This is a genomic window from Fibrobacter sp. UWB2, from assembly GCF_002210425.1.
In the GTDB taxonomy this organism is placed as follows: domain Bacteria; phylum Fibrobacterota; class Fibrobacteria; order Fibrobacterales; family Fibrobacteraceae; genus Fibrobacter; species Fibrobacter elongatus.
Genome location: NZ_MWQK01000002.1, coordinates 403,701 through 461,371, shown reverse-complemented (window position 1 = coordinate 461,371; position 57,671 = coordinate 403,701). Strand labels below are relative to the sequence as shown.

The 57,671-nt window shown below is 49.3% G+C and carries 49 protein-coding genes and 1 pseudogene (2 of these 50 cut by a window edge); 22 read left to right on the top strand and 28 right to left on the bottom strand.

Annotation, left to right across the window (positions count from 1 at the left end; all coding sequences use genetic code 11):
• From B7982_RS05315 to B7982_RS05285, 8 genes are all read left to right on the top strand, one after another.
• Positions 1-268, top strand: partial view of a portal protein gene (locus tag B7982_RS05315; protein WP_158212966.1) — the 3' portion only. Its footprint begins 1,085 nt before the window's first position; the window shows 268 of its 1,353 coding nt (coding positions 1,086-1,353); its start codon lies off the left edge, out of view; the stop codon is at positions 266-268.
• A complete protein-coding gene (locus B7982_RS05310) occupies positions 269-2,737 on the top strand; it encodes a hypothetical protein (protein ID WP_088659846.1) in 2,469 nt (822 codons plus the stop codon). It abuts the gene before it with no gap.
• Between the two features lie 238 nt (positions 2,738-2,975).
• Positions 2,976-4,616, top strand: a complete 1,641-nt coding sequence (locus B7982_RS05305; RefSeq protein WP_158212965.1) for a hypothetical protein — start codon at positions 2,976-2,978, stop codon at positions 4,614-4,616.
• Between the two features lie 97 nt (positions 4,617-4,713).
• On the top strand, positions 4,714-5,244 hold the full coding sequence (locus B7982_RS14765; RefSeq protein WP_144065917.1) for a hypothetical protein: 531 nt from the start codon (positions 4,714-4,716) through the stop codon (positions 5,242-5,244).
• A gap of 778 nt (positions 5,245-6,022) precedes the next feature.
• Entirely contained in the window at positions 6,023-7,411 is a 1,389-nt protein-coding gene (locus B7982_RS05300; protein ID WP_088659844.1) for a GGDEF domain-containing protein, read from the top strand.
• Between the two features lie 86 nt (positions 7,412-7,497).
• Positions 7,498-9,183, top strand: a complete 1,686-nt coding sequence (locus B7982_RS05295; RefSeq protein WP_088659843.1) for a sodium-dependent transporter — start codon at positions 7,498-7,500, stop codon at positions 9,181-9,183.
• Positions 9,184-9,479: 296 nt separating this feature from the next.
• Positions 9,480-12,815 (top strand): MFS transporter, encoded by a 3,336-nt coding sequence (locus tag B7982_RS05290; protein ID WP_233138383.1) that lies wholly within the window; start codon positions 9,480-9,482, stop codon positions 12,813-12,815.
• Positions 12,816-12,941: 126 nt separating this feature from the next.
• Entirely contained in the window at positions 12,942-13,409 is a 468-nt protein-coding gene (locus B7982_RS05285; protein WP_073424463.1) for a RidA family protein, read from the top strand.
• On the opposite strand, the gene B7982_RS05280 is transcribed toward B7982_RS05285, so the two are convergent.
• From B7982_RS05280 to rapA, 5 genes are read right to left on the bottom strand one after another with little or no spacing between them, the layout of a single operon-like run.
• A complete protein-coding gene (locus tag B7982_RS05280; protein WP_233138382.1) occupies positions 13,410-13,892 on the bottom strand; it encodes a hypothetical protein in 483 nt (160 codons plus the stop codon).
• Positions 13,893-13,912: 20 nt separating this feature from the next.
• Positions 13,913-16,552: a DNA mismatch repair protein MutS gene (gene mutS, locus B7982_RS05275; protein ID WP_088659840.1), complete on the bottom strand. Its 2,640-nt coding sequence runs from the start codon at positions 16,550-16,552 to the stop codon at positions 13,913-13,915.
• Positions 16,552-17,256 (bottom strand): SMC-Scp complex subunit ScpB, encoded by a 705-nt coding sequence (gene scpB / locus B7982_RS05270; RefSeq protein ID WP_012820032.1) that lies wholly within the window; start codon positions 17,254-17,256, stop codon positions 16,552-16,554. Before scpB ends, mutS begins: the two co-directional genes overlap by 1 nt.
• A 41-nt stretch (positions 17,257-17,297) precedes the next feature.
• Positions 17,298-18,437, bottom strand: a complete 1,140-nt coding sequence (proB, locus tag B7982_RS05265) for a glutamate 5-kinase (RefSeq protein WP_088629508.1) — start codon at positions 18,435-18,437, stop codon at positions 17,298-17,300.
• Positions 18,438-18,466: 29 nt separating this feature from the next.
• Positions 18,467-21,457: an RNA polymerase-associated protein RapA gene (gene rapA, locus B7982_RS05260; protein ID WP_088659839.1), complete on the bottom strand. Its 2,991-nt coding sequence runs from the start codon at positions 21,455-21,457 to the stop codon at positions 18,467-18,469.
• 66 nt (positions 21,458-21,523) lie between these two features.
• On the opposite strand from rapA, the gene B7982_RS05255 reads away from it, so the two are divergent.
• Both B7982_RS05255 and murA read left to right on the top strand, forming a co-directional pair.
• Positions 21,524-22,288 carry an RDD family protein gene (locus tag B7982_RS05255; RefSeq protein WP_088659838.1) on the top strand — a complete coding sequence of 255 codons (765 nt, stop codon included), beginning with the start codon at positions 21,524-21,526 and terminating at the stop codon, positions 22,286-22,288.
• Positions 22,289-22,293: 5 nt separating this feature from the next.
• Positions 22,294-23,571 (top strand): UDP-N-acetylglucosamine 1-carboxyvinyltransferase, encoded by a 1,278-nt coding sequence (murA, locus tag B7982_RS05250; protein ID WP_088659837.1) that lies wholly within the window; start codon positions 22,294-22,296, stop codon positions 23,569-23,571.
• 66 nt (positions 23,572-23,637) lie between these two features.
• Here murA and B7982_RS05245 read toward each other — a convergent pair whose 3' ends face one another.
• Genes B7982_RS05245 through B7982_RS05220 form a run of 6 tightly spaced genes read right to left on the bottom strand, consistent with a single transcriptional unit; the run spans position 23,638 to position 28,370 of the window.
• Positions 23,638-24,498 (bottom strand): tol-pal system YbgF family protein, encoded by an 861-nt coding sequence (locus B7982_RS05245; protein WP_233138381.1) that lies wholly within the window; start codon positions 24,496-24,498, stop codon positions 23,638-23,640.
• An 18-nt stretch (positions 24,499-24,516) separates the two neighbouring features.
• Positions 24,517-25,095 (bottom strand): OmpA family protein, encoded by a 579-nt coding sequence (locus B7982_RS05240; protein WP_012820040.1) that lies wholly within the window; start codon positions 25,093-25,095, stop codon positions 24,517-24,519.
• A gap of 11 nt (positions 25,096-25,106) precedes the next feature.
• Positions 25,107-26,381 carry a PD40 domain-containing protein gene (locus tag B7982_RS05235; RefSeq protein WP_088659835.1) on the bottom strand — a complete coding sequence of 425 codons (1,275 nt, stop codon included), beginning with the start codon at positions 26,379-26,381 and terminating at the stop codon, positions 25,107-25,109.
• Between the two features lie 9 nt (positions 26,382-26,390).
• Complete coding sequence (locus B7982_RS05230; RefSeq protein ID WP_088659834.1) at positions 26,391-27,269, bottom strand: energy transducer TonB; 879 nt, start codon at positions 27,267-27,269, stop codon at positions 26,391-26,393.
• Complete coding sequence (locus B7982_RS05225) at positions 27,256-27,672, bottom strand: biopolymer transporter ExbD (RefSeq protein WP_072828243.1); 417 nt, start codon at positions 27,670-27,672, stop codon at positions 27,256-27,258. The genes B7982_RS05230 and B7982_RS05225 overlap by 14 nt, the downstream gene beginning before the upstream one ends.
• A complete protein-coding gene (locus B7982_RS05220) occupies positions 27,669-28,370 on the bottom strand; it encodes a MotA/TolQ/ExbB proton channel family protein (RefSeq protein ID WP_144065916.1) in 702 nt (233 codons plus the stop codon). The genes B7982_RS05225 and B7982_RS05220 overlap by 4 nt, the downstream gene beginning before the upstream one ends.
• Before the next feature lie 195 nt (positions 28,371-28,565).
• Here B7982_RS05220 and B7982_RS05215 point away from each other — a divergent pair, with 195 nt between their 5' ends.
• Positions 28,566-29,105, top strand: a complete 540-nt coding sequence (locus B7982_RS05215; protein ID WP_012820045.1) for an LPP20 family lipoprotein — start codon at positions 28,566-28,568, stop codon at positions 29,103-29,105.
• An 88-nt stretch (positions 29,106-29,193) separates the two neighbouring features.
• Here the strand turns inward: B7982_RS05215 and B7982_RS05210 are convergent, their stop codons facing one another.
• Positions 29,194-30,483, bottom strand: coding sequence for a folylpolyglutamate synthase/dihydrofolate synthase family protein (locus B7982_RS05210; RefSeq protein WP_088659833.1), 1,290 nt, complete (start codon positions 30,481-30,483; stop codon positions 29,194-29,196).
• Between the two features lie 178 nt (positions 30,484-30,661).
• On the opposite strand from B7982_RS05210, the gene B7982_RS05205 reads away from it, so the two are divergent.
• Complete coding sequence (locus B7982_RS05205; RefSeq protein WP_088659832.1) at positions 30,662-31,405, top strand: endonuclease; 744 nt, start codon at positions 30,662-30,664, stop codon at positions 31,403-31,405.
• 97 nt (positions 31,406-31,502) lie between these two features.
• On the top strand, positions 31,503-32,108 hold the full coding sequence (gene rpsD / locus B7982_RS05200) for a 30S ribosomal protein S4 (RefSeq protein ID WP_012820048.1): 606 nt from the start codon (positions 31,503-31,505) through the stop codon (positions 32,106-32,108).
• Between the two features lie 62 nt (positions 32,109-32,170).
• Here the strand turns inward: rpsD and B7982_RS05195 are convergent, their stop codons facing one another.
• Entirely contained in the window at positions 32,171-32,560 is a 390-nt protein-coding gene (locus tag B7982_RS05195; RefSeq protein WP_088659831.1) for a DNA-binding protein, read from the bottom strand.
• 66 nt (positions 32,561-32,626) lie between these two features.
• Between B7982_RS05195 and B7982_RS05190 the strand changes: the two genes are divergently transcribed.
• Positions 32,627-33,745, top strand: coding sequence for a glycosyl hydrolase family 8 (locus B7982_RS05190; RefSeq protein WP_233138380.1), 1,119 nt, complete (start codon positions 32,627-32,629; stop codon positions 33,743-33,745).
• A 63-nt stretch (positions 33,746-33,808) separates the two neighbouring features.
• Here B7982_RS05190 and B7982_RS05185 read toward each other — a convergent pair whose 3' ends face one another.
• Positions 33,809-35,140: a GntR family transcriptional regulator gene (locus B7982_RS05185; protein WP_233138379.1), complete on the bottom strand. Its 1,332-nt coding sequence runs from the start codon at positions 35,138-35,140 to the stop codon at positions 33,809-33,811.
• Between the two features lie 61 nt (positions 35,141-35,201).
• Between B7982_RS05185 and B7982_RS05180 the strand changes: the two genes are divergently transcribed.
• The gene (locus B7982_RS05180; RefSeq protein WP_012820051.1) at positions 35,202-35,813 is read left to right on the top strand and encodes an FISUMP domain-containing protein; all 612 of its coding nucleotides are present in this window, start codon (positions 35,202-35,204) and stop codon (positions 35,811-35,813) included.
• A 62-nt stretch (positions 35,814-35,875) separates the two neighbouring features.
• On the opposite strand, the gene B7982_RS05175 is transcribed toward B7982_RS05180, so the two are convergent.
• Positions 35,876-36,895 carry a hypothetical protein gene (locus B7982_RS05175; RefSeq protein WP_088659829.1) on the bottom strand — a complete coding sequence of 340 codons (1,020 nt, stop codon included), beginning with the start codon at positions 36,893-36,895 and terminating at the stop codon, positions 35,876-35,878.
• A gap of 227 nt (positions 36,896-37,122) precedes the next feature.
• Here B7982_RS05175 and B7982_RS05170 point away from each other — a divergent pair, with 227 nt between their 5' ends.
• Positions 37,123-38,007 carry a phosphoribosylaminoimidazolesuccinocarboxamide synthase gene (locus B7982_RS05170; RefSeq protein ID WP_012820053.1) on the top strand — a complete coding sequence of 295 codons (885 nt, stop codon included), beginning with the start codon at positions 37,123-37,125 and terminating at the stop codon, positions 38,005-38,007.
• Positions 38,008-38,256: 249 nt separating this feature from the next.
• Here the strand turns inward: B7982_RS05170 and B7982_RS05165 are convergent, their stop codons facing one another.
• Genes B7982_RS05165 through B7982_RS05150 form a run of 4 tightly spaced genes read right to left on the bottom strand, consistent with a single transcriptional unit; the run spans position 38,257 to position 43,566 of the window.
• Positions 38,257-39,066, bottom strand: a complete 810-nt coding sequence (locus tag B7982_RS05165; protein WP_088659828.1) for a tyrosine-protein phosphatase — start codon at positions 39,064-39,066, stop codon at positions 38,257-38,259.
• Between the two features lie 38 nt (positions 39,067-39,104).
• Entirely contained in the window at positions 39,105-39,791 is a 687-nt protein-coding gene (locus B7982_RS05160) for a hypothetical protein (RefSeq protein ID WP_088659827.1), read from the bottom strand.
• Positions 39,788-41,029, bottom strand: coding sequence for a glycosyltransferase (locus tag B7982_RS05155; RefSeq protein ID WP_088659826.1), 1,242 nt, complete (start codon positions 41,027-41,029; stop codon positions 39,788-39,790). The genes B7982_RS05160 and B7982_RS05155 overlap by 4 nt, the downstream gene beginning before the upstream one ends.
• The gene (locus B7982_RS05150) at positions 41,026-43,566 is read right to left on the bottom strand and encodes an NPCBM/NEW2 domain-containing protein (RefSeq protein WP_088659825.1); all 2,541 of its coding nucleotides are present in this window, start codon (positions 43,564-43,566) and stop codon (positions 41,026-41,028) included. Before B7982_RS05150 ends, B7982_RS05155 begins: the two co-directional genes overlap by 4 nt.
• A gap of 205 nt (positions 43,567-43,771) precedes the next feature.
• Here B7982_RS05150 and B7982_RS05145 point away from each other — a divergent pair, with 205 nt between their 5' ends.
• From B7982_RS05145 to B7982_RS05130, 4 genes are read left to right on the top strand one after another with little or no spacing between them, the layout of a single operon-like run.
• The gene (locus B7982_RS05145) at positions 43,772-44,422 is read left to right on the top strand and encodes a hypothetical protein (protein WP_088659824.1); all 651 of its coding nucleotides are present in this window, start codon (positions 43,772-43,774) and stop codon (positions 44,420-44,422) included.
• Positions 44,419-45,273, top strand: coding sequence for a hypothetical protein (locus B7982_RS05140; RefSeq protein ID WP_088659823.1), 855 nt, complete (start codon positions 44,419-44,421; stop codon positions 45,271-45,273). The genes B7982_RS05145 and B7982_RS05140 overlap by 4 nt, the downstream gene beginning before the upstream one ends.
• Before the next feature lie 15 nt (positions 45,274-45,288).
• Positions 45,289-45,693 (top strand): hypothetical protein, encoded by a 405-nt coding sequence (locus B7982_RS05135; RefSeq protein WP_088659822.1) that lies wholly within the window; start codon positions 45,289-45,291, stop codon positions 45,691-45,693.
• Between the two features lie 21 nt (positions 45,694-45,714).
• On the top strand, positions 45,715-46,791 hold the full coding sequence (locus tag B7982_RS05130; RefSeq protein WP_088659821.1) for a TIGR04133 family radical SAM/SPASM protein: 1,077 nt from the start codon (positions 45,715-45,717) through the stop codon (positions 46,789-46,791).
• A gap of 93 nt (positions 46,792-46,884) precedes the next feature.
• On the opposite strand, the gene B7982_RS05125 is transcribed toward B7982_RS05130, so the two are convergent.
• On the bottom strand, positions 46,885-47,790 hold the full coding sequence (locus tag B7982_RS05125) for a hypothetical protein (protein ID WP_088659820.1): 906 nt from the start codon (positions 47,788-47,790) through the stop codon (positions 46,885-46,887).
• Between the two features lie 67 nt (positions 47,791-47,857).
• Positions 47,858-48,166, bottom strand: coding sequence for a type B 50S ribosomal protein L31 (locus tag B7982_RS05120; RefSeq protein WP_012820063.1), 309 nt, complete (start codon positions 48,164-48,166; stop codon positions 47,858-47,860).
• A gap of 97 nt (positions 48,167-48,263) precedes the next feature.
• Between B7982_RS05120 and B7982_RS05115 the strand changes: the two genes are divergently transcribed.
• Positions 48,264-48,848: a hypothetical protein gene (locus B7982_RS05115; protein WP_088659819.1), complete on the top strand. Its 585-nt coding sequence runs from the start codon at positions 48,264-48,266 to the stop codon at positions 48,846-48,848.
• A gap of 239 nt (positions 48,849-49,087) precedes the next feature.
• On the opposite strand, the gene B7982_RS05110 is transcribed toward B7982_RS05115, so the two are convergent.
• The 6 genes and pseudogenes from B7982_RS05110 to rpsT all read right to left on the bottom strand — a co-directional run bounded on the left by B7982_RS05110 (position 49,088) and on the right by rpsT (position 55,751).
• Entirely contained in the window at positions 49,088-50,470 is a 1,383-nt protein-coding gene (locus B7982_RS05110) for a BamA/TamA family outer membrane protein (RefSeq protein ID WP_088659818.1), read from the bottom strand.
• A 1-nt stretch (position 50,471) separates the two neighbouring features.
• Complete coding sequence (locus B7982_RS05105; protein ID WP_088659817.1) at positions 50,472-53,381, bottom strand: hypothetical protein; 2,910 nt, start codon at positions 53,379-53,381, stop codon at positions 50,472-50,474.
• Between the two features lie 6 nt (positions 53,382-53,387).
• Positions 53,388-53,855 carry a hypothetical protein gene (locus tag B7982_RS05100; RefSeq protein WP_088659816.1) on the bottom strand — a complete coding sequence of 156 codons (468 nt, stop codon included), beginning with the start codon at positions 53,853-53,855 and terminating at the stop codon, positions 53,388-53,390.
• Positions 53,856-53,864: 9 nt separating this feature from the next.
• The gene (locus B7982_RS05095; protein WP_088659815.1) at positions 53,865-54,290 is read right to left on the bottom strand and encodes a roadblock/LC7 domain-containing protein; all 426 of its coding nucleotides are present in this window, start codon (positions 54,288-54,290) and stop codon (positions 53,865-53,867) included.
• Positions 54,291-54,689: 399 nt separating this feature from the next.
• Positions 54,690-55,256 (bottom strand): annotated as a pseudogene (locus tag B7982_RS15215) (ATP/GTP-binding protein); the annotation flags it as partial.
• Between the two features lie 234 nt (positions 55,257-55,490).
• Positions 55,491-55,751 (bottom strand): 30S ribosomal protein S20, encoded by a 261-nt coding sequence (rpsT, locus tag B7982_RS05085; protein ID WP_012820070.1) that lies wholly within the window; start codon positions 55,749-55,751, stop codon positions 55,491-55,493.
• Between the two features lie 100 nt (positions 55,752-55,851).
• On the opposite strand from rpsT, the gene B7982_RS05080 reads away from it, so the two are divergent.
• Complete coding sequence (locus B7982_RS05080; protein WP_088659813.1) at positions 55,852-56,961, top strand: DegT/DnrJ/EryC1/StrS aminotransferase family protein; 1,110 nt, start codon at positions 55,852-55,854, stop codon at positions 56,959-56,961.
• Here B7982_RS05080 and B7982_RS05075 read toward each other — a convergent pair.
• Positions 56,927-57,671, bottom strand: partial view of a Cof-type HAD-IIB family hydrolase gene (locus B7982_RS05075; RefSeq protein WP_088659812.1) — the 3' portion only. It continues 113 nt past the right edge of the window; 745 of the gene's 858 nt are visible here — the last part of the coding sequence; its start codon lies off the right edge, out of view; the stop codon is at positions 56,927-56,929. The genes B7982_RS05080 and B7982_RS05075 overlap by 35 nt on opposite strands.

Sequence of the window (57,671 nt, the reverse complement as noted above, 5' to 3'; positions counted from 1 at the left end):
ACTTAAAAACCAAAATCAGCAACTTAATGTTCAGTTGCTTGCTATGGAACAAAATAACAGAAATGCTTTATTGGTCGCCCAAATGGATAACCAAACGGAATTGCAGAAAGAAGCAATGAAACTTGAAGCCCAAGCAGAAAACCAAAACGCAAACAGGGTTATGGAACTTGAAAAAGAAGCATTTAAGCAAAACAACGAGAACGCCCGAATGGTCGCAAAGATACAACAGAAAAACAATGAACAAATTTTAAATCAGTTGGGGGTCTAAATGATAGCTTTCGACAAAGACAGAAGATTAGATTTAATTGGTAAACCTTTATACGGTCGAGTTTCATTCTATCAGAAAGACACAAACCAACTTGATAAAATTTATGTCTATGATGAAAACGACCAACTTGTACTTTGTGAAAATCCTGTATATACCGACATAAACGGCTTTCTTGAATACGATGTAATTCTCGAAAACAAAATCTATACGGTACACCAAGAAAAATATATTGGCGATTATGACGACCCTAAAACAGACAATCGCCCTAATATGTGGGCAGATGATAGGACATATTACACGGGGCTTGATATTTCAAGCGGGAATCAGGATTCAATCCTATTTGGCTATGAATCAATAGCGGATGCAGATCCATCCTTGGGAATGATTACTGTCGTGGGCTATCATACAAACGATGACTGTGGAGCTAGAACATACATTTGGGATGAAAATTCAAATGACCAAGTAGATAACGGTCAGGTGTTTGGTTCACAACTTCAATCGGGTGGTCGTTGGTTGCTTGTTCATTCACTTCCATATATTCCATCTGAATATTACGGTGTATATGAAGGACACTTGGAAAATATGTCTGCTTTATTTGGTGCTTCAAACCAATATGGAACGGACAATAGAATTTTGTCGCCCAAAGTTATCAAGATGAAAAGGGGTGATTATAACATACAAACAAATTACTCAACAAGCCGAACTTTGCTTTTAGAAGACCAAGTAGATTTTGGTTCTGCCCATACTGTAACCTGTAAGAATATTCAATTTGCAGGTGCAAGAAATTCAAAGCCCATTGGAAACTTTCATTTTAACGGTAGCTATGTTGAAGTCGATTCTCTTATTTTCTATGACCTTTTCCAAATGCTTATATCGGGAGCAAAGACAATTCACATTTATAACAAGTTGTCTTCTCAAACAAGCGTAAAAAATGCGAACATTACCTGTTCAAATATTACTTTCATTGGGCACGGTTCAATAGATTACACAAACGATAGCTACAGCATAACTTTTAACGGTTGCCACTTCATAGGCGAAAACATGCTTAATGTTGGAACCAATTTCTATTTAAGAAATATGGTGGTTTCAGATAGACCGTTTAAAGATTATTTCAATAATACAGGCGTTGAAGCTTCTACATGCACGGTGAACATTGAAAACTTTGAACACCCTTTAAACTTTGTCTTGACTGCCCGTCATTGTGGGTTCACCGTGATAGATTTGCAGGGGCGAACTTTGCCGATGAATCCAAATATAGCTTTGGCTCTTTTAGGCGAAGGAATCACTTATAGAAACGGTTCTTTGGGCTATGTAAGTGTGAATAACACGACAGCTTTTGAACATTGCGTAATAGATAAGATGTGGATAAATGGGGCGGTTTCTGTATCATTGACCAATTGTAAAGTTGGAATTTTGAAATATGAAAATGGAAACGCCGTGATAACGCTTGCCGATTCGTGGGTCGCCTCAATGGAACATGACAAGAATGTTTCTTGTGTAATGGGTGCCGTCAGTACGGTATTTAATTCTTCAATAGGTGAAGGGCTTACACAGGGGGCTGTTGGCGATAACACAAACCCATTCAAGGGCGATATTACTTTAATAAACTGCAAAGTCAATGGTGACATTGTTATAAGGGGTGCTTTGGATATTCAAGGCACGACCGTTTCGGGGTCTGTTTGGACTCAGGATTTTCTATTGAATGGAACTCAAGATTTCATCTATAGCGTTATGAAAAATTGCGTAATAGGTGGCAGACATTTATTACAACATTATACACCATATAGAACAGGCGTGAAAACAACTTGCTTCTGGATTGGAAATCTTTTCTTGAATACAGAAAAAATTCCAATATATCCTGAATCTTGGTCAGATCCTCTTGGTGAAGGTAAGTTCACACGAAACGACTGCACAACGCTATATCTTGACCCATACCCTGCACATCATATTTGGTTATATAAGAGCAATACTGGACCAAAAGTAATTTCAGAATATCCGATGGGTAGCTTTACAAGTATTATAAATGTAGGCGACCCTCACGGTGTTGAAGGCTATGCGACAATTCAAGAAGTTCCCTATGTAGCCCCTGGTCATTCAATAAAGTCTGTTAATGGTAATGAATACGAAACAATGGATTATGAAGACTTGTTTATGGACGATTTGAAAGTAAATCTTCGATTCTATAGGGAGATGTATTGGACAGGACATCACGAAACAATGCACCGCCCAGATTTCATTGGAAATCCCACCGTTGTTCACGCATTTGCAACAAACAAAGATTACGCTTTTGACGGGGGCTATCATTGGATGTGCAGACCACGAAAAGTAACGGCTTTTTGGGAAAATTCTTCTGAAGCATATTTTAGAATTATGTTTTCAATAGATTCGGACAATCACGATTGGGGCAACATTGAAGCATATGGAAGCCTTGATGTTCTACCATATTATAGCGTTAAATACACAGGTTAATTTTGAGGTTTGAAAATGATTCAGTTATTATTTGACCCAAACATTCAATTCATCTTGAAGAATGGAACGATAAACACCGCTCGGAATCTTGAATGTTTATCACCATAGCGACACGAACGGCAAATATCCTGTCAAGACCTACAAAGACCCCAATGGTGAAATATTGAACCCTACGGACATTATTCTCGATAATAACGGCAGGGCTACCGTCTATGTGAACAACAATTATTGTTATAGATTGGAAGTTTTCGACAAGGACAAAAACCTCCTTTGGACGACCGACAACATTCAACCGTCAAACGGCATTGCTATTGAGGGAACTTATGTTTTTTCTATAAATGGCGACGAATATATAGATGTTCAGTCACATATAGAAGATTCACAAGTCAATTATTCTTTATCGTTTTCTGACAATTCCAAGGGGGCTGTAGATGGTTTCTATGATTCGACAAGTGGAAACCAAGCCCTCTATAATGCCATTCAAACAGAAATTCAAAATAGAAGTAATAACGACAACCAAATTTATAATACGCTCAACGCTTCTATAACAAATGTTCAGGGTTCATTGATTTCTGAAACAATGAATCGACAAATGGCAGACAATGAATTAAGAACCCAAATTGCTGCGGCTAAGACAGAAGTAAAGAACACCGATGGAACAATAAGCGTTCAGGCAAGCACGGCTTCTGACGGTCATACAATATACACCATTGCTGGAACTGGTCAGGGTGGAGCAAATGTTGCTATTCAATCAAGCGACCAATCTATAACGGTTACTGAAACAACACAAGACGATGTTAAATTTTTTGATTTGTCCGTTGCTCCTCAAACAAACGAATACGGTAAATTTTATTCAAACAATGGTGCTACTTGGACGAAGATTTCTGGAAACATAAATGTTTCTAATTCAAACATAGCCTTGAAAAATGGTGGTGTTTACCATATTACTGCAATAGCTACACTTTCAAATTCAACGGCTATAGAGAATTATTACGACTTTGGAATATTTACAGGCGATACATTACACACGGTTTCTAATGTAGATTGTTCAATCGTCGGAACTCATGTTTATGAATTAAGTTGGGACCAGAATGTTTCTTCTACATTCATAACAAGTGTTAATTTACCAAGTCAGAACTTTTCTATAAGTTCCTTGATTTTCCACATTCATAGAATAGACCAAGGTGCAGTCGGTGGTGGTTCAAGTGGCAACGACAAAGTTGCAGTTGATTCAAGCTCTACGGCAGGCTATTTGGAAGATGTTTTAAAAGCAACTGAACATTCAGATGTTCAAATAACCAAGTCAAATGGAAAACTTTATTTGGATGTTCTTACCCCTGACACTTCAGATCCAAAACTTTCAGTTTCTACCATTGACCTCGTAGATTCAGCAAATGACGGAACAAACCCTTGGAATGTTCACGATGTAACCCCAGGAAATCACGATAACCACAACTGTTACATTTATAAAAGATTGGCTGACGCAAAAGGTCAAATTACCAAGGTGGATTTTGCCGTGGGAACTGTTCAGCTTTATGGCTGTATTCAAATTGGAATTTTCGACTTGAACGGAAATAAACTTGGTGAAACGGCATATACAAACTTAACCCAAGGCTCTAACCGTCATTACACACTTCCACTTACTGAAACAAGCGAAGGCTCTCTTTATTTAAGAAGAAACACTTTATATTATGTTGAAGTCGTTTATAAGGGGCTTGAAATAATCGGTCAGGCTCATACAACATATTACTTGTTTGATTACACGATGTCTTATAATCGTTACGGTTATTGTCCAGAGGGGCGATTATATGACCCTACAGATATGTCTTTCAACAATGCCGCAGATATTCTTTATTTTCTTCAATTCTCAGGAGATTAAATCATGTCAAAGATAAACAAAGTTTTATACAACATTTCTCAAACCTTGAACGATAACGAAAAACTTCAAGCAAGAACGAATATTCGGGGCTTTGGCTTTGGATGATTTTAACACCTATGCTTCAAACACTGCGTCAACCTTGATAAACATTCAAAGAACTTTAAGCGACAAACAAGACATTTTAACCGCAGGCGATAATATCACGATAACAAACAATGTAATTTCAGCCACGACAAATAAAATGTTTATCACGACTGAAAACATAGCTTCCCCAAGTGATACACCATACAATCTTTTTTCTTTAAATGGATTGACATTTACAGCGCTTGCCACAATGAATGCAGTATCTTTGAGAATTTCATCAAATACACCAACTTCTTTATATGGCTATGTGTCAATGAGAACCAGTTCGACAATTACACCAGATAACCAATGGAGTTCTTTCGTGAATGAATCTTTAAGCAATACACCATTCAATCTTTACACATTCAACACTTACGAGGTAACTTCAACGGTTACAGGTTCGCTTGATATAACGCTTTTCTATGGAACAAAGGCAATGAAACTCAACATTCTAAAGTATGGTCAGATGTATTTAAAAATCATTGCAGACCCCATAGAGGCATAATATGGAAGATATTATAATAACACTTCTAAATTCAAATAACGCCATTTCTGTAATGTGTGGAACGGTGGTCTATCTAATCATATACTTTCAAAGAAAAACCACTCGGAACACAACGAAATAGCGAATACAACCAATTAAAGACAGAATGTGAATTATTGAAGCAAAGAATAAAATCTATTGAAAGCCAGACCCAAACATTAACCAATAAACTTGATGAAATCGTGTCTGGAATCAATGCTTTAAATATCAATGTGGCGAAACTTACAGAACGAATGAAAATGGAAAAATAAAGCCACAAATTCGCCTAAAACAAAAACGAACCCAAAAACCACATTAAACACAATTCGCCATTCCAAACACCAAAAACCGTTCTTAATCATCAAATGGAATACACGAACTTAAAATAAAATGTGGTTTCGTGAATGTGGTTTTGGAAGATGATGAATGTTTGGAGTCTTCCAAAAGGGCTTGAACACTTATATAAAATGTGAAGTTTTCTTGGAGGCTGGGGCCGGCTATGTAGAACTTTAATGTTGAAGCACCGTCTGATGTTTAAAATTTTAAACAAAAAGGACTTTAAAAGGGCTTTTGGTGATTCGACAGGATTCAATGGCTCTTAAAAGCACGGTTCTTGTCAACATTCCATTAACAACAAAAAAGTTCTACTTATCCCACAAAATAGTGTACAAAAAAGCAGATTCCTATCATTGTGCTATTTTTCACATCACTTACGATTCTTGTAAAAAAAAGAAGTATTTTTGAAGCGATGGAGCAATGTATGAAGAACCAGAAGAAACCTATTCATAGAAGCCTTATTCTAGGAAGCGCGGTCTTTATCACATTCATGTGCCTTTTGCTTTCTATCCAGGCTTACATGACATACTCTCAGTCTCTTTACAAGCGTTACGACGACAAGCTCAGCAACATTCTGAACTATGCGGTCAACCGCATAGACATGGACGACCTTTACCAGAACGCCATAACGGGCCAAAAGACCGAAAAGTATAACGACGTGCAACAGTTGCTCAACGGCATGGTCGACGACTTCGAGCTGTTCTACCTCTACTCGCTTTTTGTGCGCAACGATTCCATGTACAATATTTGCTCAGCAACAAGCAAGGCAGAACGTGAACGTGGCGAAGAAGACATGAAGTTGTTGGAGCCGACCGACGCGTATGAACTTTCTGAAATTCGAAAATTCGCGAAGGCCATGACAAAGGATGAAATTTCATTCTTTGAAGAAAACTCCGACTGGGGGGCCGCCTACACAGCCTGCAAACCGTACGTCAACTCGCTTGGAGTGCATTTTGGCGTCATCTGCGCAGACATTTCCATTTCGGACCTCCACAAGACCGTCAACTATTACGTCATGTACAACGTTTTACTGACCCTCGGGCTTGGGCTCCTGTTTGCACTTATTTTGTTCATATGGTTACGCCGCAACGTGACGGGGCCGATTCTTGAACTTGAAAAGAGCGCCCGACATTTCGCCGAAAAGAGCCGTGGTAAAAAGACGCCCGACGAGCTCATCTTTGATGCTCCCGAAATTCACACGCACAACGAAGTCGAATCGCTCTCGAACGCTATTTCGCAGATGTCCGAAGACATGCGCACGTACGTCCAGGGGCTTCTAGATGCCGAAGAACAGGCGCGTTCCGCCCAGGAACAGGCCGAAGACATGACGAATTTGGCATTCAAGGATGCACTGACCCACGTGAACAGCAAGGTCGCCTACGACAAGATGAAGGATTCCCTGCAAGAACAAATCGACAAGGGTGGAGCCACATTCGGGTTCGTGATGATAGACGTCAACAACCTCAAGGACGTCAACGACCACTATGGTCACGACTGTGGAGACAAGTACATTTTAGGTTCGTGCCATATTTTCTGCAATATATATAAGCAGTCCCCCATTTACAGATTCGGCGGAGACGAATTCGTCGTTTTGCTGCAGAATAGTGATTACAAGAATAGGGACAAACTGCTCAAGGATATCGAATCCAAATTCAAGAAGTCTCGCAACAACACCTCCCGCAAGCCCTGGGAACGTTATTCCGTCGCATACGGCATGGCGATCTACAAGCCCGGCGACAGCGTCGAAGATGTTTTTAAGCGTGCTGACGATAGCATGTACCAGAAGAAAATGGAAATCAAGGGGATGGCGTAATATTTTTCAAAGTTGCCATTTTTCGAGGAATAACTAAATTTAGCACGATATTCACTGAGTTTCGGCTCAAATTTTAGGAAAAGAACATGGCAAATAATCGTGAAAACTGGGGTTCCAAACTCGGGGTCATCCTCGCAGTCGCTGGTTCCGCAGTCGGTCTTGGCAATTTTCTTCGATTCCCTGTGCAAGCGGCTACCAATGGCGGCGGCGCATTCATCATCCCCTACCTCATTGCGTTTGTGTTCCTCGGGATTCCGCTCGCCTGGATTGAATGGACACTCGGCCGTTACGCAGGCTACCACAATTACGGCACCTCCCCGAGTACCTACCACGTGATTTTCCAGAAAAAGAAGAAGTGGGCAAAGTACCTGGGCTCGCTCGGACTCCTCCCGCCGATTTTCATCATTTTCTACTACGGATTTATCCAGTCCTGGATTTTGGCATTCGCATTCTACTCGGCAACAGGCACGTTGATGAACGTTGTCGCGCAGGGTCCGGAAAAGATGACGGAATTCTTTAGCGACTACATCATGCTCAAGACTTGCGTCGGTGGCATCCCGGTCGCCATCATCTTCTTCCTCATTACGTTCATCGCGAACATGATTGTGCTTTCGTTCGGTGTGCGCAAGGGCATTGAACGCGCGAACAAGATTTGCATGCCGATCCTCTTGATTTTGGGCCTTGTGCTTGTGGTCCGCGTGCTCACGCTCCCGGGCATCGGCAAGGGTCTCGCCTTCATGTGGAACCCGGATTTCTCGGAACTCGCTAGTCCGAAAGTCTGGATGGCCGCTGCAGGCCAGGTGTTCTTCACGATGAGCCTCGGTATGGCCATCATTTTCTGCTACGCAAGCTACCTCAAGCCGAAAGAAGACCTCGTGCTTTCTTCGCTCACGGCAAGCGCAACGAACGGATTTGCCGAAGTGATTATTGGTGGTACGGTCGTAATCCCGATGGCAGTGCTTATCGCAGGCGCAAACATCGAAGAATGCGCCAAGCTCGGCACATTCGGTCTTGGATTCCAGACGATGCCTTACGTTTTCGGAACACTCCCGTTCGGAGGCGTGCTTCAGACCGTTTGGTTCACGATGCTCTTTTTTGCAGGCATCACGAGCGCCATTTCCATCATCCAGCCGCTCATCAGCTTCTGCGAAGACGACCTCAAGTTTACGCGTAAAAAGTCCGTCACGACGGTCAGCACGATTACCTTTATCGGTAGCCTCACCGCTATTTTCGGCCTCGCCGCAGGCACTGTCGATGAACTCGACTTCTGGGGCGGTACGTACCTCATCGTGTTCGTGGGCATGATCCAGGCGGTTCTCTTTAGCCTCGTGCTCGGGCGCCGCAAGGCCAAGGAAGCCCAGGCAAATGGAGACCTCCCTGCTGAAGTTGTTGTGGAACCGGGTGAAAACGAAGCCTTCGCCACCATGAACGATGGCTCCCTCCTCAAGCTCCCGCGCTTCCTCCGCCCGATAATTCTTTACGTGTGCCCGATTTACCTGATCGTGCTTCTGATATCGTTCACAGCAACGGACGGCCTCCCATTCATTACGCTTAGCAATGTGGACCCGAGCGCAACAGTCGATTTCCTCGGACACACGTTCCCGAAAATCGGATTCACGTGGGCATTCCGCGGATTCTTGCTCGTACTGTTCTTGCTTTTGAACCTCGCCATCGCCTATGCCTGGCGCAAAGGAGGTCCCGCAGAAAAGGGCCGCAGCAAGAGCATCAAGAAGATGGAAATCGGTAACTCTGACGAAAACATGGAGGGCTAAAAAATGGACGCTGAATTTACTACGGGCGGACTCGTTTTCATGGTTTGCGCTTGGGGCGCAATCATTGGGCTCTGCGCATTCTGCTTCTATAAAGTATTCAAGAAGTAACGAGACGCCCCCCGCCCCCTACTATGTCATGCCCGCCACCGTGCGGGCTTTTCCTTTTTTACCCCCACCAATCATTACTATATTTACCTCACAATTTTGAACAATTTTTATACTAAACAACCTATATGAAACGATCTACTTGCCCTGGCGAAGTTCCCTATTACATAGCTGTATTTTTAACATCTTTTATGCAACTGGGTTTATTCATCCACTTCCAGAGATGGATAACCTTCAACTCCGAAGGCGCTAGGTTTTTCTGGCTGAGCCTACTCCTCCAGTTCGCTATGTTCTCGCCAAGCATCATCATGATGCATGTGGCAAGTTACTTTGCAGGCCGCTTCCCCAAGAGCAAGGTCATGGGTTGGACGTCCATCGGCATGGCTATCTCCGTTTTGCTCATCGCATTTTTCTTTGGCGATAGACTAGACTTTGGCGCATTTGCATTCCTGTTCCTGTACGGCATTTTCCTCTCGATTTTCAATCCGGCAAAAATCGGACTCATGAAGGAAATCACCGACGGAAACGACCTCGTAAAGATCAACGCCAAGCACTTGATTTTCATGGCGCTCGGCATCACGGTTATATCCTTCCTCACGTTTGACTATAGCCCGAACGACAGCTCGACGGTTAGCTACACGCTCCTCCCGTTCATTCTCTCGGCTGTAGGCCTCGTCGCCGCGATTTCGTCATTCTGCATCCGCATCTGCAAGCAGAACAAGTTCGTGAAGCTTCGCTCCCCCATGCGCAATTTCTCTTCGACCTGGTCAAACCCGATGCTCAAGCTCTCGATGCTCGGCATTGCAGCCTTCTGGAGCGTAACGCAGTTCCTCATCATGATTTCGCAGAACATGACGGGTACGCAAAGCACAACGCTTTTCCAGTGGACGTTCATCTTCACCGGAATCGGTTATGTCATTGGCGCCATCAGTGCCGCAAAGTCTTCCAAGAACTTCGTGGAAACAGGCCTTATCCCGCTTGCCGCCATTGCGTCTTCCATCACGATGATTATAACGCCATTCATCAATAACCAATACGTCCTTGCGTTCCTCTACGCATTCATCGCCTTCTGGGCAGGCTCCGCATTCGTCATCCTCCGCACGGTCATCCAAAACGTCACACGCCCCGACACATCTGGCCGCATCCACGCCGTTTCGTTCATGATCCAGATGAGCTTCTTGTTCATCTTGCTCGGCTTCCAAGTCATCCTCTTCCTCATGACCGAACTCAGCCTCCACAAACAGCTATTCTTCCTCGCTGTGATCCTCGCCCTCACGTTCGTGTTCACGCTCAAGCGCACCCCGATGACGCTCCTCCGCGCTGGGCTCCGCTTTGCATTCTCATACGTGTTCCGCTATAAGGTCAAGGTCCACGGCATCCAGAACATGCCCGAATCCGGCCCGCTCCTTTTGGTGGGTCCGCACTTTAGCTTCATCGACTGGGCAGTGCTCCAGATGGCATCTCCGCGCACGCTCCTCATCGCGAGCAACCGCAACACCTTTGCCGACTGGTATTTGCGCTGGTTCTCTCACGGCAAGTCGGTCATCAACATCAACCGCCGCGACCCCAGCGAAGCCATGGAAAAAATCCACGAAGCGCTATTGAAGGGCGAAGCGGTGGTCATCTTCCCCGAAGGCGAAGTTTCCAAGACGCCATTTGTTTCCAAATTCTCGCTCGATTACACAAAGGCTATTGAAGGCACCGAAGCCCAAATCGTCCCGTTCTACATACAAGGTCTTTGGGGCAGCCGCTACAGCCACGCCTCCGAATGCGTAAACCGCCCGCAGTATTTCAACCGAGTCATCAGCGTAGGTTTCGGCAAGGCTCTCCCCGCCACCACGCCCGAAAACGTGATCCGCAAGGACTTGCAGAACCTGGGAACCGACATCTGGAACATGGCGATGGACCATTCCGCAAGTATCATCCCGCTCTGGTACCGCGCGATGCGCAAGCGCCGTTCCCGCCCAATATTGATTGATCCGGCCGGCCGCCACGTGAATGGTTACGAGATGATCCGCCTCTGCCACCACTTCAGCAAGAAAATCAAATCGCTCACCAAGAACGACCAGAACGTAGGCTTCATGCTCCCCACGAGCCGCGACGCAGCCCTCGGCATTATGTCTATTCTCGGCTGCGGAAAGACGACGGTCAACTTGAACTACACCTCGCCCGTCGACACGCTTATCGGCTGCATCGACAAGGCTGAACTTTCGACAATTGTCACGTCCCGAGCCTTCTTTGACAAGCTCTGCGGCAAGAACGCCGACTTCAAGCAGCTTGCCGAAAAATGCCAGATGTTCTACATCGACGAAGAAGAACAGAAAATCAGCACATTCTGCCGTCTGCTCGAATCGTTCATCGTCTTAACGTTCCCCAAGAAACTTTTGAGAGACCTCTGGTTCACCACGTCTAAGTTAACCGATGATGCCGTTATCTTGTTCAGTTCCGGTTCTGAAGGTACACCGAAGGGTGTAGAACTCACGCACAAAAACGTCATTTCGAACGCTCAGCAAGGAGACCACGTCATCAGGCTTTGCCGCACCGACGTGATGGCATCGCTCCTCCCGCTGTTCCATTCGTTTGGCTTTACGATGACATTCATGATGCCGCTTTTGGACGGTGTGCCGATGGTGCTCTGCCCCGACCCGACCGACATCAAGACTCTTGCCCGCGTATGCGCCGAATACAAGGCAACCATCCTCATGGGCACCCCGACGTTCCTCCGCGCCATCGCCATCAACCGCTGGGTACACCCTATGTGCCTCGACTCTTTGCGCTACGTGATTGCCGGTGCAGAAAAGCTCCGCCCCGAAATGCGCGAGACCTTCAAGCTCAAGTTCGGCAAAGACATTTACGAAGGCTACGGCTGTACGGAACTCACGCCGCTTGCCACGCTCAACGCCCCGAACGTATTGCTCGACGACTTCTTGACGATGGAAAAGTGCTGCGACCACTCGAGCATCGGCATGGTTGTCCCTGGTTCAACAGGCGCCATCATCGATCCGGAAACGAACCAGTTCCTCGCACCGGGCGAAGAAGGCATGCTCGTCATCACAGGCCCGCAAGTGATGAAGGGTTACCTCCGCGATGAAGCAAAAACAGACGCCGTCATTTTTGAAGTCGATGGGCGTCGCTGGTACAAGACCGGAGACAAGTGTACCATCACCGAAGACGGCTTCGTCAAGATTCTCGGCCGCTACAGCCGCTTCGCAAAGCTCGGCGGCGAAATGATTTCGCTTACCGCCGTGGAACTCCGCATTGCAGAAACAGGCATCATGGGAGAACACGAATTTGCCATTACCGCCGTTCCGGATTCTGTGAAGGGCGAACGCATCGTGCTCCTCGTCAAGGGCGATGCAACACTCGACACCGAAGATATCTCGAGAAGCCTCCGCAAGTCGGGCATTCCGCCACTCATGCAGCCGGGTTCCGTGTTTGTCGTCGAAGCCATCCCGAAGCTCGGCAGCGGCAAGTGGGACTTCAACGGAATGAAGAAGCTCGCTACGGAACTCGTCGAAAAGAAGTAATCGCCAACAATAGCCTTAAAATATACCCGCACGTAAAAACGTGCGGGCTTTTTAATTAGCGGGGCATAAACGTCCCAAACGCGCTTCAATTATTGTATATTAAAGGCGCAAAAACAAGGAGATTACATGAGTCAAATTGTCTCTAAATTCCAAGAATTGGGGCTGACGCTCCCCGCCTGCCCCGCACCAGTTGCCGCTTATGTCCCGGCAACGCGCTTTGGCGATACGATTATTGTTTCTGGGCAGTTGCCGTCTGTAAAGGGCGATTTTTCCGCCTTTACCGGCGTTGTTCCGAACCAGATTTCTGTGGAAAAGGCAAAGGAAGCGGCACAGATTTGCTTCTTGAACAACATTGCAGCCGCCCTCACGCAGTTGAAAGCCGGCGAAACACTCCGCCTCGTTCAGATTCAGGGATTTGTGCAATCCGCAAACGATTTCCACGACCAGCCGATTGTGCTGAATGGCGCTAGCGAACTTGCTGTACAGATTCTCGGTGAAAACGGGAAGCACGCCCGTACGGCTGTTGGCGTTTCAACACTCCCGAAGAACGTCGCTGTTGAAATCAGCTGCACGTTCCAGGCAATTAAGGAATAATTAAAGCGCCAATTTGCGGATCCACTCGCGCATGTGGAATACGGAATAGCCCGAAGTGAGAGACTTCTGGGCTATTTTTGCACCCCATTCCGTCGCCATTTTTTCAGGATTCAGCGGGAACCCGACACGGCCCAAATCCAGACGGTCCGCATCAAAGCACGTGTCTATCGTAACAATTCCCGTACGCGGCTGAATCGTGTGGAGGCGGCACGCATCATAGAGCCAGCCAAAGCGTTCATCGTCCAATTCAAAAAGCTTTTCCTCGCGGCAACGCTTTGCAAATTCTGCGCCGCGTGCACCATGTTCACGGTCGTATGCATCATCCAAACGCTGCGAGTCGTGAAAAATCGCAAACAAGCGCACTACGTCAATGTCGGCGCCAGTCTTTTTCGCCAGGAGGAGCCCATTGTACTCCACCTGATGCCAATGCTCAATGCCATGAACCTCGGACTCGTAGAGCCGATTCTCAAAAGCAAAGTTCATTAAAGCCGCGAAATCGATCATTATTTCCCGTAATTTTCCTTCAGGTCCATGAGGCGTTGCAGCGCTTGCATCGGAGTCATTTCCTCGGGCTTGAGCCTGCGAATTTCATCCTTGAGCAAGAGCGTATTTTCGTCTGGCGGTGCAAACAAGTCCATCTGCGGCTGCGCCTTGATTTTCTTGTTTTGCGCCTCGTCACTCGGGTCAATCTTCTGCTTTTCCAAACGGAGCAAAATCTTGCGAGCTCGGCGCACCACGTTAGGTGGGAGCCCCGCCATCTCGGCCACGTGAATGCCATAGCTCGAATCGCAAGCGCCTTCAAGAATCTTGTGCAAGAACGTGAGCTTGTCGCCCTTCTCTTGCACAGCGACCTGGAAGTTTCCGGCATGTTCCAACGATTCCACAAGCCCCGTCAATTCGTGATAGTGCGTTGCAAACAGCGTGAGCGCCATGCGGGCAGGCTCGCTGTGGAGCGTCTCGACAATCGCCCACGCAATCGAGAGGCCGTCAAACGTACTCGTACCGCGACCGATTTCATCGAGCAGCACAAGGCTATGCGGCGTCGCATTGCGGAGGATGTTCGCCGTTTCGATCATCTCGACCATGAACGTACTGAGGCCACGGCTCAAGCGGTCGCTCGCGCCCACACGCGTAAAGATGCGGTCCACCACACCAATGCGCGCACTTTCGGCAGGCACAAAGCAGCCAATCTGCGCCATGAGCACAATGAGCCCCGTCTGGCGCAAGTACGTCGATTTACCGGCCATGTTCGGGCCGGTGATGAGCATCAGTCGCGTACCGTCCGGCGAGAGCGTCACATCATTCGGGACAAAGTTCAAATCAGGATTCACCGCGACAATCACCGGATGGAAACCGCCGCGAATTTCAATACCCGTCCCGTCAAAAACTTCCGGGCAAACGTAATTGTACTTACGTGCCGCACGGGCAAAGCTGTACAAACTATCGACGCGAGCAATTGCATCGGCAATGCCCTGGAGTTCGGCACGCCAGCTGTTCACGCGTTCGCGAAGTTCGCAGAAAATCTTGTATTCCAGCGCATGGATGTTGACTTCGGCATTGCTGATGACGGATTCACATTCCTTCATCTCGGGCGTGATATAGCGTTCGCCGTTCACCGTCGTCTGCTTGCGGATATACTCGTCCGGAATCGGCTGCGTGGCCTTTGCCATCTGCGCCTTCGTGATTTCGATGTAGTATCCGAACACGCGGTTGTAACCGACCTTGAGACTCGGGATTCCAAGACGTTCGCGTTCACGACCTTCCAAAGAAGCAATCCATTCGCGGCGTTCCTTGATGTCCTCGTTCATGGCATCTAGCTCTGCACTAGCGCCTGGGCGAATCATTCCGCCTTCACGCACTGTCATCGGCAAGTCATCATTGAAGTACTTGAGCAAGTCTTCGCCACGGCCCTTTGCCGCGTTCAGCGTTTCACGCAGCCCTTCAAAAAGCGGCGCATGCAAGCCTTCCAAAACGTCAGCGACCTTTGATGCCTGCGAAAGAGAACGTCCCATTCCCGCGAGGTCACGCGCATTTGCACGACCGCTACCGACGCGGCCCATCAAGCGTTCCATATCAAGAATCGACGTGAGCGATTCCTTGAGTTCGTCAAGCGCCACAGGATTCTGGACAAGCTCGCCCACCGCTTCTTCGCGTTCGCGGATGCGGTCCACAGCAATCAACGGATGGCTCACCCAGTCCTTGAGCGTACGCCCACCCATCGCCGTCACCGTAAAATCGAGCACCGAGCAAAGCGTGCTGGAATAATCGTCAGCATTCAGCGGACGCACGAGTTCCAAATTGCGGAGCGTGCTCGGGTCGAGCGTCATGTAATCGTCCAGATTCAAAATCTCGAGCGTCGTAAAGTGCGACAGTTCGGACTTTTTCTGGTTGATCAAATACTGGAGCAAAGCGCCCGTCACGGACGTTTCAAAAACACGACCATCCAAGCCAAGGCCATCAAGCGCTTCAACCTTGAAGTGCGTAAACAGCACATCCTTTGCTTGGTCTTCTGCAAACAAAATAGCAGGGAGTTCAGTGACCAAGACGTTTTCCGCCTTAATCAAGTCCATAATCGCAGATGGAATCGTCGTCCCTTCGGGAATCACGATTTCCTTGGGCATGCGGCGGCTGAATTCACATTCGAAAGCCTGCACACTGCTACGGCACGTCGCCAAGTAACCCGTCGTCACATCGGCAATCGCAAACGCAGCCACATCCCCGTTTCCGCCCTTGCCATCATCACTTGTCGCAGGCACATAAGCGCAAAGGTAATTTGCCTCTTTCGCATTGAGGTTTTCTTCGTTCATCGCCGTGCCGGCGCTGATGATTTCAACAATGTCGCGCTTGACAATGCCCTTCGCGAGTTTCGGGTCTTCGACCTGTTCGCAAATGGCGATGCGGTAGCCTGCGGCCACCATCTTTGGCACATAGCGTTCGGCAGCGTGGTGCGGGAACCCGCACAAAGGCGTTGCACCGGAGGCGCCGTTATTGCGGCTCGTGAGCGTTAAACCTAAAATTTTCGAGGCGATTACAGCGTCATCTTCAAAAAGTTCAAAGAAGTCGCCCATGCGGAAAAACAAAATGCAGCCAGGATTTTCTTTCTTGATTTCGTAATATTGCTGCATCAACGGAGTAACGGCCATTAAGCATCTCCCATAGACAATTCAATCTGGTCTGTCGATTCTTCAAGCGGAGTCGGTTCTTCCGGAGCGTTATCAGGCTTGGAGTACTGCGGCACCAAAGCGCCCGCTTCCAAAAGTTCACTGAATTCGCGCAAACGCGGCAAATCTTCCGGAATGCGATTGATACCAAAGTATTTCAAAAATTCCTGCGTGGTCACGTAAGTATAAGGGTTACCAACAGTTTCTGCTCTTGCGCCCAAAGTAATAAAGCCCTTGTCAAGCAAATTACGGATCGGACCATCCGCAGACGAAACGCCACGAACCTGTTCAATCGCGGCCTTCGTAATCGGCTGCTGGTACGCAATCACGGCAAGCGTTTCAAGTGCCGCCTGCGAAAGGCGTCTTGCGTTTGCTTCCGGGAAGAGCTTGCGCACCCACGGATAATACTTTGCACGTGTTCTAAAGCGGTAACCGCCCGCCTGTTCCACAATTTCAAACGGAGACTGAATTTTATTCAAAGAATCGTTCGCGGTAATGAGCGCATCCGCCACAGAACGAGCATCCAAAAAATCGCCAAGAATTTCGCGAAGCTTCTTGAGCGTCACGACATCCGGAGACGCAAACACAAGCGCCTGTATAATGCGAGCCAGGTCTTCCCTACTTTCAACTTTCGGGAGTTCCGCCGATTCTTCGGCCAATTCTTCGACATTCTGATCTTCAGCCATACGTTTGATCCTTTTGTCTAAAGCGGTCTAAAGTCACCTAGTTAGAATACAACCAAGTCGTTCTTGTGGATAAGTTCATCCGGAACATTCTTGCCCAAGATTTCGTGCACTTGGGCAGTCTTCTTGCGGAGCACAAGCTTAAGCGTTTCGCTATCAAAACCAGCGACACCGCGAGCCACAGGATTCTTCTTTTCATCCTGGACTTCAATCAAGTCACCCTTGTCGAAATGCTTCTGTACCGCAATCACGCCAACCGGCAACAAACTCGAATGATTTTCACGCAAAGCCTTCACGCCACCTTCATCGACAATCACGCTTCCACGCGGCGTCGTAATGAAACTCAGCCAGCGCTGGCGGCTATTGAGCTTTTTCTTGGAACCCGCAAACAACGTACCTGTTGCATTTTCAAAGAACACCTGATGCGGGAGTACCTTCATACCGCTAGCGAGGAATGCATTCGCGCCGCTCTTCGTCACATTGCGAATGGCTTCGAGCTTGCTCCTCATACCGCCGGTACTGACGGCGGACCCGGCCTCGCCGGGCTTTCCGGCCAATGCCAAAATCGCAGGCGTGATTTCAGGAACAAAGTTCAACAAGCGAGCGTTCGGATTCTTCTTCGGATTGTCATCGAACAAGCCATCTTCATCCGTAAAGATGAGGAGCAAGTCTGCATCAAGGAACAACGCCACATCGCTCGAGAGCTTGTCGTTATCGCCCACCTTGATTTCGGCGACAGCCAAGGAGTCGTTCTCGTTAATAATCGGAACAATCTTACGAGCAAGCATGGCCTTGATGGTGTTCTGCAAATTCTTGTAACGCGCACGATCACGGAAGTCTTCTGCAGACAAGAGAATCTGACCGACGGAGAGTTGCACCCAGCGGAACATTTCGCGATAAGCGTACATAAGGTCAATCTGGCCCACGGCAGCGCAAGCCTGCTTTTCGGCAAGCACAGTCGGCTTCTGCTTGTAGCCAAGTTCCGCCATGCCAGTACCCACAGCGCCACTCGTGACAATGACGACTTCCTTGCCAGCATCCATCAAGCGTGCCACGGAATCCGCGAGTTTCTGGATGTAACGCGTACGAACGCCACCACGCTCGGAATCCACGAGAATGCGAGATCCAATCTTCACCACCACGCGGCGAGCTTCATCTAAAATGTTCTTTCTTAATTCACTCATTTTTCAGTCGTTAGTTATTAGTCAATAGTTTACTTGCACACCACCAGGCGAATGGCATCGAGGCGGAGTTGCGGGTTAGCCACAATCTTCTTGCGTTCCTGCACGTTCTTGCGGAGCTGCTTCAAAGCTTCGCTCGTACCGGCCTTGCCACGCATCGAAAGCAAATGGTTCATGCGCTGGTATTCCTGTTCCGAACGGGCTTCCACGGCATTTGCCGCTTCTTCGGCATACTTCTTTGCCTGTTCAGAAACAATCAAGCGAGCCTTCGCAAGTCCATCCTTAGCAAAGTAACGGAGCGTCATATCGACAGCCGCATTGCCCTGCGGAACGCCCACATCCTTGAGCGCCGCATTCGAAAGTGCATCGAAATACCCGGACATGTTTTCGCCCTTCGCATTCACGAGCACCTTGAAATACTTCGGCCCTGCGATATCGGCGCAGCCCCATTCTTCGGACACTGGAAGTTCCACAGCAAAGTTGTACTGCATCATGAGTCCGCGCAAACCGGAGTTCGGCCAAATGGCGCAAGACACTGTTCCACGGCCAAAGCTCGTTTCGTAATCGAACACGCCCTGAGCAAGCGGGTGGTCCAAGCTGATAAATTCAATATCGTCATGCGTCATCGCGACATCGCGATCGAACGTGACCGTCATGCAAGTGCCACCGCTCACGCGACCATCGCCGTCGCCATCTCCACCGCCTTCGCCACAGAGATCCGTCTGGCTATTCACGCGGCCACCGCCAGCACTCGCCGCAGCCATTGCCAAATCAGGCATGCCCGGCACAGAACCCGCTTCAACCTGCGGTCCCATCGTAATGAGGAAGCAATCCTGCACAGAGCTCTTTTCAACATCGAGTCCGCGATTCATCAAGGAATCGAACACGAGATTCTTGAGTTCCGGCTCGGCATCAAGTTCACGAATTTCATCCGTGATTTCCTTGGCCTTCTCGGGATTGCGGGAGTTGAATTCCAGCAAGCGGTCACGACCGTTTTCGATATGCTTACGCATCTGTTCGCAGTCTTTCTTGACCTGCGGGATGACGTTCTTTACAAAGTTTTCAAGGCTAGCGCGCGGCGTTGCCAAAGCTTCAATCAAGGATTCCGTGTACTTGAGGAAGAGTTCACCACCGCTCATGAGCGGAGCGCCAAACGAATTCAAACCTTCGTTATACCAGCGGAACATCACTTCCTGGCCAGAGCCCTTCACGTACGGCACGTGGATGATGATGTCCTTATCCTGACCAATGCGGTCCAAGCGGCCAATACGCTGTTCCACAAGAGCGGCATCAAGCGGCAAGTCGAACAAGACCAAGTGATGCGAAAACTGGAAGTTACGGCCTTCAGAACCAATTTCAGAAGCGATGAGCAAGTTAGCACCATCAGGCTTGCTGAAGTTTGCCGCAGCCTTGTCGCGCGCCATGATGCTCATATCTTCGTGGAACATCACAAACGCACCTTCACCCAAAAATTCGAGGAGCAAAGTTTCAAGCGCCTGCACCACCTGGATGGATTCGCAAATCAGCAAAACCTTTTCGTTCTTGTATTCCTTGAGGAATCCCTTGAGCCACACAAAGCGTTCGTCCATCGCCCATGCGTCGGAGAACCTCGTGCAGAGGAGGCCATTTTCCTGAATGTCGGTCGATGCTTCCAAGTCGCGGTCGGCCGCAACATCCACCATTTCACGGTAAGCCGGATTCGGTTCAAGCGGAATTTCATCGAGCACACGCTTCGGGAATCCGCCCACGCCCTTACGCGTATTGCGGAACACCACAGAACCCGTACCCATACCATCGACAATGCGGCGCATCCATTCGCCAGCGGTCATGGACTTTGAATTTTCCTGTTCCAGCCACGGGCGAATTTGCGAGTTCTTCGGGACGCATTCGTACAAGTCGTCCCAGCTCATGTGGTGGTTCGGGTCGGTCGGGAGCTTATTTAAATCTCGCACAAGCTTGAGGTAAGCTTCCTGGTCCTTGATAAAATCGTTATAGTCTGCAAAGCGCACCGGGTCGAGCATCTTGAGACGGTTGAACTGCGATTCCGGATGGAGCTGCAAGGGCGTACCGGTCAAAAGCAACACGCCCTTAGAGCGACCAATCACCCTATTTGCGAGCATGTACTCGTGGCTCGTAAAACCATCCTCGCACACCAGATGGTGTGCTTCATCGATGATGGTCATATCCCAGTTCGTCTTCAAGAGGTCTTCAATCAATGCAGGCTGAGCCATCAAAAAGTCGATGGACACAATGATGTCGTTACTCTGCATGAACGGATTGGGCTTCGTCTCGTCTTTGGCGACCCCCACAAACAAACCACGGATGTAGCCTTCGTCCACCAGCGTAAAGAGCTGGTTGAAACGGCGCTTCATTTCAATCATCCACTGGTGCTTCAGCGTTTCCGGGACAATCACGAGCGTACGCTGGATGCGGCCTCTCGACTTGAGAGCATGCCAAATCATGCCCGCTTCAATCGTCTTGCCCAAACCCACTTCGTCCGAAAGCATAAGCCTCGGGAGCGTCGAGCTAGAGCAGGCACGGTAGCAAAGGTAATACTGATGCGGGATCATGTTCACACGCGGGCCAATCATGCCACGAACCGGCGAAGAAATCCACTTGTAATACATTTCCATCGCATCTTCATGACGCAAAAAATCACGTGACGAGCAAACTTCGTCATCCGCCAAGGCCTTAAACAGCACTGCCGGTCGAGCGGTCGAAATCTTCGCGCTCAGCTCGGATTCCTTCATCTCTTTGCCATTACGCCCGACATAAACCATAATACCCGCGTCTTCGCGAACAGAGTCCACCACAAAGGAGACACCTTTTTCGCTCTTGACGGTTTCACCCACTTGCAAAACAAAACGTTCAATCGGAGCTTCATCGGTCCTGTAAATACGAGCTTGACCGATAGACGGGAACAAAATTTTAACAGTACGGCCCTGAACTTCAGATACAATACCAAGCCCCAGGGTAGGTTCGGCTTGGCTAACGTAGCGCTGACCAATTTTAAACATCATCATAACCTGTAAATTTAGGATTTTTTCGAAAATTCGGCTTGCGAACTTTTTACTAAATTATTCCACAACATGAAATGGTTTTATATCGATACATCAATCACCGACGGGGATAGGCGTCAAGGTCCTTATTCTATCGATGAAATTAGAGATTTTGTCAACGAAGGCAAGATAAAAGACGAAACTTTAGTCTGGCACTCAGGCGAAACGAATTGGAAAGCATGGAAAGATTTCCCTGAAGCAAGTGAGCCCCCGGAGCCGACCGAAGAAGAGCTTCTCAAGCAGACGATTGAAACGTTATTGCAAGGCAGAATGCAGCGCAAGCGATTTGCAGGATTTTTTGTACGCGCGAACGCCTTTATTATAGACAACTTAATTCTTTCTGTGGTCGGTGCGATTTTCCTTTACATTATAAGCTTGGCAGGCATGCTGGACTTAAGTGCCGCCTCCGAAATCGCAAATCAGTACATCGAAAACCCCACCTCCACAGAACTTGTATCCAAAGCACTCGAACTCCCCGGAATGTCTACATTCTTTACGATTTGGAGCGTTGTACAGGCAATTTACTTTATTGTATTCCATGCAGTTTGGGGCGCCACGCCGGGTAAAAAGCTCATGCGCATTCATGTCGAAATGGCAAATGGCGAAAAGCTTTCATGGGCTTTCTCGATTTTCCGCTTTGTGGCAAGCATCGTCACGCAAGCGACACTCATTTTTTATGGTCTGGGTTACCTGATTGTCCTTATCGATCCGCAAAAGAGAGCGCTACACGACTTTATCGCACAGACTCGTGTCGTTCATAATGCCATCGAGCAAAAAGAAAAGAAAGAGGTTTAATTTATATGGATCAGTTTATCGTTCCGCAAGTTAAAGCACCTGTCAATGGTGAAGTTGAAATTTCTGGCGCAAAGAACGCCGTACTTGCCGTGATGGCCGCAGCGCTCCTCGCCGATGGCGTTTCTGAAATCACAAACGTTCCGCACTTGAAAGACATGAAGACCATGTCCGATGTGCTCCGCGTGATTGGTTGCCACATCAATGGCGGAAGCCACGTTTTAAAAATCGATACTCGCGGTGTAGACCACCTCGAAGCGCCGTATGAACTCGTGAAAACCATGCGCGCAAGCTTCTACGTGCTCGGCCCTCTCGTCGCCAGATTCGGACGTTGCCGAGTCTCGCTCCCCGGCGGATGCGCCTGGGGCCCGCGCCCTGTGGACCTCCACCTCAAAGGTCTCGAAGCGCTCGGTGCAAAGATTACCGTCACGCACGGTTACGTCGAAGCCACTTGCGAAGGCCGCCTCCCCGGTGGCAACTTCAACTTCCCGATTTCTAGCGTCGGTGCAACAGTCAACGTCTTGATGGCAGCAACACTTGCCAAGGGCGTGAGCGTCTTGCAGAACGCCGCCCTCGAACCCGAAATCGATAACCTCATAGACTTCCTCACCAGCATGGGCGCTAAAATTCAGGGCCGCGGCACGCGCACCCTCACCGTCCAGGGCGTCGAATCCCTCCGCCCGGGTACAGGTGTCACCATCCCGGACCGCATTGAAGCAGGCACATTCCTCTGCGCCGCCGCCATCACGCGCGGCCGCGTGAAAGTCACTCGCATCATTCCGGAACACATCGCCTCTACGCTCGACGCTTTCCGCGAAATCGGCTGCAAGGTGAACGTCGGTGCCGACTGGGCCGAAGTTGACGCCCGCCAGCAGGAACTCAAGCCGATGAGCCTTGTGACGCTCCCGTTCCCGGGATTCCCGACCGATATGCAGGCTCCGTTCATGGCAACGCTCCTCTCCATTCCAGGGAACAGCCTCGTGCAAGACACGGTTTACAACGACCGTTTCAAGCATGTCGCCGAACTCGAACGCTTGGGAGCCTCCATCCAGCTGAACGGCAACACGGCTACCATCAAGGGCGGCCTCCCGCTCGAAGGTGCTGACATCATGGGTTCTGACCTCCGCGCCAGTGCAGCTCTCGTTCTCGCAGGCCTTATTGCCGAAGGCGAAACGACCATCAGCCGTATTTACCACCTTGACCGCGGTTACGAAGATTTCGAAGCTAAGATGGCTAAGATCGGTGCGACCGTCAAGCGTTTCAACCCGGACGCCCGCGACGAATAAAAGGTCCAAGCAATTACACAAAAAGCCGGCTTCAAGTCGGCTTTTTTATTTCTCGTATTGCAATAACTATCGCATTTGCTCTCTACAAATTTCCGTTGCCGAGCGCCCATCCGGAGACTTAAAGTCGAGCATTTCCTGCAATGAAATTGCCGCCTGCTCCAGTTCCGGAGTCGAAGCACACGTGTTATTCGAAAGAATCATCTGTAAGTACTGTTTTTTACGGTCTAGATTGCACTCGTTGCCGTAAATCGTCGCAAGCTTGAACATACCAGAGCAAGCCTTCATGCCCTGCGGATTTGAATCCACAAGATTCGTGAGGAGCGTCTTTGCCTTTGCCGGCTGATTTGCCTCCATCAAGCAAAGCGACATCCAGTAGAGAGCCCCTTCTGCCATTTCGCCCTTTTTCACAAGCTCATAGACCTGCTTAAAGCCGTTGTACGCAAGCTTGTATTCGCCACGGTGATAATCCGAATGAGCGGCATTGAACATCGTTTCCGCTTCAATCATCTTTTCGGCATTGGCGTCCGGTTCCATCACAGCGCTAGCCACGCCATTGTTCACCACGACCTTCTTTGCCAAAATCTTGTCAGACTTGCCGAGGAGCAAATCCAAGCGGTAAATGATTTCTTCCTGACGCGTATCGCGGCGGACCGTTTCTTCGCTCATGCGATTCGAAAGCACGGTTACTTCGGCCTGCAAACGCTTTTGCGCCACTGCAGACGCATCAAGCTGAGCCTTCACGCTATCGAGTTCAGCACGGAGCGCAGCATTTTCAGCCGAAAGAGCCTTGTACGCCGAATCATTTTTGGCAATGACATCATCGCCAACCGCACGCATTTCTTTTGTGCGCAGCATCGTAATGCTACTACACCCAGAAAGCACAAAAGACGCCAAAACAACGCCAAGAGATAAAGTCTTCAAATTCACAATCAAGTCCTCCCCAAACTATTGATCAATGGACACGCGGAAATGCGCTCTGCGGTTCTTGGAATATGCCGTTTCGTCAGTTCCCTGCACCTTCGGGCGTTCCTTGCCATAGCTCACCGAAACGAGCCTGTTTGCATCTACGCCATATGCAATCAAGAATTCGCGCACCACGGTTGAGCGGCGAGCGCCCAAAGAAATGTTGTAGTCTTCAGTGCCGCGAGCATCCGTATGGCCTTCAACCGTCACGATAAAGCGATTTTCGTTGACCAGGATTTCTGCCACTTGAGCAAGCAAACGCTTTGCATTTTCGGTCAATTCGGAGCGGTCATAGTCAAAGTAAACATCTTCGAGCATGATGCGGTTGATCAATTCTTCCAAGCGCGCACGTTCGGCTTCAAGGCGTTCCGCTTCCAAGCGAGCCAAGGAATCCGCATCCAGCGTATCTGCGACAAGCGCATCAAGATTCAACGTAGAATCCGCAGGAGCTTCCGGTGCCGTTTGCGGTTGCGGATCCGTTTCCGGCTTTTCCTTGCTGCAGCCCCAAGCGAAGAGCGCAACAGCAGTACCCATCAAAGCAAGTTTAAATACCTTACCCATAATTCACTCCTCTATTTAACTTTTTTCTCGTCAAAGAACCAGGACCAAGTCGGCGAAGTATTTTCGCTACCGTTCGTAATGCGAGTCACGCCGCTCCCATCTTTACGCATAATATAAATTTGATAATTACCACCGCGGTCACTGGCAAATGCAATCAGCTTGCCATCGGGCGACCAAGTCGGGTGTTCGTTATTCCCTGCGTTCGAGGTCAGCTGGATAATATCCGTACCATCGAGAGCGCACGTATAAATGTTCATCTTGCCATCGTCCATCGATGTGTAGACAATGCGATCCCCTTCTGGAGACCAGCTAGCGCGTTCATTGTAATGGCCCATGTACGTAATGCGGCGCACGTCCGTGCCGTCCTTCCCTACCGCATACACCTGCGGAGAGCCGCCACGGTCACTCGTAAAGAGCACTTCGCTTGCAAACGGACTCCAAGAGGGACTCACCTGATTCGATTTCAAGTGCAAGAACTTCTGCGCAGAACCCGTCTTCATATCGCCGCGATAAAGTTCCGTCTTTGCGCCTTCCGTCACCGAGAAAAGGAGTTCTCCGGTCTTCGGGTTTACAGCCGGGCTAAACGTCTGCTTGAACTGCGTAAAGAGCGGCGTTTCCTTGCCGCCAAACGTGATGGCATAAAGGTTCGGACGTTGCTTGCGGAAGTTCACATACACAAGGCCCTTGTTGCCCTTCTGCCAAACCGGCATCATATTAATCGAAGAATCGCGCGTAATCTGGCGACGAGAAAAACCATCGTAATCCGAAATCACGACCTGCTTCACGCCATCAATTTTCGAGACATAAGCAAGCTTTGTCGATGCAACACCGCGTTCCCCGAACAAGCGATAAACGACCTTGTCAAAGAACGAATGCACCGCCTGACGCACGTCATAAGGCTTCACGGTATAGCTTTCACCGAGCAACACGTCCTTCGTTTCAGCGGCATACAGATAGCAATCGAGCTTGATTTTCCCGTTCGAAAGCTTGGTCGCTGTACCGGTCACATACTGGCGAGCGCGCTTCTTGCTAAAAAGCACCAAGTCAAATTTGTCCGAATTCACGGCTTCAAAACGTCCGGAGAGATTGGCATCGCGCGTCAAAATCAAGTGCGGAGCTTCGTTTGCCCACTTGATAGTCCCTTCTTCTTCAAAAGGCACAACACCAATCGGCATCGTCTGGAATACCGAAATACCCACATCCACAGCAATCGTATCAATCGCCGCAAAAGCAGGCGCCGCAAGCGCCATCGCAACAAACACAAAAAGCAATTTTATTTTATTCATAGTTATTTTCTAATTCGGCGTAAAGTTAAACTGTAACACAAGACTTGATCCCTTGTACGTCGGCGGGAGTTCCGGCAACTTCGAAATCTTCACCGCTCGCATCGACAAATGGTCCCATGCACTATTCGACGAAGAACGCTTGAGGAACACACTAGTTATCGCACCCGAGCGTTCAACTGTAAACTGCACCGTCGTCTTTGCATCACGATCAATCGTTAGTCCGTTTGGCGGGTTGAAATTGCTCATGATTTTCGCCTTTGCGCGTTCCAAGAAAACCTGCATCAGCGGGTCCATATCAATCGGATTTACCGCCTTGAGGCTCGGCATTTCAAACGACTTCTGCAAATTCAAGTCATCGATATCAAAGTCGTCGTCCTTCGGCTTTTTCGCAGGCTTCTTCTCGACCTTTTTCTTTTCAACCGTTTTCTTTGCGACTTTTTCTACCGGCTTTTCAACAGGCTTCTCAACGGGCTTCGGTTTTTCGACCTTTTCTTCCGGCTTCACTTCGGGAGCGGGCTCTTCGGGAACTTGCGGAGCTTCCGGCTCTAGCGTTTTCACAGGAGTCGGCTCTGGAGCGGGTTCCGGTTCCGGAGTCGTTTCAGGCACAGGCTCGGGCGGTTGCGGAGGCGGAGGTTCCACCTTCGGCGCTTGCTGCGGTTCAGGCTCCGGCAAAGCGGTCTTAGCCGCAGGAGCTTTCATCGGTTCATCGACTTGCACCATCTCGAACACGGGAATTTCTTCGGCAGGCTTGCTCAAATCAATGTTGTTGAGAGCGATCAAAGTCCCGACAACCGCCAAATGAAACACGATAGCACACACGATGATCTTGAACAAAGATCCATCGTTTTCCGTCTCGAAATATTGGATATGGTCCCTATTTCTTTTCATTTACCAGTTCATCTTTTGGAGTCATTGTCAAGAAACCAAGCTTCGTTACACCGAGCTTTTGCACCTGCGTCACGACCTTCATCACAAAGCCGTAACTTACAGCTTCGTCCGAATTGATGACCACAGCCATTTCGCCGTTCCACAGCGACTTGAAAATACTCTCGAAGCTTTCCATGTCCACCTGCATATCGGCGATGAAAATTTCGAGATTCTTGGTGATGGAAACTTTCAAAAGTTTCTGCTGTTCCATCGTCGGAGCCTTGACCTGCGGGAGGTTGACCTTCACGCCTTGGCTCATCAACGGTGCGCACAAAATAAACACAATCAAGATGGCGAACACGATGTCAATCATGTTCGTGAGGTTGAGTTCCTGCTTTAAGTCCTTACGGCGGCTGCGTTTCACGCTTCCTCCTCGGCAACTCCTTCAACAGCGAGCATGTCACCTCTCTTGAACAAGCTCAAAACTTGCGATCCAAAGTTGTAATACGATGTTTCGTTAGAACCATTCTTCGAGGTAAAGTAATTGTACCCGGCAGAGGCAGGGATAGCCACCAAAAGGCCCGCCACCGTAGTGATAAGAGCCATGGCAATACCCGGAGCGACAACCGTCAAATCCGCAGAGCCATGATGACCAATCTGGAAGAACGCAATCATGATGCCCCAAACCGTACCAAGCAAGCCAAAGAACGGAGCCAAGTTAGAACTCGTGGCAAGGAAAGTCAAATAGCGGTCCTCACCCATGCGGATGCCTTCAATTGAACGCTGGATAGCGTCTTCAAGCAGGGAGGAGCGGTGCTGAATGGATTCGTAAGTTACTTTACCCTTGAACTTGGAGACTTCGTTCAAGACTTCGACGCTCAACAGGCGGAGCGCACTATCGTTCGAAACCGTGCAAAGTTTTTGGAGTTCAGAGAAATGCTTGAGCTTGCAAAATTCCTTAAAGAACTTGGCATTGGCACGCAAATTTGATTTATGCTTAAAGAATTTCACGATGATGATGCCCCAGGAACCCAGCGACATAAAAGCGAGAATCCCGAGAATAATCATGGTCACAATATCGGACTGCGTAATCATTTGCAGGACAGGTACTGTATTGTTCAAGACAACCTCCAAAAAAATTTTACAAAATTATACGTACTATATTATAATACAAAAAAGCACTATAGAAAGTGGCATTCCATGCGTTTAACAACACTTTTTTTGACAAATGCTGCAAAACTACTTCTTTGCATGATATTTTTTGTATATTAAAATCACAAAACAATATATCTGGATTTTAATTCCAAGGAGAAAAAAATGAAAAAACTCATCGCATGCTTAGCTCTTGCAGCTCTTTTCGCAGGTTGCTCCAGCAATCCGCCGCAGACTCCGCAAGAAAAGTCTGCAAGCCTTCTCGTCGAAATGCAGATGCAAAAGAAGAACTACCTCAAGCAGCACATTCCGGCAGGTATCGGTATTGGCGAATCTGCTAACGAACAGCTCGCTTACGAAAAGGCCGATCAGAACGCTCGCGTAGACCTCGCCAAGTCTATCGACGCTCAGACCAAGGCTCTTATCAAGAACTTCAAGGAAGAAGTTAGCGATGAAATTGCCGAACACTTCCAGAGCACGTCCAAGACCGCAGTGGACCAGCGCCTCAACGGTGCAACGCTCAACGACGTCAAGGTCGAAACCACTGCTGATGGCAAGTTCAAGGTCTACGGCGTGATGACGCTCGATTCTGACCTCGTCTCCGAATACATCAAGATGCTCGAACAGCAGGAAAAGAAGGAAGAAGCTGAAAAGATTCGCGCCGCTGCTGAAAAGGCATACGCTGAACTTGATGAAATGGACTAATAATCCTACTTAAATTTCAAGCAAAAAGACATTGGCTAAGCCAATGTCTTTTTTTTAATCGCGCTACGCGCCCATTAGTACGCGCCAATTAACGGTGTTCGTTTGTCGTAGGTTCCATCCCACGGAAGAACGCGAGCCCGTCAAAATCGTCCTTGAGCGCCTGCACAGTCGCCCCAATCATATAGAGGCTCCCCGTAATGAGCACAGGCGAACCATCCGTGACGTTTGCACAAACTTCATTGAGATACTCGCGGGAAAACTCGCCCGCACTTGCGACATTCAGTCCAAGCTTTTCAAGCTCGCTCTGCAAATCAATGAGCTCGCGGAATCGCGGATACGGCGTACGCGTGATATGCCAAGCGCTCACATGCGGAGCCATGAGCTTGAGCATCTCGCCCACATCCTTGTCGCGGAGCGCCCCAAATACGCAATGGAACTTCTGATTCGGGTAATACTTGTCAAGAGTCTCGACCAGGCGACGAACCGCGTGGGAATTGTGAGCGCCATCTAGAATAAACTTCGTCACACCATTTGCATCAATCAGCTTTTGCATACGGCCCGCCCAGGAGCGAGTCGTAAGAGTCTTGAGCGCAAGAGCGTCATCAAACTTATTCAAGAACAATTCCGCCGCCTTAAGAGAAAGGCTTGCGTTCTCGATATAATGTTGTCCTAAATTTGGAAGTTCAATATCATTACGGATTTCAGGGACGACACAAGAGCAACCATGCGACGCCGCAAAAACTTTGGCTTCAGCAATCAAATCGTCGTTCAAGCCTCCCAAAACAAAAGTCTTGCTACGGCCATTCGAAAGAATACTTTGTGCAGAACCCGCCACCCCCATTTTTTCCTTGAGGATTGCCGATTCCGTGCTACCGAGAACTTCCGTGTGTTCCAGTCCAATGCTCGTGAGTACAATCAGTTCACCATCGGCAACGGCAGTGCTATCCAAGCGACCGCCCATACCCGCTTCCAAGACCGCCACATCGATGTTCTGTTCAGCGTAATAGAGGAATGCGACAATCGTCAAAACTTCAAAGAACGTCGGTTCCACTTGCGTTTCTTCGGCTGCCGCCTTGACCTGCATAATCAAACGGTCTAGCGATTCATCATCAATCGGCAAATCGTTCACGCGGATGCGTTCGCGCATACTCACCAAGTGCGGGCTTGTATAAAGCCCCGTCTTGAGGCCGTGCGCCTGCAAAACACCCGACAAGTAATAGCTCGTCGAGCCCTTGCCGTTCGTGCCAACAACATGAATCGTCTTAAACTTTTTTTGAGGATTTCCGAGAGCTTCGCAAAGTTTACGGGTAGAAGCAAGACCCGGCATCATCCCGAATATGAGGCGGGAATTCAAATATTCCAATCCGTTCTGAATCATGGTCAATAATATAGAAAGTTAGAGGTTCGTCATTAGTTATTAGTCGTTAGTTACTAGTCACTAGTCTTTAGTCATTAGCGATTTTAGCATACATAGACTAATTACAAAAACTACAAACCATTGACCAATGACCAAAATGATTACATTTCTATCACACACAACAAGAGGTTTTGTTTATATGAAAGTTTCAGCAAGCGCTGTCGCTTTGATTCTTTGCGTTTTCGCAGCATTTTCGTTTGCGAAAGTCGATCCCGAGGCCGCCCCCCGTCACTACAACTACCGCGATGCGGGCAAGCAAATGAGGCGCATCTACTACGGTGAACTCCAAGAGACAATCTACTGCGGTTGCCGCTATCTCGACAAAAAGCACGTGGACTTTAGCACCTGCAACTACAAGCCGCGCGAAAACCCGAATCGCAAAAGCCTTGAACGCACCAAGCGCATCGAGTGGGAACACATCGTGACCGCCCACAACATGGGTAAGCACCTCCCCTGCTGGCGTGACGGCGGCCGCAAGAACTGCAGTGCCAACGACTCCGCTTTCAAAATTATGGAAGGCGACCTCCACAACCTCTACCCCGCCATCGGCGAAGTGAACGGAGACCGCAACAACTTCATGTTCAGCCAGTGGACGAACAACCCAGCCCCCATGTACGGCGAGTGCGAAACCATCGTCGATTTCAAGGAAAAGAAGGTCCAACCCCGCAAAGAAGTCCGAGGCCTGATTGCCCGCGTGCATTTCTACATGGAAAAGACCTACAACATCAACATTTCCAAACAGGACCGCAAGCTTTTCGAAGCCTGGGACAAGATGTACCCCGTCACCGAGCGCGAATGCGAACGAGACCGCCGCATTTTCAAGGTCCAAGGCGACCACAACCCCTTCGTCTTCGAGAAATGCCAAGATTCTGTTGACAAGTAGTGAACATTTGACTAAATTTGAAGTCCAAATCTCGCATGTCGTGCCAAGCTCTGCCAACTTGCGAGCGTAACCAAAGAGCTTCCTCAAAGAGGTAAATATGTCCTCCTTCCGCGGACCTAAAGGTAAAGTAGCACGCTCTCTCGGCGTTGCCGTTTCTCAGAAGACTCAAAAGGCTCTCGACCGCCGCAACTTCGCACCTGGCCAGCATGGTCAGACCCGCAAGAAGTCTGCTTCCGTTTACAAGCAGCAGTTGGTCGAAAAGCAGCGTCTTCGTTTCACCTACAACATTTCCGAAGCTCAGCTTGCCAAGGCATACAAGGAAGCTAACCGTCGTGAAGGTTCTGCAGGTGACAACCTGATGATCTTGCTCGAAACTCGTCTTGACGCAGTTGTCTACCGCATGGGTTTTGCCCGTACGATCTTCGCTGCTCGTCAGTACGTTGCACACGGTCACTTCACTGTGAACGGTGTTCGTAGCTTCTCTCCGAGCCGCCTCATCAAGGCTGGCGACGTGATCGCTGTTCGTGAACAGTCCAAGGAACACGTGCAGATCAAGGAAGCAATCGCTTCTGCAGCTGCCGCTCCGGAATACTTGTCTGTCGATCTCGGCAAGATGCAGGGTACTCTCGTGAAGCTTCCGCTCCGCGACCAGATCCCGGTCAAGCTCGAAGAACAGCTCGTCGTGGAATACTACTCCAGGTAGTAAACCGCTTAGAGCCAAGAAGACTCAAGCTTTTAAAGACGCTCGCAGTAATGCGGGCGTTTTTATTTTCGCTGACGTTCCTTTTTAACTTTATGTTTTATCTTAAGCATAGCCAAATTCAATTCTATTTCCGTTTCTGTTTCGGATTCTTCCAAATCATTCGTAAGAACATTTGAAATTATTTCTCCACTACGCTTCAACAAAGACTTTCGTTCCGATTCATCTACGACATGAGGAATACTAGCTACAGCACGCGATAATTCTCTAATTTCAACAAATGTATCTATAATATTTATCGTTGTCTGGATAGCTATTTTTCCCCTTAATATCGTAGCTAGCATATATAAACCGCGTTCTGTAAATGCAGTTGGATTAACAGGGCTAAATTTCAACTTTCCAAGGTGGTCAAATTTTTTTACCACCTTTTTTATAACTCCACAAGAAACACTCACAACACTTTTAAATTATTTCATCTACAAAACAGGACGGGAGCCCAATACATTTCTATTTTAGATGCCATGAGAAACATTTTTGAAGAAATTGGTAAGACTCCCGCCGAAATCGAGGCAAAACTCAACAAGGCATTCGCCCAGCTCTTTGAGGGCGACCACGAAAACGAACGCATTTGCTTTGACAAAGGCAACGACATGGCGTACATCGTGGATATCGGCCACAACGACATCCGCTCCGAAGGCATGAGCTACGGCATGACGGTTGCCGCACTCCTCGGCAAGCAGGACCTTTTCGACAAACTTTGGAAATTCGCCAAGACGCACATGAAAAACACCGAAGGCGACCTTGCCGGTTATTACTCCTGGCAAGTCTCGACCGCTGACTTTTCGATGATGGACCCAGGTGCCGCTCCGGATGGCGAAGAATACTTTGCCGCAGCGCTCTTATACGCCGCCAAGATTTTCAAAAACGAACAATACAAGCGCGACGCCGTCGAGCTCATCAACGACATGGCACACAAGCCGCAAGCTGGCGATGTGTACACGATGATGGACGTGAACGCAGGCCTCGTACGATTCTCCCCCATGAAAGGGAACGATTACACCGACCCGAGCTACAACACGGTCGCATTCTACAGAATGTACGGAGAAGCCAGCGATGATGCAATTTGGAACAAGATTGCAGACAACAGCGTTGCCTACTTGAAAAAGGCTTGCCACCCGGTCACGGGACTTGCCGCCGACTACAGCGAATTTGACGGCACACCGAAGAAAACGCCTTGGCACCCGGAAAGCGATTGCTTCTGCGGAGACGCTTGGCGCGTCGTGTGGAACATCGGTCTTGACGCTGCGAAATTGCAAGACAAGGGCAAACGTGCCGACGTGAGCGAATGGGAAGTTTCTGCAGTCCGCAAAATTCTCGGTTACCTCCACGGGCGTCGCCCGTATCTCGCCGACATGCGTGTCGACGGGAGCGCGTTCCCGCGCGAGGCAAGGCCTGCTACGGGCGGCCTGATTGCCATGAACGCAGCATCGACTGTCGCACTCCCCGCTGGCGATCCGCTTATCAAGCCGTTCGCCGAAGACCTCTGGAATATGGAAATCCCAACCGGACTCTGGCGCTACTACGACGGACTCCTGTATATGCTCGGGCTCCTCGCCTGCTCCGGGAAATTCAATGTTTGAGCATAGTAGATCCCGCCCCGGAATAAATCCGGAGTGACAAAGCGGCCGGGATAACAATCGCGATTAGTGTTTCTCGACAACTCTTCCAAGCGGCGTCTGCATTTGGCGCCGCTGTTCTGCATATATGGTCGGTGCGACAATGTGGTAAATTGCCTCTTTCACCATCGTCCCGACATTGAATGCAAACGAATCAAACACGTAGCGGTAACTTTCAATCGTATCGTCAAAGCCTACCACGTACGGCGCAGGTAACTTTTTCGCCTTGAAGTAATCAATCAGCGAAGCCGCCACCCAGTCATTTGAGCACACAAATTTATCCAAAGTCGCGTTTTTCAAAAGCGATTCCAAAATGTTGTCCAAAAGAACCTGGCGCTCAACGCCCTCGTGCTCAGCAGCATCTGCCAAGTCAAACGGAGAGGCATAGCGTTCATCGACAAGCGGAATAACGTCCGTACCCGCATCCAACAAGCCCTGCAAGCGAGCCTTCGACCAAAAACTAGCGTGGTACGGCGAGAGGTAATGAACCGGCCCCATATCCTTGCTCTTGAGGTAACGACCGACAATCACGCCCGCTTCCTTGCCAAAAGCCACATTGTAGAACGCCCACTTCTTTTTATTACGTGCAATCACAGGAATCACATCTGGAGCGTATTCCCACCAGACCGAAATCGGATTTTTGAACGAAGCAAAATGTGCGAACAACTTCGCCGCATCATTCACTAGCCACGTCGAAAGAAACACGCCCAAGCAGTGAGTATCGTTCTTTACAACAAACGTTTCACCCGATGACAAATAGAACAGGTTCGAAGCTTCGTGATACCCGATAAACTTCACCGCAATTTTCTGTTCTGCCGCAATCTGCGCAAACGTGCGGAACACATCGGATTCGCGTTCGGACTCAATCTTCAAGCGGCCGAATTCATCCGAGCGGTGGACAAATAAAATAAAATTCGACTTTTCAACAGGACGTTCTTCGCTAAAGAAAAAGCGATGCCCCACATGGCGCAAAATTCCTTGCGAACACTTTTGCATCAGGAACTTTTTGACAATGTAAAGCGAAACATTGTAACGATTCGAAAGTTCCTTGCACGAAGGGAGTTCATCAAAGGCATTCAGATACCCGCTGTCCAAATCGTTCTGGAACAGGCGCTCCACAACAGAATAGACACTCTCCTCGGCCTTCACCTCGAACGATGGAGCGGTCCCCCAAAAACATCCCTTGCCATGAACAAGCTGGATACGTCCTTCGATTGCCAAAAGCTTATACGCCTTGTGAATAGTATTGACAGAAAGTTTCAGCCTTTCCGCCATTTTACGCACAGAAGGCATCTTTTCGCCATCGTGAAAACCGGCATCGATTATCGATTTTTTTACATCTTCAATTAGCAACTTCAAATCCTCTTCATTTCACAAAATAACAAAATTTCTCAAACGGAAAATTTGTAAATTTCTGTCCATGAGAATTGGTTTAGTATTTATGCTTTTGGCCGCCTGCATCGCCGCAGCAGCCCCCTCCAAAAAGGCCTCCGCGAAAAAGTTCAAGGACCCGCGTGACGGCCACACCTACAAGATTGTGAAAATCGGCAACCACAACTGGCTCGCCGAAAACCTCACCTACAAGACGACAAAAGGCAGCTACTGCTACAACGACGACAAGGAAAACTGCCACAAGTACGGTCGCCTCTACACGTGGAAAGCAGCCATGAAGGCCTGCCCCACCGGCTGGAAACTTCCCGACCGCAAAGACTGGAATTTCTTGAGCAAGTATCTCGGGTCCAGCAAGAAGAACGGCTTTAGAGTCAAGCAGGCCGGCCAGAGAATTTGCTTTGGCAACAACGACATGTGGAGTCCTTACTGCGAAGAAACCAAAGCATCATTCAACGCGGATGGCAAAAGCGACACACATTTCGCTTACGAAGACATGGACAAATCAGCATTCTTCTGGACAGCCACCGAAGAAACGACCTACATCGCAAACTTCGTGACCATTGGCGGTTACAACGAACGTTATGCGGAACGCGCCATCGAAGAGAACAACGCATTCTCTGTCAGGTGCATCCAAAAGTAAAATCAAAATAAATTAAAGGAAGCCTCCCCGAAGGGAGGCTTTTTTTACGTTGCTATCATTGATTAAAAATCATTGTTAGGAATATCATCAGTACGAATAACATCTAAATCGACAATTTCCATTTTATTGTTGAAATTGGAGCCATGGTCATTCAGAACAAGATATTCTGCGGTAGAATAAACAGGATCTATTTTTACGCTGAACGTGATTTGCGAATGACAAATGCAATTTTGATTCAAATCATAGGCAGAACCATATTCTACATTGACCTTGAGCGTACCGTCCAAAGCCACTACATTCAGGCTTTCAATTGTGGAACCACAAGTTGCCGTCACATTTTTAATCGTAAAGCCAACATTTTCCGTTGACACATAGCGATAAGCGACCGGCGGGAGCGCCGCATCGCTTTTTTCGCGTGTAAACGATTCTACTGAATTGCCATCAAGCATCGGGTCAAACGTACGACGGTCCTCGCATTGCACATTAGCATCCGTAACAATTACGCGAGACGGGTCCTCCTCAGACGAAGACGAAACAACAGAAGACGAAGATTCGGCCACATCCGAGGAAGAAGACTGCATCAAAAGTTCACTTGAAGAACTCCTTTCCAGAAGCGGTTCCGCCACGATTTCATAAACAGTATTCAGATATACCAAATACTTGATATCGGCATCCAATGGATCGATATTGAACCATACATCATTAATACAATTACATTCTGCAGGATCCCCTTCAAAATTGATTTTTAGCGTATCAAGTACACGTTGGTTATTGAATACAATGTTTTCGTAACCGCAAGCTCCTCCCATGTCCGGAATAACCACATGATATCCCGCATCGTCGGTAACCAAATAGGCTTTGGGATTTTCCGCAGCCGTTTTCTTCAGGGCATCATTATATGAATAGTCGAAACAACCCTTAAACACGACAGATATATTGCGTGTGGAATCCAACGCGACTCCAACCCCTTGACCAGCGCCACCCCCAGCAGGCGGAACGGCAGCCGTCACCGGATCATCACTACAGGCAACAAACATCAGTGCGACATACGCAGAGCAAGCAACAAACGAAAGCTTTTTCATAATCTTCTCCTTTTAGGAAACCACCAAGTTTTCTCATTCACAATATAACCATTCTGTTTTGCAAAGTCAACATTTCACGCAACAAAATATTTAAATTTTTAATATTTTAAACGTTTTTATAAAAAATTCCACAAAATAATTTTCTATATGCAACAAAGCGTTTGATATAGCGAAACACGGTTCCACCCCCTAGCCACCCGCCACTAAATTGCTAAATTTGAGGTACTATGAGCTTAAAATTCGAAACCCCCATTACCGAAGTTCCGCTGTTCCACCAGGGTAAAGTACGTGACATGTACGACCTCGGCGACAGCTTCCTGATGGTCGCTAGCGACCGTCTTTCCGCATTTGACGTGGTTCTCCCGACCCCGATTCCGGGCAAGGGCAAGATCCTGAACCAGCTTTCTCTTTTCTGGTTCAAGCACCTTGGCATGAAGAACCACCTCATCACCGCCGACGTGAATGAATATCCGGCAGTGCTCAAGAAGCACGCCGATTACCTCCGCGGCCGTTCCATGATCGTGAAAAAGGCTAACCGCCATTCCGTGGAATGCATCGTGCGCGGATACATCGTCGGTTCCGGCTGGAAGGACTATCAGAAGACCGGTAAGATCTGCGGTCACGTTCTCCCGGAAGGTCTCCAGCTCTGCCAAAAACTCGAAAAGCCGCTCTACACGCCGAGCACCAAGCCGGATGTAGGCCACGACGAAAACATCAGCTTCGAACAGACTTTCGATATCGTTGGCGAAAAGGTTGCAACGACTCTCCGCGATATGTCCCTCGACATCTACACGAAGGCTCGCGACTACGCCGCCTCCAAGGGCATCATCCTCGCTGACACCAAGTTCGAATTCGGTGAAATCGATGGCGAAACCATCCTCATCGACGAAGTGCTCACTCCAGACTCCAGCCGTTACTGGCCGGCAGACAAGTACCAGGTTGGCAAGAACCAGGAAAGCTTCGACAAGCAGTACGTCCGTGACTGGCTCGAAACTCTCGACTGGGGCAAGACCTACCCGGGTCCGGAAATTCCGCCTGAAGTCGTGAAGAACACGCTCGCCAAGTACGAAGAAATCTTCGTGCGCCTCACCGGCAAGCAGCCGGAATTGTAAGAGACCGCTCGGCTCTTTGCAAGGCGGGGACTCCGTCTTCGCCTCGCTCTCGCAACCACGCCTCGTTAAATAAATCCAAGCCGAATACAGCAGAAACAAGCTTGCTTGTTTCTATTGTTGAGGCGCCGGTTTATGCGATGAAATCGCAATACGAGGCGTTTGTTGCTCACGGAGACCGCTCGACTCTATCGCATAAACAAGAATGTGATAATAAAAATGCGCAGACCTTCGGGCCTGCGTTTTTTTTAATTATTCTAGGTAGTATTCCCGAAGCGCATCGATGGTCGCTGTAGGCACGTGCATGCGCTGCGTGACGAAGTTCAGTAGCGAACCGTATTCCGCATTAATGCGATTGAGCGGGATTTCAAGATACTCGCGCTTGACGCTCACCAAAAAATGAAGAATGTCGAGCTGTTCGTCCGTCATTCCCGATTCACGACCTTTAGCAGTCATCGCCTCTAGCGGCTTGCGGTACGAGTTTTCGGATTCCGCATAATCATCTAAAATAGCGTTATCATCAGCACCGAGAGCGGCAAGCATCAAGGCTGAGCAAAAACCACAGCGGTCCTTGCCCGAAGTGCAATGCCACAAAACCGGCGCACCCTTTTGCGCACGAACCGTTTCAAAGACTTTCGCATACTGCGAGCTCGCATAATCGCTATCCACAAAGTAATTATAGAGTTTGTCCTTTAACGTATTTGCAATCGGATGGCGGGCAATGCCAAAAAGGAATTCCATAAAGTCCACGCCCGTTGCAGGCACCACCTGATCCTTGTTGAAAGCATCGCCATGCATGGAATCATCCAAAACAGGAATCAAAGCGGAATCCATTCCATCAAGGAGCTTATCCGGCTTTTGCATGTATTCAAAGTCGGAACGCAAATCAATCACCAGATGAACGCCAAAATCATCACGCAGGCGGTGCAAATCATGTTCCGTCGCTTTGGACAAATTGCTACTGCGAAAAAGCAAATTATGCTTGACATGGGAACCGCCCGCCGGAATCCCGCCGAGCTGTCGCGCGTTATCAATCGATTCAAACTTTAAAACATTAGCCATAAGCTCCCCTTCTATTGACTTCGTCGCCCGCGAGCGCGTTATTTCTTTACGATTCTCAGAACACCCTGTTTGTTGAATTCAGGGGCATCCTTGGAGAAGAGCGTCTTCGTTTCTTGACGGAGCACGTATTTTTCGCCCTCGCCCCAGTCAATGACGCTTCCAGACTTAGCCGGGATACCATCGCCAAACAAGCTATCAGCCGCCATCAAGAGAGCCTCTTCCGGGTCTTCAATCGTGTTCGAGATGCACAAGTCCGGCAACGTAAACACAGCCAGGCCAAGCGTATAAAGCGAGTCACCCGAATCAAGGATGTTAATCCACGGGTCCATCGGATAATCGCAATCGCCAAACTGTTCTTCAAAAGCCTTCGCGGTCCAGGCCGTGCCAGACTGTTGCATATAAACGCCCGCGGCCTTCGCGTTGAGGACCTTCAAAATGGCGGAATTCACCATTTCAACATCGTCCATCGTCTTGACGTTTCCGAGCAAGAACAAGAGAGACTTGTGATCAACAATAGCCTTTTCTTCGTCTGCAGAAATTTCATCGCGTTCCTTAAAAATTTCCAAGAGGTCAGCTGATGCGCCCTGACGCACAACATTGAACTGCACGCTGCAACCAGGAATCATCAAGGTCTTGGTATCAGCATTCACCTGAACCGTTTCAGTAATGGCAAACGGTTCATCGACAGCAACGGGAATCGGGAAAGCTAAAACGAACTGGTTCATATCGACCTCTCTTTAAATCTTCGAACAACATTTTCAACCGCATCGTGAAGCAGGTTTTGCTTTTCGACCTTCGGCATTTTCACGGACTTTTCGAAAGCGATTGCAAGCGTTTCAGCAGAGAGTTCATCTGCTGGAATTTCAACGGCATAGCCCGCCTTCGACAAATCGTGAGCGAGGACAATCTGTTCAAACTGTCCTGGCGTCGGTACAAAGATACATTTTGCGCCAAGTTCCGCCATGTCCATCACCGTGCTGTAACCGCCTCGGCTCACCACAAAATCGGCTCTTTTCACAGCTTCTGCAAAATCGTTCGTCGCCAAATGCGTGTGGAACTCGATATTTCCTTCAGTCCACGTTTTTTGCTCCGCCGAAGGCTTCCCGAGAATCATCATGTGTTGGCCAGGGATCTGAGCCAAAGCATCTCGCAACTGCTGTTCGAACTGCGTACGTGCAGGCTCCACACCCGAAACAACCGCCACGACCTTGTAGTTTGCGCGCATTTCAAAAGAGTGGTTTCCAGAAGTACGCTTTTCAGGAGCAGCGTCCCATTCTACATTCGCCGAGTGCGCCATAAACTCCGACACGCTCATCAAGTCCACCTCTCGTTCGAGGTCGACCGGCGCCGGCGCATTCCCAAGCGCGTTTCCATCATTCCCCATCTCCGAGAATCTCGAAAGCGTCCCGACGAAACGCATCGGCTTATCGCCTGGCGTCGCGCCCGAATGCGAAAGCGAGCCCGCATAGCCCGGATAAATTTCCAAATCCGGCACCCAGACTTCATCGAACTTGCGCATGATGTTCGCATGCCACATCACGCCAATGCGTTCAAACGCAGCAAAAGCCCGCGGGAACGCAATCCTGCGTTGGTGCGTCATATAAATGCTAAGCGCGTTCTTAGAATAAAATGCGAATCGGTTGTCCGAGAACAGCACATCGTAGCCGTGGCGTTCCACCATTTCTTCGGCAAAGTGGTGTTCGTAACGCATCACGGCATTCAGGTGCATGCTGTTCTTGAGCAGCCAAAGCGCCATATTGTAACCGTGCTTCGGGTAGACAATGTTGTAGCTCGGAGCCAAGCGCTGCCGCAATTCCGGGAAGACTTCACGGAAAAAATTGGCGTTCGCCTTGACTACCGCCAGTTCCACCTCGGCACCCGCCCGCAAGAATTCGCGAACAACAGGCACGCAACGAGTCGCATGCCCAAGTCCCCAATCTAGCGGAGCTACAAGGACTTTCATTTTTCAGCCTCAAGCCAGGCATGAGCCCAGTCGCCGTGGTCGCAGTCCTTGTCGTTGCCCATCAACACGCGCAAGTTAATCGACTTGGCACCCTTGATATCAAGTTTCAAGCGCTCCTTGTCTGTCGTATAAAGTTTCTTGGAATGGTAGATTTCGCGACCATCTGCTTCAACAGCAAAGTAGGCTCCATCGCCACAAGCACTTTCGTCATCAAGACCAATGACCACGTTCAACCAATCATAGCTGCGTGCAAGCGGGAACTCAATCGCCGAGTTTGCATGGCTACCAATACCATAGCGGAACGGTTCACCGTCAATCGTAATCTTGTGGTGATCGACAGTCTCGTTCATCTGCGGCTCACCCCATTCCTGGAAGTACTTGCCCATCTTGAGCTTCGAAAGGAGCGCCACATTCTCGCCCTCGACAAAGAAATCGCGGTACGTCACAAGCGTATCTTCGTCCGGCATGTAGCAGCTCAGCACAACGCGGTTCAAGCCCGCACGAATCTTGGCAGAATCGAGTTGCAGCGTGTCAGCGCTTTGCGACACGAGCATTTCGCCCTGGTCCTTGTCGTTCACCTTGTAATCGCAAGCAATCGATTCCGGGAAGCGCTTGTTCACGACAATCATGCCATTCGTTTCTTCGCTCACCATGAAGTTCTGCGCATAATGCGACACGCCCTTCTTCGAGATAATCTTGTAAATAGCTAGGCCATAACCGAACAGACGGGCTTCCATCAGCACGCGCTCGTTCTTGTATGCGCCCAAGATATCGTCAATCTGGTCGGTCGTCTTGAAGCCCACCACGCGGCTATTGCGATTCACCTTGCCGTAGCCATCCTGACCGCGCACAAGATAAATATTGCCTCCAGACTTTTGCATCCATTCAGCAAACTTTTCGGTGCTCCAGCTCTTAAAGGAGCTTTCGCTAAACGAAGTATGGCCCGATGCCAGCATCTGCCACGGTCTAGCGTAAATGAACACGGAGTTCTTCGGATACTTTGCCAGTTCCGTATTCAAGAAGTCTTCTTCGGCCAAGAGCTTGTTCTTGTAATAGAGCATGTTCGCCTTGTAGCTCGGAGCATGGTAAAGCATAAGCCCGATAGACAAAAGGCAAGCAAACCCCGCCACAATCTTTGCGGCAGCATCGCTCTTCATCTTCGTCGTAAACACGAGCGCATCGTAAAGGCCGAGCGCCATCAAGAGCGCAAACAGCGGGAGCGCCACAAGCACATAGCGCTGGTTGATATCAATCGTAAACGTTCCAGACACGTTCAGGAGAATCACAAAAATCTGCACGCAGAACGTGATGCCCAAGATAAATCCGCGCACGTAACGGCGAGAGTAAATCATGCGGAACAGGAGCCAAACCGTTGCCAAAAGCAAAATCACGGTAAACGTCGTGTAGAACGGATTTTCCATGATACCGCCAAAAGCAGAATCCGGCTTGAGGTTCATCATGACTTCGATATTCGTCTTGAGGTTGTACCACAAGTTTTCAAACGAGTGCGCCGCATGCGTACCACCCTGGAAATCATACCCGCGATATGCCGCCATCGTGTTGATCGAAGGCCAGCTCACTGCAATCACCGACGCCACAAAAGCAGGCAAACGATACGGTTTTTCGAGGAAGTAACGGTAATAGTAAAGCGCAAACGGGATAAATGCAAATACAGTTTCCTGGCGGGTCTGCGCAAAGAATCCAAGCAGCGGAACCGTCAAGAGGAAATGCTTCCACGTGACCTTGTTCGTCGGCACAAACGCGTACCACGCCATAAGCACTGCAAGCAAGAGGATGTAGAGGACTTCGGTCGATGCGGAGCGCGACTGCAACAAGTATATCGGCATGCCGCCCAAGAACGCCGTCGCCGCAAGCGCAAGCTTATCGCTCTTGAACCACTTGCTAAGCGCAAGGAAGAACGCAATCAAGCTCAAGATGTAGAACGGATAGTTCACCATCAGCGCAGAATCGCGATTCGGTTCCATAAAGTTGAACACAAGCGAATAGACAAAGCCAAGCGCCTTGCCCTTGAAGTTGTTCACTTCGGTCTTGCAATCGAGAACGCCATCTGTCCAGACGCCTTCGTTACAGACACCGCCCGTGTGCTGGAAATACATCTGGAGGCCCATCGATTCCCAGCTCGTCTCGTCACTCAAGACGCGGTGCGTATTGCCGATGTTCCCGAAAATGAACACCGAGAACACGATGAGTAAAAGGGCTAGCCCACAAAAGCTCTTGCCACTCGGCAAGAACCCGCGCACATATTTTGCCACAAACGGAGCATTGACAACAACACCCGCCACGAGCAACAGGAACGTGGCAAGAATCGAGTAATACCCCCATTGGATATCCCAATGGCGCGCATACGGCACGGATAAATTGTTAAAGATAAGGAAAGCAGCCACGAGCACGAACATCGTAACCGCCAACATGATATTCTGAGGTTTATCCCAATGAAGGGAATTCTTCCATTCCATAAAGGACTGACGCAAAGACTTAGACTTTACACCGTCCCTTCCTAACGTTTCTTTTTTCATAGTGCGTTAAATATAACTTTTATACGCAAAGACCGAGCACGACAAGGAGAATTTTAGACCAAAACACCCTACGAGAAGCCTATATGCAACAGATGCAACAAAATCTTTTCGGCACATGGGATTTATCGCCTTTTTGGAGCATTTTCGGACTTATTTTGTATATATTTATAGGAGTGTGAGCCCCATAGGGCGTGAGGAGTTAAAAATGTTTTACAAACACTGGAAAAAGATTTCACTTGCACTTACCGGATTTTTCTGGGCCAGTTGCGATAGCGGCACAACCACGGAACCTCCTCTTTATGGAGCCCCTCCGCAGTATTCCAGTAGTTCGGAAACACAAAATTCTAGCTCCAGCAGCGAAGATAATATATCTAGCAGTTCCGAACCATTGCCTATGCCCGCCTACGGCGTGCCGCAAATGGATTGCGAAGTCACCTCTGAAAACGGTTCTACAGTCACTTGCGAAAACGGATACACCTGCATAGCAAAAACTGATACTATCCATGTTTCCGCCCCTGCATGTGAAACATTTAACGGCACAACAATATGCCCCGTTTACGGTGTAGACGCAGATGTCTTTATAAAAAAATACGAATGCAACGACGGTTTCACCTACGATGAGATTCACTTCAAAAAAATCTACAAGACGCTTTCCTGCACATTTAAAGGCAGCGAAATTGAAAACACAGTTCCTCCAAAAGCATATCGCGACTATGAATGCAATGATGGGGCTTTCTGTTATTCCGAACAAGGAACTGAAAAAACAACCTTCAATTGCATCGACACACAAGGCAACGAAATAACTTACACCGAAGCCGAATTTAAAACAAAATATGATGTAAAGGAACCAGAATGAACATTCGCAAGCACTGGAAAAATCTTTTACTCACGACAACCGCCTTCTTTTGGGCAGGGTGTAATGGCGATAGCGTCACGGAATCAGGTTGCCCATGCGACAACGGTTCTGGGATAAGTTCCGAAGCATCAAGTTCCAGCGAAAGCGTTGAGAGCTCTAGTTCTAGCGAAGCCGTTGCATCATCAAGTTCCGAGTCGGCAAGCTCCAGTAGCGCAAACGGATCCAGTTCCAGCGAAGTGACATGCGCGCCAGGTGATTCGCTCGTATCGTATTACCCGCCGAGCTATTCAGAAAGCGTGGCAAAATCAAATGCAGAACAGAAAGCAAATCACGGCGGTGTCGCCAAAATTGACAGCATCCAAAATACACTGAAAACTGTTCCGCAGTGCCTCGCCGATTTGCGCCAAGAACTCGACATGTTTGTAGCGCTATACGGCGCCCCGATGAAGTTCCACAAAGACGAAGTTTGTAGCGATGGCACCACTCGCCCCACGCAGGAATACCTCGATTACCTCAAGATGAAAGAGGAATGGGAAAAGAACAAGCCCGCGCTTGACGCAGAATGCCAAAAGATTTACGAAGACAAGTTAAAGGAAATTGAGCAGACCATCAACGAATGCCTTGCAACATCAAACCCCACCACCGATTTGACGGTCTGCGATCTTGAAGCCATGTGCCCTGACTACGGCGTAGATTCAAGATGTACTTTTAAGTACAAATGCAATGACGGAGTCACTTGCCGCAGAACCGAAGGCACAACCGACATAAATTGCACCGACAAGCAAGGCGAAAAAACAACCTACACAAAAAAAGATTTCGACAAGAAATATTACACCAAAGAAAATTATTAGTTTTACCACCTAATCATGTTATACAAACACTGGAAAAAATTTTTACTTTCGGTACTCGCACTTTTCTGGAGCGGGTGTGAAAACGAGGACGACGCAGTCGCTAGTTATGGATGTTTCCCGACCCAATGCTACAACACTACGGCCACAAACGATTTAGGCGAAGTCTTTGACATCATCGAATGTGAAGATGGATACAAGTACCTAAGACAACCGGGGCCTTATTACGAGCACCCAGAATTGCAAGAAAATTTACCTAAGGGCGTTGAAGCATCGACTCCTCCAGCAGGTTCATGCGGAGCTCAAAATTGCACTTTTAAAGATCCTAAATACTGTTTCAAGGAATCCTATACAACCCTAGAAGGCACTCAGGTAGAATACGATTATTGCGAATCCACCATCGACTGCCCTGAGAAACACTAACCTTTTCTACCACCTATTATTATGCAACTTTCGCTTAAAAAGAAACTCGCTCTCGAAGCTTATCGTCTTTACCGCCACAACGAAATCAAGGCACACCCGCTCACGTACTTTTTCTGGGAATGCACGCTACGCTGCAACTTGCATTGCTTGCACTGCGGTAGCGACTGCGTCAAGGACGCCATCCCCGACATGCCCCGCGAAGACTTTATGGCCGTGCTCGACAAGCTCGCCCCGCACGTTGACCCGAAGCACTTTATCGTGGTGATTACCGGAGGCGAACCTTTGATGCGCCCGGACCTCGAAGAATGTGGCCAAGAAATCAAGAAGCGCGGCTACCCCTGGGGCATGGTCACAAACGGACTTGCAATGACTCCCGAGCGCTACACGCGCCTTTTGAACGCAGGGCTCCGCTCGCTTACCATCAGCCTTGACGGTCTCGAAGCAAGCCACAACCATTTCCGTGGCGACCCGCATAGCTTTGAACGCGCGCTGCGCGCCATCGACATGGCCGCCCACACGCAAGGACTCACCTTCGACGTGATGACCTGTGTGAACCGCGAAAACCTCAAGGAACTCCCGAAAATCTTGGACATGCTTTTGAAAATCGGTGTGAAGCGCTGGCGCGTTGCGACCGTATTCCCCAAAGGCCGCGCCAAGGACAATCCGCTGTTCCAGCTTACTAACCAGGAATTCCGCCAGGTGTTCGACTTCATCCGCGAAGTAAAATCGATGAACGTCATCAACGTGAACTACGGCTGCGAAGGGTTCCTCGGCAGTTACGAGAAAGACGCACGCAACTACCCGTTCTTCTGCCGCGCCGGCGTAAACGTCTCTTCCGTGCTCTGCGACGGAAGTATCTCGGCTTGCCCGAGCTTGCGCGGCGACTACATCCAAGGAAACATCTACAAGGACGACATTTGGGACGTGTGGCAGAACCGCTACCAAGTGATGCGCGACCGCAGTTGGGCAAAAATCGGCGACTGCAAGACCTGCAAGTACTGGCGCTACTGCGAAGGCTCCAGCCTGCATTTACGTGATGAAAAAACGAAGGAACTCGCCTACTGCCATGTGCAGCGATTAGAGGCTGCTGGGGCATAATATTACAATGTCTCCCCGTCCCCATAACCAATAAAAACAAAAAACGCCCGGTTCCAAGAACCGAGCGTCTTTTAATTTCAAACGTATTCCGAATTACTTGGCTTCGAAATAGTAAGTCTGGAGAGTCTTTCCGTCCTGGGAGAGCTGGATAATCTGCTTGCCCTTCGGGAGGTTGCCAGTAATCTTGAAGAGGTTTTCAGCAACGTATTCGACCTTGAGATCGGTTGCCTTGTCCTTGACCGGGAACACGCCCTTCGTTTCGCCTGCGCCAAAGCCCTTGCAGTCCTTGTGAGAAGCGATCGGAGCGACAACTGCCGGATAGGTCTTAGCCGTGATTGCGGTAGACACGGAAGAAGAGTTGTGGTAGAACACTTCGAGCTTGCCATCGACAACACGCGGATCCGGGAGGTTCGTCACAGCAGAAGCGACAGCGGCCGGAGCAGCAGCCTTCTTAGCCTTCTTACCCTTCTTGCCTTTCTTCTTGACGCCAATCTTTTCAGCAAGGCTTGTCTTTGCATCACCAGCCTGCTGCTGCGGCATCGTCAAGCGGTAACCAGCGATGGATTCATCGCAGTTCGTGGAGTAGACAACCCACTTGTTATCGATCTTGAGCGGGCCTTCCGGAGTACCCTGGTACAGACCCGGATCAACCTGGGCGCTGTAAATGTAAAGAATGAGAGAAGCGTTCGGATTCTGTTCCGTCGTTTCAATCTTCATACGGGTCTTCACGTACTTGGAACGACCTGCATAAACTCTATAAGCGCCAACCGGAACCTTGACGAACTTGAACTTGCCCTTGCGGAGTTCCTGGTTGAATTCGTACTTCTTGGAAAGAGTGGTGTAAATCGTGGAGTCCATACCGACGGTCGGCATTTCCAACGGCTTGTTGGTGAAAGCATCACGAACTTCACCTTCGATGGTACCAGTCTTACCGTTATCGCAACCAGTCATAGCAAGAGCGATGAAGGCAGCGGCACAAATGCTAAGTTTCTTTTTCATTTTGCGTCCTCAGGGTTAAATAAGAGAAAAGCCTCCCTAGTTAGGGAGGCCCCAAAATTTAAGAAGATTAAGCTTCTTCTTCAGCCTTGACCGGAGCAGCCTTGCGAGTCTTACGCTTTGCAGAGGTGATGTTAGCACCGCCGCCATAGCGCTTGTTGAAGCTGTCGATACGGCCAGCCGTATCCACGCGATGCTGCTTGCCCGTCCAGAACGGATGGGTATCAGCAGTGATTTCCAAGGAAATCACGTTATATTCAACACCATCGATAGTCTTCTTTTCGGCGGAAGACTTCGTGGAGCGGGTGATGTATTCTTTACCCGTATTCGCATCGACGAACACGACCGGTTGATAATTAGGGTGGATACCTTCTTTCATTATAAAACTTCCTGTGAAGTAATTGTTGAGAGCTAAAATTTAGTTGTTTTTTAGGATTTTGGCAAGTTGCAACCCTATTTTTAGTATTTTTTATAGCATGAAACCATCACTGTTGCTAATTCCATTGCTTTTGATTGCCTGCGAAAAAGACCACCCGACCGCCAAAATAGTCGAGGTGAACAAGCGCATGGTGCTCGAAGAATGGCCCGACAGCAACTATATCGCCTCGCTGGACTCCATCTTGAAACTCGAACCGGTCAAAAAGGGCAAAGATACCGCCGACGTGAGCCTCAAGATGAACGCTTTCAAGGCACCGGTATTCAAGCTCCCGCCGTCCGTTACGGGCAAAAGCACGAGCCGCAAATCCGGGCTGAGCAAGCCGCCAAAACAGGTGAAGCAAGCCGCCGAAGCCACGAAGCCGAGCAACAACGCCGAAAATTTCGTCGCCAAGTTTTCGAACGCGCTCTCCGCCTTGCAGTCCGACCCCTCGAACAAGGGTCTTTACAAGGTCGTTACCGCTAACGACGGCGAAGACCTGTTCAAGCTCCTCCGCAGAACGTATGGCGCAGGCACGCAAAACCTCCCCCGCTTCTACGTGCTCTCGGCCCTCCAGTCCGTAAATCCGGGCGTCATGCTCGAGCACCTCAACGCTGGCGACAAAGTCCGCGTCCCGAGACTCTAGAAAAGCGTCTTCACGCCAAAGCCAAGCACACCGTCTAGGTAATCGCACATATTGGATGCAATTATTATTGCTGTTAGTGAGATGTTCTATAAAAAAGAACCGAATGATTAACAGAGTGAGAACATAGCGTCGGCCAAGGATGGGGAGGGTGCAGGGAGGGGCCCGTGCGGCCTTCGCAACTCCGAGCTGGGGCCCCGCCCGCATGACGTACTTTTTTTGCTTTTTTCAAAAGCATTTTTCTAGAACAGCGTCTTCACGCCAAAGCCAAGCACACCGTCCAGGTAATCGCACCCATTGCGGAGCGCATAGTAAATGCTAAAGCTCCAAGACTTACGGTACTGCGTAAACCCGATGCCATAATCGTGTTCGCGCGCCCACCCGTGGAACGGCTTCATCCGCCTGTAAAGCCCCGGCTGGTAGAATAGCTCAATCGACAAATCGTAGCCATCCTGCCATAAGAACGCGGCCTGCGAAAAACCGTACGCGCGCGTCCGCATAAAGCCATACATCATTCCCTTGAACGAATTGATGCCGCCCAGGCTAAACAAGTCCTCGCGTGCAAACGAGCCTCCCGACGGAAGCAACGCGCCCGCCGCTGCCGAGTAGCGCACAATAAAGTTCTTCCACAGCGGCAAATAATGCACAAACGAAGACTCCAGGCGCAAATAGCTATCGAGCGAATCCGGGCGGTCCATCATCCACGCAAGCGACAAATCAAACGACGTTCCGCTTCGAGGCAAAATGCTACGGTCAAACGACACGTACGAAAGTTCAAACGAAGAACTCTTCTCGTCATTGCCAATGCCCACAAATACCGCAACATCAAAGCTAAAGCCGATATTCCGTGACACGCCAATTTCCAAACGGGAATCACGCGACAGCGAATCATCTTCAAAGAACCCGCGCACAAGCACATCCCAGGCGGTCCCAAAAATAAAGCGTTCGCGGTACGAGCCTTCTAGCCTGCGAGAATCGCTCTGCGAATAGCCTTCCATCTGCAAATCGCGCCCCGTCCCCAAGATGTTGTACAAGTCGAGATTGACTTTACCTTCCCAGACATTCTCATCGCTAGAATACGTGAGGAAACCTTCGGCCGCAGAAATCGGGACCGCCCGCATAGAATACGCTGGAATAATGCGATTGCGCACCGGATCGCGGAACAGGCGCACATCGGCGGTCTTTTCGTAATAGCCCAATCGGGCAAGCCTGCGTTCCGAGCGCTCCAGGTCCGAAAGCGAAACTTCCACACCGATTTCAAGTCCCGTCAGCATTCTAAAGACTTCGATATCCGTCGCATTAGAATCGAGATTTTCGGGTTCTGCCCACACCCAAGCGCTACCACGCACAAACTCGCAATGCGCAACACCCGCACTATCTACACGCACATCCAGTGACGCACCAACAAAGCCTCGGTCCTCGTAATAGCGCAACAGCTTTTGCCTTGCCGCACGCCAAGAATCACAAGACGCCCCGACAATCACGTTCATCGAAAGTTCATCAAACTCGCTATGGTCACCAACCCATTCCACGCGTTCAATACGACACTCGGACGCACGGCTCAAAACCGCCCCAAACAAGAGCACCGCCACTACGCACAAAATATTTCGCCACCACAACTTCATACTAGAAATACGCCTTTGCCTCGGTGGCAAGTTTTTGGAACACGTTTTCTTCGGCATTGCCAAAGCGCAAAATATAACGGAGCGAAAGCGACAAGAAGTTATTCACCTCCACCGATGCCATCGCCTCAAGTCTATATGTGACGCCATCGCCAAAACCGGACATCATCTGGTACGGAATCGCCCCCTCATGTGTATCCATCTGGATTGAGGCAAACGAGACATGAGCATCGACCATACCCTCTTTTTCAAAACCGACACGCAATTCTTCTTCCCAAAGATGCGCACCAAAGGATTCATCCGTATCGTCTTCGCCCGAGCCTTCCCTATAGCGCACTCGCGGCGAGAGGCTTAAGCCTGCAGGCAATTTCCAGGTGTACCGCCCCGTAATTTCCCAAATATTCCAGTCCAGTTTTTGCAATGCACTCAAGTGAACTTTTTCAAAAGTATTTTCAACACCGACAAAGTGATTTTCATTTATATTGAGCCCCGCCTTGACACGATGATCAAACATATCCTGGAAATACCCGATAGAAGACATCTTCTTCTCGTAACTTGCACTCGGATTGTACGATGCCGAAATTCCCGACGGATGGTCCCAAGCAAGGTTTGCATCCCAAGAAACTGTCCCCGCCGTCACGCGACGCAAGGCCGCCGGATAAACCGGAGGGAAATAAATCTTCTTGCCCGTTGTATCTTCGGCTTCGGAGTGGTACGATGCACTCAGCGTTATATCGCGCAACAGCCCCTGCGAAATTCCAAGCGAAACGCCCGGATTCCATTCCAAAGAGGCTTCAAACGTTGCATTTGACGAAAGTACGGCTCCCACGGAATCGTTACGGCCCATGCCTTCATAGACAAAGTCACCGTTATCAACGCCCTCGATAAAAGCACCCGTGAGGCTATCGTAGCGCACATCGCCCGTGCCCTTTGCGACCGCCTTGTAAATGGCCGTATAAGTCTGTTCCGAAGTCATCCCGAAGCTATAAGCCACAGAGCCTTGCACGCCCCAGTCATCATCGCCAAAATTCGTTGACAAGTCGCCCACCCAGGAATCCACAGCCCCAAGCGAATCCGTCACAGCATGCGTATACTGCAACAAATGCGAAAGGGTAAACTTGCGGAAGTTCGCCTCAGCCGACTGCGTCCAAGTCACGAGATTCACGGAATCGCGCCAGCCCTCGTGACGAGTTTGTCCATCCGCGCGGTCCGTCAAATCGTGCTTACGTACAGTAAGTGTCCCGACCGATTCCTTCACATTCCACAAGTCTTCATTCAAAGTCGCACCAACAATAGTCTTTGCATAACCGCGTTCTGACTTATGCCCCAGAGAATCACGCACAGAATAGCGCACATCGCCACTGCCAAACGGCCTCAAGAATCCGCGCAAAAATTCCGACGAGAACGTACCCTGGTAACGCTTCTGGTCCACCTCCTGCGTGCTCGAGACATACGAAGCAGTAAATTCACTAGCCGCATCAAGACCGCGATGCACAAGCATAAGTTGCGAGCGCGAAGAATTCCAGCGTTCATCATCGCCACGGCGGTACCCCCATTTTGCAGTACCAAACCAGTCCTTTCCTAAGCGGATACGGAGCGCAAGCTCGTCATGGCGCAAGTCGCCTTTCAAAAGCGCACTGTCCAAATCCCATTCATTGCGGAGCGCATACGCATCCCAGTCCCGCTCGCGACCGCTAAATTCAGATATTGCAAAGCCTTCCTGGACGTAATTGCCATAGACCGAAAGCGCCACCGGGAACGCGTTCATGTTCTGCGTCGAGTCTGTAGTCACAAGCCATCTGAACGCACGCCCACTCGGGCCACCGACATCTTTAGAAACTGTATTCGAATCCATGCGATTGAGCCCGAGTTCGACATCGGCGTAAAACCGATGTTCCGCCTGTAGGCGGAGGCGTGCTCCCAAGCGTTCCGACATTTTCGGGCGGTGCAGCACATTCATCGAAGAATCAAGCAATTCGCCACCGCGGTCATTTTTTAATCGCTCGTAATCGGCGCTGTCGAGCGTGCTTTTGCGCATGCGGTCCACATCATTTTCCAAGTGGAATCCCGACACGTCAAAGAATACATTCTCTAGCCGCAGGCTCCCGCGAAAGGCGTACATCGTATAGATATCTTCACTCAAGTACGCATCATACTCCACCGAGACCACATCATCCGTCCCTGGAATAATCCCGTTCTTGAAGTTCAAAAGACCGCCGGCGTAATTCACCTCGTAATCGCGTTCGCGGACAAGTTCAACACCGTTCAGCCAGACACGTTCAGAATTTGGAACAACGGAGACAAAGCTCCCCGATTCATCCAAGTAATAGCCCTCGCGCTGCCCCTGCACACCGTTAAACGAGCGTGAATAACGAGTCACCTCGTCCGTGCCCCACGCACCACTCACCTCGGACCCGCGATAACGCAAAGTCGCCATCGCACCAAGCGTCGAACGGCTAAACGACGTGAGCCCCATAGAATTGTCCGTCCACGTCAAATCGCCCAAATGGAGCATCGCATACGGAGACTCCACGCGGAAATAAATCTGGTCCACTTCCTGAAGCGTTGCCGTCGTCTGGTCCCCCGCCTTGCGGTCCACATCCGACAAAAGAGCATCAATATAAACGCTATCCGTGAGGCGCCCCTGAATCGAAAGTCGCAGTTCCTGATCGACCTGCGTCCCCCCATCGCCCACCGTCACTTGCATTGTTTTATAACCGTGCGTCTCGATTTCGGCACGCGACGAATCATCCGCCTGCGGCGCATTCATTGTCGCAACAAGATTCGTTGCGCCCGGCGTATTTTCCAAAGCATTTTTTGCAAGAATTGAAGGATCCCAAACGGGGAGCGAGTCCACATCCAACGCAAAGGCTAAGCTGACTAACAGCAGGCCCAGACAAGGAATAGACCGCATACAGAATTACCGGGAAGGAGTCACCACGCGGAACTGCCTGCTCGCAAGCAACTTGCGGCCCGCCACCAAGTCAACACTCCATTCGCCAAGTTCGACCAAGTCCGAAGCAAGCATCGAGCTGCAAACATCACCCGTAAGGTTACAGGGTTCTACAAAAATCGTATCAATCCCCAAGAACCAGATATGGAAAAGCGTGTCTTCCTGATAACGTGCAGAATTTGTAATAGACGAAAAAACGTAAAGTCTCGTATTCTCTTCGAATACGCTATCGGAACCAAAAGGTTCCCCATTCACAATGTGGCGGCAAACGACACTGTTCGCCGGAGAAAGTTCAATGTCGGAATTATCGGTAAAGCTGACTTCATCATCGATGAAGAACAAGACCATGCGGTGGACAAAGAAACCCAAAAAGAAGACCATCGCCAAGATAGTCGTCTTTCGCAAATTTCTCAGTGGCGGAAACCGGCCTGCCACAAGCACCTCCTAGCGGACAAGACTGCTCGTATTCTGCGTAAACGCAGGAACGGCGTCCTCCAGCTTTTCGACCAGCAAGCGGTTAAAGTCATCAATGCGGTTCGGGAGCCTACCCCCGTTAAAGACCTGCACAAGCAAAAGGGACTGGTCTACAGGAGAAATATAGACGGAACGGTTCTCGCCCGTAAAAGAGACAGACTGGAACTTTTCGCCACCCAGCATCACACCAATCTGGCGCGAGGAATCAAATGCAGCAATACTCAAAACAGCAAGAGGCGTTGCATCGAGATCGGAACCGAGGGAACCGACTTCGGCAATGATGTTTCCATCACGATGGCAAAGAACAACATATTCGCACTTGACACTCGCCTGATAAGCAGACATCAAGCGACGCACCTTGTTAGCATCATCAGAATAAATTGTATAATCGCTCATATTACACCACAAACAATTACAGAACTACTTGTCCTTCGGCTTGTACGGACGCAAGACGATTTCATCGTCATCCGTCTGAGCCGGTTTATCGACCGTTCGTCCAAACGTCGGCATTCTAGGCACGGCAGTCGATACACGCGGACGTGCGAACGGCGACGACATGGCGCCCTTCTGGAACAAGCCAGAACCGGCACCGCCAGAGTTACCCGCATTCACCTGCGGCTTTGCCGCGAACGAAGGCATGCGGAAAGGAGACGTCGGCTGCTGTGGAGTTGCAGCCTCGGCCTGCGGCTTGCCCGCCTCGGCATTTTCAGCAGGTGCTTCGCTTGCAGCCGGAGCTGCGGCCCCCGCATTCACGGCGGCCTTGCGCAAGAATCCCTGCTTCACGTTAAACTTTTCAATCACCAGCATGGCGATTGTCTTAAGCGTCGTCACGACGCCCTTACCGTTATGTGCAGTCGCCGGGAAGAACTGAATCTTCTTGTCTGGATTGAGCATTTCGTTCATCTCGTCCAGAGTAAAGACGTTTTCCATGTCGCGCTTGTTGTACTGCAACACAAACGGAATATCGTCCAGGTTCATGCCATAGTCCTGCAAGTTCTGGCGCAAGTTCTGGAGGCTTTCCAGATTTTCGGCCTGACGGGAGCGCTGGGAGTCTGCTACAAAGACAATCCCATCGACACCACGGAGCACAAGCTTGCGGGTGCTGTTATAATAAACCTGACCAGGAACGGTATAAAGCTGGAAACGGGTCTTAAATCCCTTAATGTCACCCAAGTTCAAAGGCAAAAAGTCAAAGAACAAGGTACGATCACCTTCGGTAGCGAGCGAAACCATGTCCGTGCGCTTGTCTTGAGGCATTTTCTGATGGATAACCTGAAGATTCGTGGTTTTACCACTTAAACCAGGACCATAATAAACGACCTTACAACTAATTTCTCTTGTAGCAAAATTAATAGACGACATTATAATTCCTTGAAACCCAGTACTTAATCTAGTAAAAAAGTTCTTTAAACCAAAAAGAATTTTTCGATTTTTGCCCTTTTTTAATCAAAATCACAATTTTTTCGTCTACTAGCAGAAGAAATCTCCCCCAAGAACCCACCTGCCGTAACCACACAAAAAGTTCAAAATAACAAAACAGACCGATACACTTTTGCGTATCGGTTCATTTTGCTTAAAATCTTTAAAAGACTCTAATTAAGCGAGGCCGTTGATGACCTTAGCAACCTTGGCCTTGTAGTTGGCAGCACGGTTGGCGCAGAAACCAGCGCGGTGAGAAACGGCAGCCTTGTCGAGCATGCTGAAGAGCTTCGGCATTTCTTCGAGGGCAGCAGCTTTCGTAGCAGCGGTGCGGATAACCTTGAGGCTAGCACGGATAGCGCTACGGGTGGAACGGTTCATTGCGTTGGCCTTTTCGGCCTGGAGCAAACGCTTTTTGCAAGACTTGTGTTGAGGCACCTTAAAATCTCCGGGTGAAAACCTACTTAAAAAATGTTAGCACAAAGATAGTAAAAGTTTGGAAGTTGTCAAGGGGCGGGAAAATGCTAAATTGCACACCATGATTCCGTTTATCAATGTACGTGCACAGCGCGAAGCCTATTTATCCGAATTTAAGCAAGCCGAACAAGAAGTTCTCGACAGCGGCTGCTTTATCGGAGGTCCGGCGGTCAAGGCATTGGAATCGGAACTTGCGGAATTCACAGGTGCAAAGCATGCCATCACCTGCGGTAGCGGTACGGACGCCTTGACGATTGCACTACTCGCCCTCGGGCTTAAACCGGGAGACGAAGTCATCGTCCCAGACTTTACCTTTATCGCCCCCGCCGAATGCGTGATGCGCCTCGGAGGCATCCCGAAATTTGCAGATATCGACGCAGAAACGCTCCAGGTCAGCGCAGAAAGCATTGCAAATCTCATCACGCCAAAGACAAAAGGCATTATCGCCATAAACCTCTTTGGGCAGTGCGCCCCGTATGAGAAAATCCGGAAATGCGCCCGCGCAAACAACCTTTGGCTGATCGAAGATTCCGCTCAGGCGTTCGGGGCCACGCAAGACGGAGTCCCCGCTTGCACGTTCGGCGACATTTCCATCACGAGCTTTTATCCCGCCAAGCCACTCGGCTGCTACGGCGACGGCGGAGCGCTCTTCACTGCAAACGATGAACTCGCGAAAAAAATCCGTCTCATCGCAAACCACGGCAGCCAGACGCGATACATTCACGAAATCTGCGGCATGAACAGCAGGCTAGATGCCCTCCAGGCAGCAGTCCTGCGCGTGAAGCTCCGCCATTTCAAGGACGAGTTGAAAAAACGCAGCGAGAACGCAAGCAAGTATAACGAGTTTTTTGGCGCCGTTCAAGGAATCACCCCGCAAAAAATCGCAACCGGCAATACAAGCACGTACGCACAATACACTGTATTGGCTGAAGACCGCAAATCCTTTATCGAAAAACTAGACGCCGCGGAAATTCCGTACTGCATCCACTACCCGCAGCCTTTGCACACGCAACCATGCTTTAAGGGACTCAATCAAGGGCTCGGAAACAGCAACGCCATTGAAGCCTGCCAAAAAGTCGTAAGCCTCCCCATGTGCGCCTTCACGGACGTGGACGAGATTGTAGAAAAGCTCCAACTCAGTTTGACGAATTCAAAACAAACTTCTCGATAACTTCGGTGATCCCGGAGTGGTTGTTGTCGTGCTCGGTCACGTAATTGGCGACAGCCTTTGCCGCCGGTGACGCATTCGCCATAGCCACCCCAACGCCAGCCGCTTCGATCATCGGGCAATCATTTTCTTCATCGCCCACGGCAATCGTATTTTCAATCGGCTCGTGATAGAAGTCTGCCATGTAGCGCACGGCAGCACCTTTGTTCGAAAGCATGTGCGAGAATTCAAGCATTTCGGGCTTGCTAAATACATCGAACAGTTTGCCCGCCGTAACAGTCCGCATCTCGGCGCGGAAATCCACGAGACTCGAATGCTCAAACGGTGTAATCACGTTTACCTTAATCGGCGGCTTGACCACGACATTGATGGGGCCATCATTGCAATTAACCCCACCATAATAATTGCGGATATCATCTACAACAACATAATCCATTTTCATCAAGCGGCAATACGTTTTGAGCTGTTCCGTCTCGTATTCCGAGACCACCAAATCGCCCGCATAAGTGTGTGCGTGCATTCCACGTTTGTGGGCTTCGTCCATGATGAACTTCACCTGATCCACAGCGATGCGGCGTGTTAAAATCGGCTGTTCGGTTCCGCAGTCGTAGATGAGCCCGCCATTAAAGCTGACCAGAAAATATCCCGGCTTCAAGAAGCCGTACTTTTCGGCAATGTGCTTTACGCTTGTGAGCGGGCGCCCTGTCGTCATC

Excerpts from the sequence above, each read along its gene's own strand:
- murA (WP_088659837.1), top strand. The coding sequence starts at position 22,294 with ATGGATCAGTTTATCGTTCCGCAAGTTAAAGCACCTGTCAATGGTGAA.
- B7982_RS05120 (WP_012820063.1), bottom strand. The coding sequence starts at position 48,166 with ATGAAAGAAGGTATCCACCCTAATTATCAACCGGTCGTGTTCGTCGAT.
- B7982_RS05230 (WP_088659834.1), bottom strand. The coding sequence starts at position 27,269 with ATGAAAAGAAATAGGGACCATATCCAATATTTCGAGACGGAAAACGAT.
- B7982_RS05190 (WP_233138380.1), top strand. The coding sequence starts at position 32,627 with ATGAGAAACATTTTTGAAGAAATTGGTAAGACTCCCGCCGAAATCGAG.
- B7982_RS05175 (WP_088659829.1), bottom strand. The coding sequence starts at position 36,895 with ATGAAAAAGCTTTCGTTTGTTGCTTGCTCTGCGTATGTCGCACTGATG.
- mutS (WP_088659840.1), bottom strand. The coding sequence starts at position 16,552 with ATGGCCGTTACTCCGTTGATGCAGCAATATTACGAAATCAAGAAAGAA.
- B7982_RS05160 (WP_088659827.1), bottom strand. The coding sequence starts at position 39,791 with ATGAACCAGTTCGTTTTAGCTTTCCCGATTCCCGTTGCTGTCGATGAA.
- B7982_RS05300 (WP_088659844.1), top strand. The coding sequence starts at position 6,023 with ATGAAGAACCAGAAGAAACCTATTCATAGAAGCCTTATTCTAGGAAGC.
- B7982_RS05125 (WP_088659820.1), bottom strand. The coding sequence starts at position 47,790 with ATGAAAAAGAAACTTAGCATTTGTGCCGCTGCCTTCATCGCTCTTGCT.
- B7982_RS05240 (WP_012820040.1), bottom strand. The coding sequence starts at position 25,095 with ATGGGTAAGGTATTTAAACTTGCTTTGATGGGTACTGCTGTTGCGCTC.
- B7982_RS05110 (WP_088659818.1), bottom strand. The coding sequence starts at position 50,470 with ATGAAGTTGTGGTGGCGAAATATTTTGTGCGTAGTGGCGGTGCTCTTG.
- B7982_RS05235 (WP_088659835.1), bottom strand. The coding sequence starts at position 26,381 with ATGAATAAAATAAAATTGCTTTTTGTGTTTGTTGCGATGGCGCTTGCG.
- B7982_RS05255 (WP_088659838.1), top strand. The coding sequence starts at position 21,524 with ATGAAATGGTTTTATATCGATACATCAATCACCGACGGGGATAGGCGT.
- B7982_RS05130 (WP_088659821.1), top strand. The coding sequence starts at position 45,715 with ATGCAACTTTCGCTTAAAAAGAAACTCGCTCTCGAAGCTTATCGTCTT.
- B7982_RS05165 (WP_088659828.1), bottom strand. The coding sequence starts at position 39,066 with ATGGCTAATGTTTTAAAGTTTGAATCGATTGATAACGCGCGACAGCTC.
- B7982_RS05170 (WP_012820053.1), top strand. The coding sequence starts at position 37,123 with ATGAGCTTAAAATTCGAAACCCCCATTACCGAAGTTCCGCTGTTCCAC.
- B7982_RS05280 (WP_233138382.1), bottom strand. The coding sequence starts at position 13,892 with ATGAACTTTGCTTTTGAGAATCGGCTCTACGAGTCCGAGGTTCATGGC.
- rpsD (WP_012820048.1), top strand. The coding sequence starts at position 31,503 with ATGTCCTCCTTCCGCGGACCTAAAGGTAAAGTAGCACGCTCTCTCGGC.
- B7982_RS05155 (WP_088659826.1), bottom strand. The coding sequence starts at position 41,029 with ATGAAAGTCCTTGTAGCTCCGCTAGATTGGGGACTTGGGCATGCGACT.
- B7982_RS05310 (WP_088659846.1), top strand. The coding sequence starts at position 269 with ATGATAGCTTTCGACAAAGACAGAAGATTAGATTTAATTGGTAAACCT.
- B7982_RS05150 (WP_088659825.1), bottom strand. The coding sequence starts at position 43,566 with ATGAAAAAAGAAACGTTAGGAAGGGACGGTGTAAAGTCTAAGTCTTTG.
- B7982_RS05285 (WP_073424463.1), top strand. The coding sequence starts at position 12,942 with ATGAGTCAAATTGTCTCTAAATTCCAAGAATTGGGGCTGACGCTCCCC.
- B7982_RS05145 (WP_088659824.1), top strand. The coding sequence starts at position 43,772 with ATGTTTTACAAACACTGGAAAAAGATTTCACTTGCACTTACCGGATTT.
- B7982_RS05140 (WP_088659823.1), top strand. The coding sequence starts at position 44,419 with ATGAACATTCGCAAGCACTGGAAAAATCTTTTACTCACGACAACCGCC.
- B7982_RS05080 (WP_088659813.1), top strand. The coding sequence starts at position 55,852 with ATGATTCCGTTTATCAATGTACGTGCACAGCGCGAAGCCTATTTATCC.
- scpB (WP_012820032.1), bottom strand. The coding sequence starts at position 17,256 with ATGGCTGAAGATCAGAATGTCGAAGAATTGGCCGAAGAATCGGCGGAA.
- B7982_RS05095 (WP_088659815.1), bottom strand. The coding sequence starts at position 54,290 with ATGAGCGATTATACAATTTATTCTGATGATGCTAACAAGGTGCGTCGC.
- B7982_RS05105 (WP_088659817.1), bottom strand. The coding sequence starts at position 53,381 with ATGCGGTCTATTCCTTGTCTGGGCCTGCTGTTAGTCAGCTTAGCCTTT.
- B7982_RS05295 (WP_088659843.1), top strand. The coding sequence starts at position 7,498 with ATGGCAAATAATCGTGAAAACTGGGGTTCCAAACTCGGGGTCATCCTC.
- B7982_RS05180 (WP_012820051.1), top strand. The coding sequence starts at position 35,202 with ATGAGAATTGGTTTAGTATTTATGCTTTTGGCCGCCTGCATCGCCGCA.
- B7982_RS05205 (WP_088659832.1), top strand. The coding sequence starts at position 30,662 with ATGAAAGTTTCAGCAAGCGCTGTCGCTTTGATTCTTTGCGTTTTCGCA.
- proB (WP_088629508.1), bottom strand. The coding sequence starts at position 18,437 with ATGAGTGAATTAAGAAAGAACATTTTAGATGAAGCTCGCCGCGTGGTG.
- B7982_RS05135 (WP_088659822.1), top strand. The coding sequence starts at position 45,289 with ATGTTATACAAACACTGGAAAAAATTTTTACTTTCGGTACTCGCACTT.
- B7982_RS05290 (WP_233138383.1), top strand. The coding sequence starts at position 9,480 with ATGCAACTGGGTTTATTCATCCACTTCCAGAGATGGATAACCTTCAAC.
- rapA (WP_088659839.1), bottom strand. The coding sequence starts at position 21,457 with ATGATGATGTTTAAAATTGGTCAGCGCTACGTTAGCCAAGCCGAACCT.
- B7982_RS05210 (WP_088659833.1), bottom strand. The coding sequence starts at position 30,483 with ATGATTCAGAACGGATTGGAATATTTGAATTCCCGCCTCATATTCGGG.
- B7982_RS05115 (WP_088659819.1), top strand. The coding sequence starts at position 48,264 with ATGAAACCATCACTGTTGCTAATTCCATTGCTTTTGATTGCCTGCGAA.
- B7982_RS05215 (WP_012820045.1), top strand. The coding sequence starts at position 28,566 with ATGAAAAAACTCATCGCATGCTTAGCTCTTGCAGCTCTTTTCGCAGGT.